Origin of the sequence: Desulfobacter curvatus DSM 3379 (assembly GCF_000373985.1) — a bacterium.
Classification (GTDB): Bacteria; Desulfobacterota; Desulfobacteria; order Desulfobacterales; family Desulfobacteraceae; genus Desulfobacter; species Desulfobacter curvatus.
In genome coordinates this window covers 1-57,671 of sequence record NZ_KB893013.1, presented here as the reverse complement: position 1 = coordinate 57,671, position 57,671 = coordinate 1, and the positions used below count along the sequence as shown (strand labels likewise).

Genomic DNA, 57,671 nt, shown 5'->3' with positions numbered 1-57,671 from the left:
CGTTAGATAAGTGAATATGAAAGATAAACGGAAACCACAGATCAACTTGTTCGCTGTCTAAAATTATGAGCGCAAGCGATAAAATAAAAGAAAAACTAAAAAAGTATCCTCAACTAAATTGTCAAATTGATGACAACAAGATTTCTGTTGAGCCGACATCTCCAAATGGTTTTACCGTTTGGCTAATTGATAATAATCCAGGATTCACAGTCGGATTTGATGGATGGCATGAGGAATTTGATAATGAGGATGAAGCCCTGAATTGTTTCGGATTCGGTTTAAGCGATAAATGCCGACTAAAAGTCGTAAAGTGTGGTAGCAAGCCATATTCATGGTCAGTTGAAAGCAGGGATGGTGATGAATGGAATGAAGATAGTAAGACAGGGTTGATTTTTGTTCCATTTTGGAGAGCGAAATCAATTAAATACCTTTCAAATCCAATAATAAAAACCAGCGAACCAGTCGCTGAAGAGGGCCGCTCATAACCTCGTGCCCCTCAGCTTTTCGTCAGCACATGAAAAATATATTGGTAGGGGGGGAGATATGAAATTTAGATTGGGTATATTCATTGTTGCAATTTTTACGATAGTCGGATGTTCAACTCTCGGGATAAAATCAAATGCTGAGTTTGATAATGCATTTAAAACCGCGGCGCTTTACGAAAAATTGATAGAAGGCGAATCACCTAATATCGCTCAGCTTACTCTTTTCTTTTCTAAAATGCCCAAGGGTGGAGACTTACACAATCATTACTCTGGAAGTATTTATGCGGAAACATATTTGGATTGGGTTGCTGATGCCGGTTATTGGATAGACAAAGAAACATTTAAGATCAGTAAGGTAAAGACGGACAGCAGTATTTCAGTTGATCAATTACGTTCTGACACCAAGCTGTATAGAAAACTTTTAACATTTTGGTCTGACAAAGATTACCAGAATCATTACCATTTACAATTACCTCCCGACGCTTGTTTTTTTAATACATTTAGCTATTTTGGCCCAATTTCCCAAAGTTACCATAAAGGACTAATGATTTTGAAAGAGCGGGCCATAAAAGAAAATGTCAGTTTTATCGAGATTATGCTTAAATCAGTAGGTTATTCATATCCGGATACGTCGTTTGATGAAAAGATTAGAAATGCTGCCAGCGATAAATCTATTTTCTTACTTTTTGATGAACTATCTTCCAAGATAGATGCAGATGATGCGTTTAAGAATACCATCCATGCATTCATCAAGACAATAGAAGCTGCTCATAAGGGGATAGATGATGATCAATTTATGATGCGCTATCAAACTTATGCATCAAGAAACAGTTCACCAAGCACCGTATTTTCAGCTCTCTATTCAGCATTTAAAGCTGTTGAGCAGTCCGATTTTCTAGTAGGCGTCAACATCGTTGGCCCTGAAAATGGTGTGGTTGCAATCGCAGATTACAAGCTGCATATGCATATGTTTGCATATTTAAATAAAAAATTTCCAAATGTTAACAGAGCATTGCATGCTGGTGAACTCACTCTTGGCATGGTGCGCCCCAAAAATTTGAAGTTCCATATTTCCCAGGCTATACAGATAGCAAATGCTCAAAGAATTGGGCATGGCGTGGATTTGCCTTATGAAGAAAACGCGATTAGCCTGTTGCGGGAAATCAAAGAAAAATCTGCCGTAGAGATTTGTTTTACCAGTAATGAATTTATATTAGGTGTTAAAGGTAATGACCACCCTTATCTTATATACTCAGCATATGGTGTCCCAGTGGTTATCTGTACTGATGATTCCGGGGTTTCAAGAAATAATTTAACCGGTGAGTATGTTTTGTTGGCTGCCAGGTATAAACCAAGCTATAAAACGGTTAAGGAGTATGTATACAATAGTATTAAATATTCCTTTCTTTCTGAAAGAAATAAGGATTTATTAACCCATTTTCTTGACGTTCGTTTTGAAAAATTTGAAGCTGAGATGTCAGGGTATTCCGATTCAATACTTAAGTAAACCGTGCTAAAGAAGTCATTTGGCAAAGGTATGGGCTGTTCATCCGCCGGATTTAGGATATTTCCATATTTCCCGGTATGGAAGGCTTGGACTCAGTGCGTTTTATTTCGGTATTTATTTCTGTGCGTTGCCTAAGGATTCTATTTTTTAGGCCCAACCAGGCAGCGTGTCACATCCACCGGGGTCATTATCTGCTTTTCCTTAATCATGATGCTTTCGGTTTGCTGCCATGCCCGTGCATCAATTATACCGATTTTTGTTCCTTTATCCGGTTTGATCAAAGGCCGGGTGGCTTCAAGCTGCTTCTGGCGGATATTGTCCCTGGTGCCTTTATCCTTCTTTTTAATCTGGGTTAAAACCTGGGGCTCATTGGCCGGATCCATTGCAAATTCCCAGGCTGACAGCAGCGCCGTTATAAAAGCCTTCACCGTGTCCGGGTGCTTTTTCATCATGGCGCCTGATGTCACAACCGAGTTGGCCACAAAGGAGACACCGTAGTCTGCGGGGTTGAAGAATTTTACCTGTTCATTTTCCGCAGCCAGTCTTTCTTCCAGGATCACCCCCTGGGAGTTTCGGTATACCGGCCACACATCCACTTCTTTTTTTAAAAACGGGGTGAAATTAAACCTGACACTTGAGATGCGGACATCTTTTGACGTGAGCCCAGCTTTGGCTAAAAGGGTGTTTATGATGGTTTCATCATTCCCCCCGAAAGTGACTCCGATGTGCCGGCCCTTTAAATTGGAAAGATCCTTAATTTCAGGTTGGTCTGACCGGTATATCCACTGCATGGGGTTAACTTGAAACAGCTGGGCTAAAACCACCACATCTGCGCCTTTTTCAAGGGCCCGGATGACCTGGTCGGCAGATGCCACGCCAAAGTCCGCATATCCCAGTTCAAGCTCCTTGATGGCATTTTTTCCGGCCCCGCCTTCATTTACGGAGACATCCAGCCCTGCTTTTTTAAAAAAGCCGCCGGTATCGGCAATGATGTCACCGGCCACAGAGGTGTTGAAGAGCCATTTCAGACGGTAATTCAGCGTATCGCCTGCAAAGGCGGGCGCGGTTGCAAAAAAAAGTATCATGCACAGGACCATGAATCCTGCCCTGGTCACAGTTTTGATGTTTGGGTTCATATCAGATCTCCTCCCTTTGGTGCAGACCATTTGTTCTTCATTTGTTCGCCCACCGTTTCCAGAATGCCCTGGTAAACCGATATGATAATGCCGATGGAAAACAAGGCCACAAGAATGCAGGCAAGATCACTCTGGTACAGAGCGATGCGTATACTGTAACCGATGCCTTGATCTGCGGCAATGAATTCGGCCACAATGGTGCCGGCCATGGCCAGCGTGGATGATCCTGCAATCACGGTGGTCAGTTTGTTTAAATTTTCAAAGGCCCGGATTTTGACTTCCAACTGCCAGCGCATCCGGCCGGTGGCAATATAAAAATGTTCAATGTCCTTGATGGGTGAGGCCATGATCCCTAAAACCGATAACAGCAAGGGAAAATAGCAGATCATGGAGGCAATGAGCAGCCGGGATAAAAATCCGTCTCCCATGAGAATAAAAATAATCGGGGCCAGGGCCACAATGGGATAGGCCTGGATGTTATAGGCCATGACCTTGATAAATGAGCCTGCCCAGGATGATTTGCGGCCGAGGATTCCCACAAAAAAGGCCATGAAAATGGAGATCATCTGGCCCAGCACAGTTACCGAAAGGGTGTTGAGTACGTCAAGGAAGTAGCCGGCCAGCATCCGGTGTGCCGTGTCAAAGATCAGCGGTAAACCTGGAATAACATAATTGGACAGGCCCGCGGCATATTTGATGGCCAACAGGCCTGTGACACCAAGACAATAGACAATTAGAAACTGGTAGATTCGTCTAAACAGCATTCATAATCTCCAGCATAGACTGATCAATGGCCTTGGGGGCGGCTGTATATCCTGTTTCATAATCCTGGCCTTGGACCACGACGGCGCTTTTGCTTTTTCCAGGCCGGCTTAACACCAGAATGTCTTTACAGAATCGTGCCACTTCCATGAGATTGTGGGAAATATACAGAAACAGCTTGTCCGGAAAGATCTCTTTTATGGCCAGGACAATGGTTTCCCGCAAGGCTTCATCCACATTGGCAAGACTTTCGTCCAGTATCAGCAGATCAAAGTCCTGGATAAGGTAGCGGATGAGGTTCATCCGGTTCTGCTGGCCCATGGATAGCTGGGAAAAGCGTGACGCCAACAGGGCGTCCACTTTAAAAATTTTAATAAGCTCTTTTTTAAGGTCTGAATTTTTTGAGGGGCACACCTTTTCCAGGTGACTGCCGGTGCTGGACCAGCCGGGCAGACGCTCTTGGTTGTAAGAATACAAAATAGTGGAAATGCCGTCATAGGTCAACGCACGCCCCCCGGGGCCATTGCTGCCGCCGGCAAGAATTCTGGCAAAGGAAGTCTTCCCCACGCCTGATGGCCCGAAAACAGCATTAAATCCCGGTGCGGTCATGGAAAAGTTAAGATTTTCCAGAACCGGATTTTCCGCCTCCGGGTAGGTGAAAGTCAGCCCCCTGCATTCAAACCGCATAGCCCTCTCCAATGGGAGTGTGTGAGTGTCACAATAATTTTTTGAATTACTATCATAATTTTTATAATAAAGTCTGGGTAAGTTACTCAGATCTTTCAACTTTCGTTGTGGGCTGAACCACGGTGAAAAACCAGATCAGCCATGGTCGTTAGTTGTGGATTGAGCCTGGAGGTCGATATGCCCGGGGTCAGTCCATGTCTGTCGCTTAAACTGGTTAATGCATACCGGGTCCGGCACAAAAAATCAATATTGATGGCGTCCTAAAAAGTTTCCGCTTACTGTGTTTATGGAAAAGCGGATTTGTCAGGGAGGCGGCGGCCGGCGATCCCGGTCGGCATTCAGGAGTAACTCTTTGAGCGCCTTGGTAGAACGAGCCCTGAGCCATTTATGCTCAAATCTCGGGTCCATAACGATCTTGGCGATGGCAGACAGGGCCTCAAGATGGAAATTCCGCTCGTCCCTTGTGCCCACCAGCACAAAGGCCGCATGAACGCTTGGGGTCTGGGGAGAAAAAATGATGCCCTTTTTGCTCCTGACAATCAGCATGCCAAACTGGTTTTCTCCTTCAATGATAATGTGGGGGATGGCAAGTCCCGGGGCCAGCACCGTGGTTATTTCGTTTTCCCTTTGGCTGAGCATTTCAAACAGGGTGGATGCGGAGATATTGACTTGTTTGCTCATCTGTTTTGCTACCAGTTCAAAAAAGGTGTTTTTGTCCATTTCCTGTTTGAGATCCGCCACCACGGCCTTTTCCACCAAAAGATCAAACCGGTCTCTGTGTCCGTTTTCAATGAGAGAAGGCTTTATTCCATTCTTTTTTAATTGTTCGGGCACGGCCTGCTCTATTAAATTTAAAGCGGCCTGGCCCTCGTGGCGCCCAAAACGCAGGGCTATTTCCCTTAAGGCCGCTGTGGTGCCCATGACCGTGACCCGGTCTCCGGTCTCCAGCCGGGTAAACCCATGGGGAACAGAGAGCGTTCCCCTGCGCCGGATTGCCATAATCACCGAATCAAAGGGCAGGCGAAGATCTCTTAGGGAAATGCCTGCAAGGTCCGGATTGCGGACCGTCACGTCGGCCACATCCCGGCCCCGCTGAAACCCCATCAGCAGGGAAGCCGCACCCGGTGCCCGGACAAAGTGGTCCAGCAACCCGATAATGGCCGTGGAAGGATCCACGACCAATACGTTGATATCCTCAAATGCGTGAAGGTTGCTGCGGTCATTGAGCCGGGCAACCAGGGTCTGGGTGGCAAAATGCTCAAAAGCGGTTTCGCAGATATCCAGGTTTTCCCTGTCGCTGAGCAGGGTCACAATGGCCGTTGCGGTCCGGCAGTTGATTTTTTCAAGGGATTTGTAATCAAACCCGTCCACAACCTGGACAGGTATCTGGGGGCTGTTTTCCAGGCCGGCTAAGGTCGAGCCGCCTCTTGGCTGGGCCAGTTTTACACGCCACCCATGGGAAAACAAGGTATGGGCCAGTGCCGTGGACTGACTGTCTGTTCCGAAAATTACCACATTCCGTGGTGCGGTGACGGCATTGGGCTTGGCCGGGGTATGATCCTCTTTCATCCGCTTGATGGCCAGTTTAAACAATGGGGGGCCGACGATCTGGTTCAGGACGATAACGGATATCATGATTGTGGAAAAAGAAGGGCCCCATTGGGGGAATTCTATTCCTACCTCCTTGGCAAGCCCAAGCCCTACGCCGGCCTGGGTGATAAAGGCCATCCAGTAGGTCCGGCTGCTTTGGGCACCGGTTCCGGCCAGCCACCCGCCCAAAAAAGATCCCGTAAATATGGCAAGCATGCGGACCCCGAACAGGATCAGGGCAATGGGCCAGGTCTCGGCCAGGATATCAAGACGGATGGAGGCTCCGGTCAGGGTGAAAAAGGCAATGTAAATTCCTGGCCCGGCACAGCTGAGAAGGTCAAGAAATTCTTTTCTGTACCGCCTGGAGTTGGCTGTCAGAAAACCGGCCACCATGCAGACCAAAAGGGGTTCAATCAGAATTTCAACCGTCATCGTATGGTGGATGAAGGCGCGAAGGCCTATAGAACCGATAAAAACAAGGTATCCGGTTAAAAGGATCAGAATGGATTTCAAAACAAAAGAGGCGGGAAGCCGGAGTATGAAAAACAAAATTCCGGCCACCGGAATGCCAAGGGACATGGATAATGCGATCTCCAGGACCAGAAAAAAGACAAACCCGGCATTCCCGGTCAAGCCGGTAAGCAGGGCGTCCGCCATGGTGGTGGCTGTGGCAAACAGTACAATGACCACCACATCCATGATGACCGTCACCCCCATGACCGTTTTTGTAAACCGCCCCTTGGCCCTGAGTTCATTGATAATGGCAATGGCCGAGGACGGGCTCCTTGCCACAAGAATGGCTCCGGCAAGGATGGCCACGGCAACCCTTCCCGAAACCGGCATGGCCGCCATGAAAGGGATATGGCCGGCAAGGGTGAACAGCGCCAGGGAAGCCAATGTAAAGGTTGAGATCACAAGCCCCGATGTAATCCATCCAATGGCCACCAGCCTTGACTTGAGTTCTTTGAGATAGAGTTCCCCGCCTGCGGCAAAAGCGATCAGCCCCAAAGAAACCTGGTCCACAAAGGTCAGGGTTGAAACGGCTTGGCTGGGTATCAGGTGCAGAACATGGGGGCCGGCAATGATGCCGGTGAATAAAAAACCGCTGATCAGGGGAAAGCCGGCCTGTTTGAATGTGTCGCCGATCTGTCTGGCAGCCAGGGCAATAATGCAAAATCCTGCAGCAAATACGAGACAATCCATATTCTTATCCGTTTGAAGATAATTTATGCCAGCTTCCGGTTAGTGATCCAAAATTTGAACACTCTGCTTCTATTATTAAGATGGCTCTTCAGAGATGGGACACACCCCATCCCGATGGGCAGATTATTTGATGAAATACCCTGATACGTGCCAAGCCCCATTTTCATCTTTTACCGTTGTGATGGTTTCTATTGCTTTTGCTTTGTTTTCAAATTTTGAGGAGAATTGAATAACATAATAGTTGCCATCCGGTGCTCCCGGCAATGAGGTATGATACTCTTGTTTGGTCACTTTTCTTGAAATCAATTTCCCAAAAGGTTTTCTTGCCGTTGATACCGATTGTTCCAATTGGGGTACCGTTATGGCGTCTTTTAAAAGAGTTGCTGCGTTGCGCCAGCTTTCGGCATATTCTTCTTTATCGATATGCGCCAACCATATATTTGCACTTGTTAATGCCATCTCTTTTCCTGATGAATCTTCACACATCGCATTTGTCCCTAATAATAAAATTGCAAGCATATATGTAACGGCTATGTATTTTGGCATTTTAGTTTCCCCCTTGGTTTTTGATTCCCATCGCAGAACTCACGTTCTGGTGTGGCCTGATGACATCGACGGTTAACAGCATGTTTTGAAAATTCGAATGATATCCAACCAATTCAGACCGGTTGGCCCAAAATCGAAAATTAATTTTATTTGAGATTAGCCTTACTATTGCCAAAAAATCAATTAAATAATCCAGGCCAGATAAATTTCCATTATCCTGATCGCTTGCATTTCATGACAAGTAAGATATAAGGGGTGCTGAAAATAGATGGGGGGGTAAATACAATGACCGAACATGTGCTTGATAATCTATTGAAAAATTACACGGAACTGATCACACGGGTGGATGAACATATCCAAAGGCTTGCCAGTATCCACAAAGACCGGCTTGCCTGCAAAAAAGGGTGTGATGAATGTTGCAGGCATCTGTCTTTGTTTCCGGTTGAGGCATTTGCCTTGTCTATGGCCTTCAGCCGTCTGGATGTCCCATGCCGGGAAAGGATTCTTGGGCAGGCCCAGCAGACCGATCGCTCTTGCCCCCTGCTGGTGGACCATGTCTGTATGGTCTATGAGGCCCGCCCCATTATCTGCAGGACCCACGGATATCCCCTGTACATGGAGAAAGACGGCAGGGCCATGGTGGATTTTTGTCCTAAAAATTTCAAGGGCGTAAAAAAACTGGATCGGTCTGATATGCTGGACCTTGACCGGATGAATACCCTTTTAACCGCTGTGAACAACCATTTTGTCAGTTGCTTTGAAGACGGGCTGCCCGACCGGATACCTGTGGACCAGGCCCTGGAATTATACCAGGCCCTTTAGCTTTTGGGCACCTCGACAAGCCTGCTGGCAGGCACCAGCCGGACTTTTCCCTTAAGTTTTGGAATCTCGCGTTTCAGCGCATCCAGGGTGGCCTGGTGGGGGTGGCCGATACCGATGGCGCTGCCATGGTCCTTGGCCTGCTTAATCAGTTTTTTGATTTGGCCTGAAATGTACTCGACATTCTGGAAGTTATCCAGAAATACATCCCTGTGGGAAAACTTCAGCTGAAACATACGGGCGGACTGCTCGCCCTTGGATTCGGCAGATGTCCTGGAATCGACAAAGAACATGTTGTTTTGTTTGAGCACCGTAAAAATCTGGTTCATTTTGTCTGAATCCGCCGTAAGCCTGGACCCCATGTGGTTGTTTGCCCCCACTGTGCCGGGAACCGCATGGATATCCTTGCGAAGCTGGGTTAAAAGCTCATCTGGTGACATGGAAGACAATAACGCCCCCGGTCCGGGGTTGACCTTGGGATACTGGGTCGGTTCCATGGGAAGATGCAGCATCACTTCCGCTCCTTTTGCCGACAGACTGCGGGCAAGTTGTGTTCCGGAAGGAGAGAAGGGCAAAATGGCAAAGGTGATATTCTTATTTATGTTGAGCAGGCCCATGGCCAGTTCTTTGTTGTATCCGATATCATCAATGATAATGGCAATCCGGGGTACAAAATTATCCTTTTGGGGCCGCACAGCCTTTTTTGGGGGCGTCGGCGTTACATCATCATACACTTCGTAGACAATATCCGAGCCCTCTTTGGGCACGGGTGTCTTGGGTATACTGCTTTTGCCGGGAGCATGGCTTTTTTCCTTTAGCCCTTTGGCTTTGGATATGAGTTTTGGTTCGTCGGTTGACGGATGCTTTGTCTTCCGGGGCAGGGGCTTTTGCCGGGGGGGGACCGGAACCGGATCTTGCGGATGTGCCTCAGGCGCCACTTTTCTGTCCATCTGGGATTTTGGTGCCACGGGCCGACCGGCTTGTATAAAAATATCAACCAGCATCGCTGCAGTCAGGCAGACCGAGACAAGGATAGCAATACCCAGTACCGTTTTTTTTACCTCATGGAAAAAACCGGGGCTTTTTTTCTTAGCAGGCTTCTTTGTTCCAGACTTTTTTTTTGTTCTTGCGCTCGTTTTTTTTGCGGTTTTGGGCGCTTTTTTTTGGGGGGGAGCCTTTGTCTTTTTGCCCGGACTTTTTTTTGTGCCTCCCGTGGATTTAGTTTGTGCCATTTATTTTACTGAACACACCATAGCTGATGAGAATATCAAGGGCGCGTTTTACCTGGACATCTTTATTGAGTTTTTCGATTTCAGCATCTTTTTGGGATTTTTTCTTATTTTTTGTCTCTTCCTCTTCGGGTTTAAGACTGTTTTTCAAATCTTTTTCTTTGAGCATCTGGTCAAAGGGGGAATCCTCTTTTTGGGCTTCTTGCACTGTTCCCGCCTCCACCCGGATGTCTGGCTGGATGCCCTTGGCCTGAATGGAATGTCCGCTGGGGGTATAATATCGGGCAATGGTGTATTTAAGCCCGAACCCGTCCTTGAGAGGCCGCACCGTTTGCACCGAACCCTTGCCAAAGGATGTTGTGCCTATAATCAGGGACCGGGAGTTGTCTTTAAGGGCTCCTGCTACAATTTCGGAAGCTGACGCAGAACCGCCGTTGATCAGCGTGACAATGGGGTAGTTACGTTCCGGGAAATTCGGATGGGCCTTGAACACCTGGTTGTTTTTTTCAATGCGTCCCTTGATGGACACAATGGTTCCCTTGTCGATAAACAGGTCGGAAATTCGAATGGCCTGGTCCAGCAGCCCGCCTGGATTATCCCGAAGGTCAATGATCAGGCCTTTAAGCCCGTCTCCCTGATTTTCCAGGCTTGACAGCTGCTCTGTCACATCGTCCAGGGTGTTCATTCTGAAATTGGTGATTCTTAAATACCCGAACCCCGGTGTGAGTATGGCCGAGCGTACGCTGGTCATGGGGATCATATCCCGCTTGAGCGTAAAGATCAGCGGTGCTGATGCCCCTTCCCGGATGATGGTGATTTTAACTTCTTCGTACCGTGGCCCTCTCATTTTGTTCACCGCTTCCCACATGGCCATGTCCTTGGTGGACGCGTCATCAATTTTGACAATGATGTCACCGGCGGTGATACCGGCCGCGTAGGCAGGTGTGCCTTCAATGGGGGAGACGACCGTAAGAATTCCGTCCTTCATGGTGATAACGATGCCGATACCGGAAAACTCCCCTTTGGTATCATCTTGAAGATCCCCAAAGGCATCCGGGGGCATGAAGCTGGAATGGGGATCAAGATTGCCCACCATACCCTTTATGGCATTGTGTACCAGCTCTTCGGGCTTGACCTCGTCCACATAATTCTTTTCAAGCTCTTCCAGGACGTCGGCAAACAGTTTTAAGGATTGATAGGTTTCTTCTTCAGCCGCATGCACTGAACCTGCTGTCAGCATCAGGATCACGGCCGCAGTAAGCCAGAGCCTCATCAATCCGGCCCAATTCATTTTTTTCATCTGTCATGCTCCTTTTTTCAGCCATTTGAGGGGATCGACGGGTTTGCCGTGGTGACGGACCTCAAAATGAAGGCACGGTCCTTTGATGGAGCCGGTATCTCCTGCCGTGCCGATGATTTCTCCAGTGTCGACCTGCTCGCCCTTTTTCTTGTACAGCTCTTCCACATGGGCGTAAAGGGTATAATAGTTGTTTCCATGATTGATGATCATCAGGTTACCGTAGCCTTTCAGCCACTGGGCAAATATGACCTCGCCGCTGAAAACGTTTTTTACGGGCGTACCCCGTTCCGCCTTTATATCAATTCCGCTTTGAAATGTGAAGGCGTTGTAATCGCCTTTGCGTTTGGTGCCGAAACTTGAAATAATTTCACCTTTTACCGGCGGCTGCAGTCGACCTTTCTGGCCGGCAAAGGAGGTTTTCATCCGTGGGAAACCGGCCGCCGGCGTGATGGCGGATAGGGTCTGGTTCAAGGCCCGGGACGATACTTCAAGGGAGTCTTTTGCGGCCATGGCCAGGCTCTTGCGGCGTCTGATCTCTTTAAGGATTTCTTCCTTTTTACGGGCTTCGTTTTTACGGATTTTAATTTCATAGGCCAATTGTTCCTGTAGATCTGATTTCAGCTTGTGCTGACTGTTCAAGTCCTGTTCAAGAGCCTCAAGTGCCTTCATGTTCCGGGCCTGCTTTTCCAGCAGGGAAAAATCCGATTCTACGACTTTTTTAAGCGCGTTCTGGGTGATGACAAAATTGAACAAAGACGACGAGGGGCCGGCCATTTCAAGACGTCCCATCATCTGCATGCGGAAAAGGGCATTCAGGCGTTTACCAGCATAGTCCCGTGCGGCTTTCATTGATTCTTTCAGGTCTGCAATGCGCGCCTGGGTTTTTTCAATTTCCTGGGAAATAACAATAGCATCTTGCCTTAAATTTCGGGCTGTCAGCCGGGCCCGGTTTAGGGCCATGTCAATTTGGTTAAGTCCGTCAAGAATCTGCATCTCCTGGTAGGAGAATTTTTTGACTTTTTGGCTCTCTTCCCGGATTTTTTTTTCAATGGCCGCCTGTTCGGATTGATTTTCCCTGGAAGTTTTTTGGGGAGGCGGTTTTCGTTTTGGATGCGAAGACACTGGTTTTAAAAGAATATAGCGGCTACGGTTTCTAATATATCCTTGTATGCCTTGGTATTCAATCCTCAACCAGCCGCCGACTCCGCTGTTCATTTCCAGAACATCAACCCGTTCGCCTTTATTGAGAATCACCACCACCGGGGACAGGTTATCGGGCGCTGCCCGGACATTGAGCTTAGCTGCATTAATTTTGCCCTTGTACAGGACCTGTGCGTAACACAAATCTACCAGGCCCAAAATAACGGCAACAGCCGTAATACAGGCAAAAGCGAAAGGTTTTATTTTAAAATCTGCTTCAGTGAAATGAAACATCCGAACCAACCTAAAAAGGTGCTGGAAAATAAAATGATTGCCATGGCCGGCCAGGAAAGAAAATGAATATCCAGATAAACATAGGAACTCAGGTTCTGGGAAATGCCGGAAGATAATGTCAGGTAGCCTGATAGAAGAATGATTATACCTAAAACGCCGCCTAAAAAGCCCTGGAGGAGCCCTTCAATATAAAAAGGCGTTTTGATGAACCCGTCAGTAGCGCCCACCAGGCGCATGATTTCCACTTCAGTCTGCCTTGCATAAAAGGCCAGGCGCACGGTGTTGGCCGTGATGAACAGGGCGATCAATAAAAACAGACCGCTCATGGTATAGCCGGTCATTTTGAAAAGATTGAACAGTTTGAAAAAACGGCCCAGCCATCCCTGCCCATATTCAACCGAGTCTACAATGTCCAAGGCCTCAAGCCGCTCGGCTGTTTTTTGAATCTGATCAAAGCTTGAATGGTCGGTCATGGTGATTTCAATGGCGTCGGGAAGCGGATTCTCCTGAAGGGTCGACAGAAATTGGGTTTTGGCACCCATTCCTTGTTTCAGCCGTTCCAGAGCCTGGGTTTTGGGTATGAATACCGTTTTCTCAATGCCGCCCATGGACATAAGCTGTTCTTTTACATGGGGCAGCATAGCAGGGGTGAAAGATTCGCTTAGGTAAATCATGGCGCGCCCACCCTGATTCCAGGCAGAAAGAACCCGGCTTGCATTTTCGAAAAAAAGCATGAAAACCGATACCAGAAGGATAGAAAGGGCGATGGTTATGATGGTGATTATGTTTAAAAACCGGTTGGACCGGATATCCGTCAAGGCTTTACTGGAAAATCGCATCATATCGCAATCGCATTTTTTTGGAGTTTTTTCAGCATAGAATGGTTGATATCCCTTTAAGCGCCCCGTCTTCTAACGCTACATTTCTTCCTCTGCTAAAATAGTTCATCTGCGCCATGTTATGGCTGGCCATGAGAATGGTGGCCCCGTTTTGATGGTATCCCAAAAGCAGATCAAGCACACGCTGGGCCGATTCACTGTCCAGACTGCCCGTGGGTTCATCTGCAAGGATAATGGATGGTTCTCCCACCACCGCCCTTGCCACGGCGACCCGTTGCTGTTCTCCGCCCGACAGAGTCGGCGGCAGGTGATTGGCCTTTTTCTCCATGCCCGTGACCCTGAGCACGTGCATCACCTTTTTTTTTATATAGGACGGTTTTTCTCCTGCAACCCTGAGAACCAGGGCGACATTTTCAAACACTGTGCGGCCGGGGATCAGCTTGAAATCCTGAAACACCATGCCGAAACGACGCCGTAAAAAGGGCAGTTTTGCGGATGAAATGCGTGCCAGATTCATGCCGTCAATGAGGATTTGTCCTTCGGACACCCGTTCGGCCAGGTATAACACCTTGAGCAATGTGGATTTGCCGGCCCCGGAAGGCCCGGAGATAAAAATGAATTCACCGGGCGCAATATCAAGGGTGATGTTGTTTAGCGCCAGCTTGCCGCCATAACGCTTGGTCACATTAAACAGCCTGATAATATTGGCTTTGCCGCTGTTCGCCCTCATATAAGATTTGCCTTGTGGTCTTTTAGGAATAATTGACTGACATTGAATTTACTGATATAAACCGCCTGTGTCAAGGAGTGCTGCAAACAGTTTTTCTTACACAAAGCCTTCACTGAACCCGTAAATCGGCTTCTTCCAAATCAGTGGAGGCTTAAAATTTTGACGGCCTGGTTGTTTTGCTGCAAACGGAAGTTTGTCCTTGCTTTCCAGGAATAGAAAAGGGAAAAAACATAGGAATAGATAAATGATTCTTTTTGACTCCCATTGCCATATTGACGATAAATGCTACGATAATGACCGGGCCCAGGTCATGGAAAGGGCGCGCCGGGAAGGGGTGCTGGCCGTGATGGTGGTCGGAATTGACAGGGCCACCTCCCAAAAGGCCATAGATATCGCATCCCGGTTCGATCATGTTTACACGTCTGTGGGGATTCACCCCCATGATGCGGTTCAGTGTTCTGCCCAGGTGCTTAATGAGCTTCGGCAACTGGTCCTGACCCATGACTGCATCAAGGCCTGGGGGGAAACCGGATTGGACTTCAACCGTATGTTTTCCCCCCGGGAAGACCAGGAAGCCTGTTTTTCGGCCCAACTTGCCCTGGCCGGGAAGCTGGACCTGCCGCTGATCTTCCATGAACGCGATTCCAAAGGGCGGTTTTATGAGATCTTGAAATCCGACGGCCCCAAATCCAGAAAAGGGGTGGTTCACTGTTTTTCCGGTACAAAAGAGGAAATGTTTAAATACCTTGACCTTGGGTATTACATCGGCATTACAGGAATTCTTACCATTCTCCAGCGGGGTGAGTACCTGCGCAGTATCGTCCCTTTGGTACCTAAAGATCGGTTGCTCATAGAGACCGATGCCCCTTATCTGACACCTAAACCCCAGAAAAACAAACACCGGCGCAATGAACCTGCTTTTGTCCGCTCCGTGATGGAATGTCTTGCCCAGGTACGCAAAGAAGACCCGGACCAGCTGGCCGCTGCAGTATTTAAAAATACCCTGGATCTCTACAATATTCCTGCCGATCCGGCCTGGCCGGATAGATAAAGTCTGCTCAAGCGTTTAGTGTTTGGGCGGCTCGTCAGAGGGGCGCATGCCCACAAAGTTGCCCAAATGCAAGGCGCAGAAAAATTTGTAACCGGAGCATACTAAAGTATGTGAGGATTGCAAATTTTTATGCAACGCCGCAGATGGGTGACTTCTCGCCCAAACAAGTTATGCTTTTTCCATTAGTTTTGTGACTGCCTTCTCCAGCCCATCCAGGGACAGTTCATACATGGGAAAAATTTGTGAAATAGCCATGATGGTGTGGGTATAGTGCCACATGAGTTGTGGAACCGGGTTAAGCCAGACAGCATTCTTAAAGGTTTGTGCCAGGAAGTTGAGCTGTTCAATGCTGGGGCGTCCGCTGCGATCCAGAATATGGATAGCCCCGTTATGTGCCATGAGTTCATAGGGCGCCATGCTGGCATCCCCAACAATAATGAGTCTGGTTTCCGGGTCCAGCCGGGCAAAATCCATTATTTTTTGGGGTTTCTTGTATCGAGACGGGTCTTCCCAGACATAATCATAAATGGTGTTGTGGAAAAAGTAGGTTTTCACTTCCTTGAACTGGGCCCGGGCGTAATTGAACAGGGTCTGGACCACCTGGATATGGGGATCCATGGACCATCCGCCGTTATCAATGGCAAGGATGACCTTGAGCCTGTCCCGCATGGCCCTGTTAAAAATCAATTCTATTTCCCCGCCGTTGCGAAGGGTCGCCCGGATGGTTTCGTCCACATTGATCACATCCTTTGGGCCGGTCGGAATCATGTTACGCAGCCGTTTCAAGGCCTCGCCGATTTTGGCCTGGGTCAGGGGGCCCCGGGTGGAATAATCTTTGTATCTGCGTTCATTGGCCACTTTTACCGCAGATTTGTTCCGGGAAACTCCTCCCACACGCATGCCGCCGGGATGATACCCGGAATGGCCCACAGGAGAGATGCCGCCGGTGCCGATCCACTTACTTCCGCCGTCATGGCGCCCGTCCTGGTCCTGGAGCCGTTTTTTGAAATAGTCTATGAGCTCATCGGGGGTAAGTTTTTTTAAGGCGTTTTCATCCACGTTCAGGGCGTCGGCCATTGTTTTGGGATTTTTCAGCCATTCATCCAGCATGGCCTGTGCCATCTGGTCAATTTCAAATCCCTCGTCCTCGGGCAGGGGCACCCCGTCAAAGTAATAGGCAAACACCTGATCATAAAGATCAAAGTAACGCTCACTTTTTACCAGCACAGCCCGGGCGCAGGTATAAAAATCGTCCAGACTGGTGATCAGACCCTGGTAAAGTGCTTTTTGCAGGGTTAAAAAAGATGTGGGGGAAACCGGCACGCCCACATCCTTTAATGTATAGAAGAATTTGAGAAACATGGATAGGTCCTTAGAACCGTTTGGGCCGGCCGGTCATGTGTTTGGCCCGTTCATAGTCCGGGCTTTTTTTAAACATGACGCCTAAAAACGGCAGGCCGCCCTTGAGAAGGTCCTGGGCCCTGAAGTCGGGGTCTGCCTGGAGGGCCCGTATCCAGTTGATCAGTTCCCGGGTGGCGGGCTTTTTTTCTATTCCGTCAATGTTTCTGGCCGCATAGAATGCGTTGATGGCATTTTCCGCCAGTTTTAAATCAATCTCCGGGAAGTGGACTTGGATAATTTTGCGCATCATTTTGGGTTCGGGAAAGGCAATGTGGTGGAAATTGCACCGTCCGAGAAAGGGATCGGACAAGTCTTTTTTTGCATTGGATGTTATGATGATTACAGGTCTGTGGACGGCGGATATGGTTTTATCGGTTTCTATAATATCAAATTGCATCTGGTCCAGGACATCAAGCATGTCATCCTGGAAATCCGTATCTGCCTTGTCAATTTCATCAATGAGCAGTACGGTGCGCTTTTCTGCGCAGAATGCCTGGCCGATTTTTCCCATCTTTATGTATTCGTCAATATTGCTGACATCCCTGGTGGAGTCACCGAACCGGGAATCATTGAGGCGGGTAAGGGTGTCGTACTGGTAGAGCGCCTCCACTAGTTTCATGCTGGATTTGACGTTGAGGATAATCAGCTGCATGCCCAGGGTGTCGGCAATGGCATGGGCCAGCATGGTTTTGCCCGTACCGGGCTCCCCTTTTAAGAGCAGGGGCATTTCAAGGGTCATGGATATGTTGACAATGGATGCAAGTTCGGGGTCAAGTACATATTTTTGGGCCCCCTGGAACCGTGCGTCTTGATGTTTTGTCATTGGGTCTCCGTTATGTCGAATTTGTTGAAAAGGCGTAAGCGTAATCCGTTTTGGGTAACAGGCTTAGTTTTTATAGTCAATGGTTAATCCCTGGGTCCATCAAAATTTTGTGAATTGGGGGAAGACGCGAAATGCCGCAGTATGATCCTAATATCATGAAATACAACTGGTTTCTTACAAAATTGTGATGCCATGATGTGGCGGCATGAATCCTTAATGATTGACTTCGTACAGGTTAAATGCTAATCACCTGATTTGATGAATTTTGCAGTAACGCCATGAACAAAACGAGGAGCTTGAATCATGATTGGTGGTCTAGGAATGCCGGAATTGATAATAATTCTGGTGATTATCCTTATTATATTCGGCGCGGGTAAGTTGCCTGAAATCGGTGCCGGTTTAGGAAAGGGCATTAAAAATTTCAAGAAGGCAACAAAAGAGCCCATTGATGACGACAAAGAAAAGGAACCCGAAAAAATAGATAAAGATTAATGGCGTTTATTCGCCGCTTCTTTCCATAATTCAACAGCCAAGCACAACCATGTGCCTGGCTGATTATTCATGCTTTTTCAGAAAGTTGGCATATCATATACCCGCCTGTTGGTTTTTAGACCCTTATCCGGTGGGAGTTACAAAAAAGTAATATACCGCCCTTTGGAATAGACATTACTGTAATAAGTTCTATTCTTTTCGTTGATTTGTAGGGCTCGGCCGTATATACACATTATAACTTGTTGAAAATAAAAGGCTGGCACATCCATTGCAGTCTATCACAAGTGCAAGTGGCTGGAAGCAGTAATGGGAAGTATTTTAGGGTATTGGGTCAGGTGTATGAGATGTGTTGTCGGAAAGAAAAAGGACATCAATTAATAAAGTCAAAATAGAGATACGAAACAGACATGGACAGTCCTGAAGCCAAACTATTAATTGAACAGAAGCAAGAGCTGATAGATCAGTACCTCCAGGGACAAGCAACGAATTTCTTGGAAAAGATGACTACTCGTCTTGATGAATACTTTTATCGCGTGTTTGAAAAGAGTATTGCCGCTAGGAAAATGGTTATCTCGGGCAGTCCTTTTGCCATCATTGCCCTGGGGGGATACGGAAGGAAAGAACAGTGTATTCATTCGGATATTGATCTGCTCATTCTTTTTGATAAAGTTATTCCGCCGGATGTGGAGTCCTTTGTCCAGGAGCTTTTGTATCCTCTATGGGACGCCAGGTTTGAAGTCGGGTATGCAGTTCGGAGCATTAATGAATGTATTAAAATGTCTTTTGAGCGTTTTGATATCCTGACCACGGTGCTTGATGCCAGGTTTATATGCGGCGCTTCCCTGATCTATTCCGAATTCATGGAAAAATTTCGGCAGCAGCTCGCCGCAAAGCACTTAAAGCCCACGCTGAATTATTTGTACGAAAACGGAGAAAAGCGTCTGGAGGATTTTGGCGACTCCTCCTATCTGGTTTCCCCTGATTTGAAATCAGGATTTGGGGGCCTTCGGGATTATCACACCCTGCTGTGGTATGCTAAAATTAAATCCAATATCAAGACCCGCCGGGATCTGGAATATTACGGGTTTCTTTCCCATTTTGAATACGACAACCTGGAAGATGCGTTAACCTATATTTGGGATGTGCGCAACCGTCTGCATCATATCAGTCACCGCAAAAACGATACCCTGCATTTTGAACACCAGGCAGAAGTGGCCGGCTTGATGGATTATGTGGATTCCTCGGGCTCGCCTCAGGTGGAGGTCTTCCTCGGTGAACTGCATGAAAAAATGGATTTTTTAAAGCAGATTTACCAGATCACATTTGAAGATATCGTATCCACCTGCCGGGTTAAAAAAGAAGCGGTTGGCCCACGGCCCACCAAGACCGAAGGTCTGGTTATAAAAAAACGCCGGCTTTGTTTTGCCAATACGGTTACAATTATCCAGCACCCTGATTTACTGCTTCGCATTTTTCTTGAAAGTGGTCAGACTCGTATACCCCTGTCCATTGAAGCCAGACGGATCGCATCGGAATTCCGTCACCTTGTGGATGATGAGATTCGCACGGATCCGGCATGTGTCAAGATTTTCAAGCGGATTCTGGGCATGTCGGTCTGGAAGTTCAACGTGCTTAATGTCATGCTTTCCACCGGTATCCTGGCACAGTTCATTCCGGAATTTACGTCTCTGGTGCACAAAATTCAGTATAATCAGTACCACCTGTTCCCCGTGGACAAACACTCCATCCGCTGTGTAGAGATCCTCAACAGCTTTAAGGATCCCGGGGATACCATGATGGGAACCCTTTATAACTCCGTGTTCAAGGAAATAAGGAATAAAAATGTTTTGCTTGTGGCGGGCCTTCTCCATGACATCGGTAAAGCAGACCCTGCCAAGGAGCACTCCCGCAGAGGTGCCAGAATAGCCGGACCTATTGTGGAACGCCTCGGATTCAGCCCTGTGGAAAAAGAAGATGTTCTTTTCCTCATCAAAAACCATTTGTTTCTGGCAAAAACCGCCACCCGTCGAGATATTTTTGATGAGGAAACAGCCGTTTACACAGCGCATAAAATCGGAAAAATCCGGTTATTGCGAATGCTTTTTCTGATCACTGTGGCAGATTCCAAAGCCACCGGACCCAAGGCCTGGAACGACTGGACGGAAAATTTGATTAAGGACCTGTTTTTCAAGACCATGGGTGTCATCAAAACAGGGGAACTGGCGTCCAAGAAAACCCAGCGCCTTATTGAAAAAAAGAAAAAAGATGTCCTGGCCCTGTTGCGGGAAAGCTGGCGGGAAGAAGAGGTTACCCGGCAGTTGTCCGCCATGTCCCGGCGCTATCTGCTTTATGTGCCGCCCCAGAACATCGTGGACCATATAAATCTCTTCAGAAACCTGGGAGACCGGGAATATATCTGGCAGATCACAAAGGAAAATGAGTCGGATATGAGAACCGTTTCCATTTGCGGCAAGGATAAGCCCGGATTCTACTCCAAGCTTGCCGGGGTTTTTTTCCAGAATAATATTGATATTGTCGGCTCCCAAGCCTATTTTCTGGGGGATAGCCATTTTTTGGACATTTTTAATGTCCGTCCCCCCCAGGACAGACTTTTTGAAAAGGAGAAATGGGAAAAAGCCGGGCAGGATTTAAGCATGGCCCTTGAAGATGATCACTACCTGGATAATGTCCTTGAGAAGATTCCAACGGAAGTGATCATATCCAGCGGCAGCAGGCCCGAAGACAACCAGGTCCGCATAGACAATGAAACATCCAGTTTTTTTACGATTATTGAAGTCTTAACCTATGATTTTCCAGGGCTCCTGTTTGCCATTACCAATACCTTATACCGGGCCGGCATCAACGTTAATGTTGCCATGGTCGCCACCAAGGTGGACCAGGTGATTGACGTTTTTTATGTCCGGAATATTGAAGGAGACCAGAAAATAGAATCAGAAGAAAAATTGAATCAGATAAAAAATGCTATTATTAACCGTCTTCCACAGATACAGTCAAAGGAGGTCATGAATGAAAAAAATTGAGGCAATTATTAAACCCTTTAAGCTGGATGATGTCAAAGAGGCTTTGAGTGAAATCGGCATCTACGGCATGACCGTTACAGAAGTTAATGGATATGGCCGGCAGAAAGGGCACAAAGAGATCTACCGCGGCGCGGAATATGTTGTAGATTTTGTTCCGAAAATAAAGCTTGAAATTGTTGTGACCGATGACCGACTTGACGAAACCGTGGAAACTATCCGGTCTGCGACAAATAGTGGTAAAATCGGTGACGGTAAGATTTTTGTGTTACCGGTTGAAGGGGCTATCCGGGTCAGAACCGGTGAAAGCGGAGATGATGCAATTTAGCGCTTAAGGTGTTTTTACGCCCATTATTTCAAACCCAAAAACTTAGGGTAAACCCATAATAACTTTATTAGATAGAAAGGTAAAAAAATGACACCAAAAGAAGTATTGGCAATGGCAAAAGAAAATGACGTTAAAGTCGTTGATATCCGCTACATGGACTTCATCGGTACTTGGCAACATTTTAGTGTGCCTGTATCAGAGCTGACTGAAGCTTCCTTTGAAGATGGGTTCGGATTTGACGGTTCTTCCATGAGAGCATGGCAGAACATTGATAACTCCGACATGAATGTAATCCCTGAGGCAGGTACGGCAAAAATTGATCCGTTTTTTAAAGTGCCCACCCTGGTTGTTCTCGGTAACATCCATGACCCCATCACCGGCGAAGGGTACTCCAGAGATCCCCGCGGTATTGCCAAAAGAACTGAAGCCTATATCAAAAGCACCGGCATCGGCGACACAATTTTTGTAGGCCCAGAGCCCGAGTTCTTCATCTTTTCCAACATCCGTTACTCTTCAGATCCCCAGGCTTCCTTTTTTGAAATTGATTCCCCGGAAGCACACTGGAACACCGGTGACGGTTCCGAACCCAACCTGGGATACAAAATTAAACCGAAACACGGTTATTTCCCACTGCCTCCCGCAGACACCTATCAGGACATGAGAACGGAGATGATGCTGACCCTGCAGGATCTGGGTATTGATATGGAATGCCAGCATCATGAGGTTGCTTCCGCCGGACAGTCTGAGATTGACCTTCGGTTTGACTCCCTGCTGAACATGGGTGACAAGCTTGCCTGGTTTAAATATGTATTGAGAAATGTGGCTGCAAAATACGGACATTGCGTTACCTTTATGCCCAAACCCCTCTATGGTGACAATGGTACCGGTATGCACACCCACATGAGCTTCTGGAAAGACGGCGATCCTACATTTGCCGGCAACAAATATGCCGGTATGTCCGACAATGCCCTGTGGGCCATCGGCGGCATCATGAAACACTGCAAGGCTCTGTGCGCCCTGACCAACCCCACCACCAACTCCTACAAACGTCTGGTGCCCGGTTTTGAAGCGCCGATTAAGCTGGCTTACTCCAGCCGGAACCGTTCTGCGGCCATCCGTCTGCCCATGTACTCCGGATCTCCCAAGGCCAAACGCCTTGAGTTCCGTACACCTGATCCCAGCGCCAACGGTTATATGGCTTTCTCCGCCATTGCCATGGCCATGCTTGATGGTATCCAGAACAAAATTGATCCGGGCGATCCCATGGATAAAAACATCTATGATCTGCCGGCCGAAGAACTGGCTGCTATTCCGTCCGCACCGGGTTGCCTTGAAGAAGCCCTTGAAGCCCTTAAAGCAGACAATGAGTTCCTGCTCAAGGGTGATGTTTTCACCAAGGACGTTATTGACTACTGGATTGACTACAAAATGGAAAACGAAGTTAAACCGGTTATCAGCCGTCCGCATCCCCATGAGTTCTATCTGTACTTTGACATTTAAAAAACCAGCCTTTTGTTGGGATTGACCTGACAAACGGGCCCGGGAAGCCTTGGCTGTTTCCCGGGCCCGTTTTTTTTGTTATATGTGTATGCCTGTGATGCGTTCTGATGTCGGCACTTTTTTTTAATGCAATCAAAAACAAAATACGCTATATAAACGGCAGCAAAATGGGCCCTGGAACAGGAAAAATATCCTGCCTCAAACTATTACAGCAAGGGAGCAGATGCCGCAAATATGAAAAATTCCCAATCTTCCCCTAAATTCATCCTGAGCGTTGTTGTGTTGTTGATCATCTGTTTTTCTGTTAATTTTTGCTATGCCCAGCAGGCTGATGTGCCGGATGTTTCCGGTGAGACAAATGATCTTTATCGCCTTACCCAACGGCTTGTCAAGGACGGGTTTGATCCGGAAAAAATCAAAGCCCTGTTTGACAATAAAGCGGTTTTCTTTGATCCCGGGGATGTTTCTCTGTTTTTTATCCATTCGGAATCCAGCCTTAACTATGACCAGTTTTCTTCTCCGAAATCCATAGTCAATGCCCAAAAGTATATGGTCACGTATAAGGAAAGCCTGGATAAAGCCCAGGAAGAATTTTCCGTGGACAAAACCATAATTACAGCCATCCTTATGGTGGAAACCCGCTTGGGCACATACCTTGGCAATCGCACGGTGATAAACACCCTGTCTACCATGGCGGCACTTACGGACCAAGCGCTTGCCGAAAGGGTTTGGCATGCTATATCAGATAATAAAAAACCTGGGCGTGCCATTTTTGACAAAAAGGTGGATCAGAAGAGCAGATGGGGATATGAGGAGCTTAAGGCGTTGATCCGCTATGCTGATCGTGAAGGAATTGATCCTGTTGCCATTAAAGGGTCTTACGCCGGTGCCATGGGTATCCCTCAGTTCATGCCCTCCAATGCGCTGACACTGGCAAAGGACGGCAATAAGGACGGGCGGGTGGATTTGTTTGACCATGATGACGCCATTTTTTCCGTAGCCAATTATCTAAAACACTACGGCTGGAAGTCGGGCCTCAGCCGTCAGCGCCAGCACGAAGTCCTGTTCCAATATAACCATTCAAACTATTATGTGGATGCACTGCTCAAGATTTCAGACAAGTTGAAATAACGGTAAATGTTTGACTCGCAACACAACGTAAAGCCAATATCAGTTGGTTTAAAAAACATCGGAAAAATTAAATGACACCCAACGAACTTATTTTATATGTACTTCTCATTGTCGGCCTATCTTTTGTCTTGACCATGCTTGCATTGATCGACCTGCTGAAAAAAGATTTTTCGACACCAAAAGAAAAATTTGTCTGGCATCTTGTGGCCATCGTTCCGGTCATCGGCTGGCTTTTTTATTTTGCCCTGGGCGCTAAGAAGGGCACCCGTAAAAACTTTGATTCAAAGTAATTTCAATGGACAAAAGGTGTTAAGCTCATGGGAACGCTATAGCCCAAGATACTTTGATTTGTATTGACTTTTAAACCGGACTACTATAAAAGACACCCTTAATGATATGTGGTCCCATCGTCTAGCGGTCAGGACGCTGGCCTCTCACGCCGGAAACCCGGGTTCGATTCCCGGTGGGATCACCACTAAATAAAAACAGGTGGTTACAGTTAAATGTAAGTGCCTTTTTTTATGCCTGGAAATAATCTTCCCCACACCAACCCCCATTTTGGATTATTTTCCACATGCTCCCCTCACCTTGTATTGCATTCTGGATAAGACACGAACGCTCACCACCAAAATGGGGTGAGTTCCCTGGCATTCAACCACCACAAGAATGAGGTGGCCTTTTTCGCTGTCAACACGCCCATTGTCGGCTTTATAGGTATATGATCAGGGATAAGTTTGGTTTGAGGATCATACATGATCCTCAAAGAATATCTTTGCCATCAGCAATATTAATTAATTCCGTGAATGCATAAATGGCAGGTGTTCTGCCACTAGGCTCTCGCAGTACTGTAAAAAAGCCATTATCCCTGAGAGTGGCGAGAATCCGTTTTGCCGTAGGGGCCGGTATCTCATCCAAACCAGCAAAGTCCGTTGATTTAAAAATTGGTCTTGAAAAAATAAAATCCAAAGCGTGAATGCGTAAGGTCTACCGTTTGATTTTTTTTGAATTCATAAAGGGATAGGATCTTAGTCGCTTTTGCCTGATTTTCAATGGCCTGAATTTTGATTGCTTTAAGAAAAAAAAGCGCACCAGCCGGTCCAATCATTATCCCTTGAAATGGCTAACACTTTTCCATAATATTCATCTCGGTTTTTTTCAAAGTATGCGCTTTATATGAAAGTCTCCAGCAACTAACTGGATTCTTTCTATCTTTGTTGTGGGCCGAAGCCTGGGTGTAGATAGACCAAGGACGGCCCGTGGCCGTTATATAGAACATCGGGGATTGAATTAAACCGACCTTGTGCAGGAACAAGGGAGCGCACATCCGCCCCAACCTTCCGTTTCCATCTAAAAAGGGATGAAGCGCTTCAAGTTAGGCGTGAACAACGGCCAACTGGACAAGCAAATCCGGTTTCTTCATGAATGTACTTTTCCCATTTTCCCATTGCTTCATCCAGTTTATCCGCAGATATCGGGATAAATTTAGCATCTTCCATGAGACAGCCGGGCGGTCCGATCCAGTTAGGAACCCGCCTATATTCACCTGGGGATTTGCTTTGCCCCCTGACGCCTTGAAGCAGGGTCTGGTGAGCACCTTTAATAACACGTTGACACAAAGGCAAGTCTTTTAATAATTCAACAGCATGCCACATTGCTTTCCGATAATTCAAAATTTCATTATCGCCTAGGTATCTTAACACCGAGATTCTTTTTTTGATGCATTTCACAATTCCCAAAAGCCGGTTCTGAATTATGTTTAAATATGAAATCAGAAACGGATGCTGTAACCTACGGATAAATCATTAGGTACATTACTTCAAAACCAATTTTTCGGGGGGTAAATTATGAAGGATGACAAATTCAAAACGTATCGATACTTTCTTAAAGACAGTATCCGTAAAACAATTGCTTTCAATTTTACTGATCAAAACCAAGGCGCTCCAGTCCCGCCCATTGAAAAACCATACCCTGAGGGAGCAACCTTAACGGATCTTCCCGGCCCTGATGAATGGCATATGATTCCCCGGACAGATCTCACACATGCCATAGGCAACAGAAAGAGCCACCGGGTCTATTTGAATCAAAGCCTTACTTTGGAAGAACTGGCATACCTGCTGTGGTGTACCCAGGGCGTCAGGGGAAAAAGATTTCACGGCCATGCATACAGAAATGTTCCTTCTGCCGGGTGTCGTCATGCGCTTGAAACCTATCTTGCCCCTGTGGGAAAAGTAAAAAAACGGTGACCAGATAAAAACAATCCTCCTGACAATGGGGACCCAGAAAGGAATATCTTTATTTCTGATTTTTTGTTCATTACGATAATTGTCATTGAAAACGAGTTTGATGACATTGCGTTGCCGCTATGAAATCTCTTTAAAAAAAGGTATGTTTAAACCTATTGATCTTTGAATACACCGACGTCTGTGTCCGGGTTTTCCACCTCTTACTTAGAACCCGGAGGATAACGACGACAAACGACCGTAAACAGGTTTAAAATGCAATGCTTCAGGAGGCGTACTTTTGACACGACTACTGACAATTCCGGTGGATGATCTGTATAGTTTTATCAATGATTTCCCCGCCCTTTTATGGCGAATAGAGATCCGAAAAGCCCGTATTGAGTTCCTCAATAAAAATATAAATGTCGCACCGGGGATTGACGGTGCACTTTTTTTAAAAAATATTGCCTACCGTAATGCCAACATTCTACCCGAAGACCGGCACGTCCTTGAGACCTTTATGGATATGGTCAAAGAGGGAAAGGTGGCGGCTTCCGTGTTCCGGGTAAAAAACAGCAACGGACGGATTTCATGGCTTAAGCTCACCGGTGCCGTTAACCGGCAGGACCCGGGGTATTACTACGGCTATCTTTTGAATGTGGATGATACCGTGGCCGTGATCAAAGGGATTCTGGGCATTGATCTGGAACTTAAATTAATGATTGAAGATATTAACAATCCGGTGTTTTTGTTTGGATACGACAGGCAGGAACTCCTCTGCGCCAATCCGAGTGCCAAACTGATGTTCGGCATCCAGGAGATAGATTTCGGCAAGCTCTCCTTGGATTCTTTTTATGCCGGAAACACCCGGCAAACCGTGTCGGATATCTTAAAAAATCTGCCGCTGTCCAGAACGTGGACCGGTAACATCATTTTGGGGTCGGCTGACGGAAAAAAACGGGTTCAGTCCAGGGCTATTGTCCGGTATCTGGTCCATAAAGAACACCAGATTATCCGGGTATCCCTTCAGAATCCCAAGACCAGCAGTGCCGGGGGCAAAACAGTATCAGGTTCAAAAGAGCGACATATCAAGTCGCTGGAAAACAAAATCCATGGGCTTGTGGACATTTACCGGATTATGGAAATCTGTCTTGACAGCCCCCTGGCCGCAGGACACTTTGAAGGGATTCTGTTTTCAGATGTGCATGTACGCAAAAACAGCGTAACGGTTTATGGTGCAGGTGCACCGTTCGAGGGGATGCAGATGTCGGAGAGTTATTCCTATAAAGGCACCATTGCCGAAGATATCAACCGGTATTCCCTGGACTATCTTGTTGTGGATAACACCCAGGATAGTATCAAACCCATTGACTGGGCGCTGTTTGTTCCCAGAGGCGTTCGTTCCTATTTTGCCATGCCTTTTTACAGCCGGTCTGTCCTGCGAACGGTGCTGATTCTGTGCGCCACAGAACAGGGCCGCTTTGCAGATATCCCGCCCGATCTGTTTGAAGATCTGTTTAAGATCCTCAATGGGGCTGTTCGCAACTGGCGCAGAAGTCTCCGCTCATAAAATTTTTTTCTTTTTTTATATTCGTCGGCTCACGCCTGATTTTTTATGTAACTTTATAATTGGTACTACCAATTATAAAGTTATTTTCACAATACTTAATTTCCCCACGAAATTTTGTTGACATGGTAGTATGATTTTTAATATTTTACTATCCAATACAGATATATTGATGCTATCTCGGTTTAAGGGGAGCGATATGCTGAACGATCTGTTTAAACAGCTTGAAGCGACTGTCCAGTCACTTGATCTCAAACCGGGGGACAGGTTCCCTGCTGAGCGTCAACTTGCCGAAGAACTCAATGTCAGCCGGAACACCTTTAGACGTCTGCTCCATACCCTGGAAGGCCGGGGCATGGTTGAGATTAAACAAGGCAGCGGCACCTTTCTAAAACCCCGTTTCTTTAATACCCTGGATCTCCATTGGGGCACTGAAAAAAAATCTGCGGAAAAAGTGATGGCAGATCAGATGGAATCCATATTTTTATTTTTCCCCATTATTGTTGAACTGGCATGCCGGCGAATGTCTCCAGCCCAGCTCGATTTGCTCCAAAAAAGCAATGTCGCCCTAAGTCGCAGTATTTTTACCAAGGACCATAGAAAAGTATGGCTGGAAAGTCTGTCCTTTTTCAGGATCATTGCCAAGGGAACGGGTAACAGCGTTATGTCCGGTATTGTGGAAGAGATCTTCGATGTTGATATGATTCCGTTTGACCATTTTTTCAAGGCGACGCAGAAAAGCAGGGAGGAACTGTTCGGGGACCACGTCAATATACTGAACGCACTGATCGAAAAAGACTGCGCCAAAGCCAGGCAGGTGACCCGAAATTATGCCGTTCATTTAAACCGGATCATCGGAAATAATGCCCTGCCCGACCTTCAGGTTCAGTTTTATAAGGAGGATGCATGAGCGTTCAAAATTATCGGCGCAGGCTTTTTTTCAAGCAGATGGCAGGAACAGCTACGGACCTGTTCCAAAGCTGGGTTGGACCGTTTCAAAATGAGCCTGTTGCACAAACAGGCATCACATCAGAGATTTCCGGAGACCTGGCACCGGAGCTGTTAGCCATGGAGGCGCAGCGGCTGGGGCTTGATCCTGAGAAAGATAAAGAAAAAATAAAAGATTCCATATTGGCGGCCTTGGGGCGGCCGGGTGTGGGGGGATAACGCAATATGACATCGTAAATACAAGAGAAAACAACAGGAAAAAAAGGCGGATTGAAGGACTGGCAATCAAACGATCCGCCCGAACCTGACGCAACCCACAATATTAATACAGGAGGTTTTATGGAAAGGTTTGGCGAAGGATACCTTGAGGAACGCAAACTTGTCAAGCGATGGGCCGGCCCGGTTCCTGCTGTTGTCAGCCTTGTTTTCACTTTGGCGATTTTTTACGCGACATGGTGGATTTTTCAGGATCCCCGGGGGATTATGCGCATGTACACGCCGTATGTCGGCTATATGTACTGCCGGTGGTGGCTGGTCATGATGATCTGGATGGTCTATATTTTTGATTACTGGCCCTTTAACAGAAAGTGGCTTGAGAACACCCATCCACTGGTCAAGGGGTCTGTGCTGACCCTGATATCCGTGGTGATTTTGCTCGCGCTTATCAAAGGTTTTTTTGAATCATTTCTGGGCAACTTCGGGCTGGCCTATTTTAACCCGGAACAGCTTGAGAAACTGCCCGGTGTGACCAGCTTTTTTGCGGCTGAGTATGCCTGTCTGGCCATCCTCATGTTTGCTGCCATTGCATCCTGGCTCTCACCGTCCTGGGTGGTTGCCATGGAAGGTGCGCCTTGGCAAAAATTGTCCCAGCCGGCCAGAGGCTTTTCCATTCTAGTGCTGACTTTTTTTATGTCCACAGTGGTTTATTTTGTGACCATGCACTCCCACATGGGCATTTTGTACCATCCCTGGCAGTATTTCACCTCCATTGCACCGCCTTACTGGGGTGACTTTGCCGATACCGTCTCAGGCAACTTCCATATCTCCTGGATCATGTGCTGCACAGTGGTGGTCTGGCTTGTGGAAACCATCTGGGAACGCTATCCCTTTTGTATGATTAAAAACGACTGGACCAGACGAATTGCCAGCTTTTTCGGGATTATCCTGATTGCCGTTGCCATGCATTTTTTCCTTTATTTTGCCCAGGAACTCACCTGGGGTGAAGCGATCAGGGGAACCCGCCGGGATTTTGCCCCGGACTGGAGATGGCTGCATGTGGGTGAAATGGCCATTTTTTTTCTGGTTCCTTCCCTGTTTCTCAACTTTTATTGCGGCAATTGGCCGAAGAAATTCAGCCTGCCGGTGAATGTAGCCGTTCGAACGGTGATCTGCCTTGTGGGTGCTGTGCTTTTGTACATTGTTTATTACAAAACCTCTCATTCTTTCCTGGGCACCCAGAAAGGGTTTTCTCATCCCCAGCAATTTCCCATGATTCCAACCATATGGCTGATCAATATCTGGCTTGCCCATCACTGGTTTATGGATAACTGGCCTGCATGGAAAATGGTGCCCAAAACCCAGGATGAGATTGCGCAGGATCATGCAGACATGAAGGAAAGAATTGCAGACGTTCGGGTGACGCCCAAATATGTGACAGGTGTGGGCGTCGGTTTAGCTGTTGGGGTGGCTGTCTATGCCGTGGTGGTTATGATGCTGCCCGCAATGTATCAGGCCATTGATATCATCCCTAAATGAATTAACAGGAGAAGGCAACATGTCTGACAATATACAACGCAGGGACTTTTTAAAGGGTGCGGTCACCGGCACCGGCATTGGCGCGCTGGCTGCCATGGGACTGTTTTCCTATTCCGGAATGAGGAAAAAGCTTTTTCCCCAAAAAGAGAGAAAAATGACCGATATCGGCACCTGCAGAAACGTTAAGGTGACCAATATTTCAGAAACCAGTTGGTTTGATAACCATGTCCTCATGGGTGATATCAAAGGTGCCGGTGGCTTGCTGGTAAACCAGTACACCTATAACTGGCCGCCTTTCGGCAACGGTACCGGCCTTGGTAAGGGCTCCTATGAAGCCGGGATCCAACAGATTAAAGATCTTATACCTTATGACCTGGATAAGGCCTGGGAAATCATTGCAAAAAATTCAGTTAACCCGGAAAATGCCGGCGGATACGCCTGTCTGCTGGAAGTTGAAGAGCTTTCCGGCAATACGCGTAAATTTTTGCTGGACTCCGGCTGGTCCTATAAATGGATGGATGAATGCTTCAAGCGGGAAGGGATTGACAAGATGCTGGAAAATCGGGAGATCGAAGCCCTGTTTATCTCCCATGAGCATTTTGACCATTACTGGGGCCTGCCCGTGACCCTGAAATATGATCCCACCATTACCATCTATATTCCCGAAGGCTTTTACCCCGAAGGAAAGAAATATATCAAGGATTCAGGGCACACCGGCAAGCTGGTGGTGGTCAAGAACGGCCTGTATCAACACATACCCGGGATGGCCACCTATGTATTTCCGGTACCCATCATCTGCCGGGTTTTCGGTGAACAGTCCATTTACTTTAATGTAAAAGACAAGGGACTTGTTTCCGTAACCGGGTGCTGCCACCAGGGCATCATTCGGTTTGCGGAAACGGCGCACAACGAACTGAAGTATGAAAAGGACCAGTTCCACGGTATTTACGGCGGTCTTCATATCTCTCCGTTTGAGGACTGGGACCCCAAGTATGACGACCTTGTGATCTCTTTAAGAAATTACGGGTTTGAACGGATCGGGTGCAATCACTGCACCGGTGTTCTGTGTGCCAAGAAATTCATTTCTGCCGGCTATCCTGTCGTTGAAGGGTCTGCAAGGTTCCGTTCCAAGGACAAAGCCTATCTTGGCAATGGAGATGTTATCACCTTCGGATAGGTTGTATAAACCCTGTGTCCAGGGCCTACCACTTCCCTGGACACACAATCAGTAAGGATTCCGGGAAATGCCTGAAACAGATTCTGCCTGCGGACTTGATACCCTTTTACCGCCTTCCGTGGTGAATGCGCCGGAATTGGTTGGCTATGAACTGGCAAGGGCTGTGCTGATACGGTCAACGTATATCCCGGGGATTCGCCACCGCCTAGGGTGGCGAGGCATTCACGAAGCCGTCACCCCGGGGTTGCCTCCGGGCAGTCTAACGGCAAAGGTCAATGACATGCCGGGCGTCTTCTCCTTTTTTCCCGTTGACCCAGGTCCTTGCCATGCAGCCCGGTTTTTATTGAGCTATTATCCGGAACCGGAAGAGCCTTTAGTGGAAAAGTATTCCATTGAAGCTGGGATCTTTGCCCTGGCCCCGGATTATATGGAAAAAATCAGAAGCTTTGTTGACCACATTGATTTTGCAGGGCTCTTTCACATTGGCTGGATTGAATGTCTTCAATCAGACCATGGTATTTTCATCTCGTTTCAAGCCCTGCACCGCCTGGGTTGGATCGCTGAAAACGGGATTGAAATAGAAACTGAAAACGGCCCGGTCCAGGCGGTGGCCCCCGGAGGTATAGACCAGGATTTGCCCGCCTTTGACGTGGGGATGGCATTTTTCAAGCCGTTGGCCGCTTCCTTTTCTTACACCCTTGGTGCCGCTCCCACCTGTTTTTATTCCCAAAAGCGGGAAAAAAAAGATGCGGCCTGCTTTCTTGAAACTGATGAGCAGCGATTAACACTTGGCTATTTCAGTAACGGCGAAAAAGCGGGTGTGTCGGACTGGGAGGATGCGTTCACCCACATCTCCTGGTCCGGACAAACGCCCTTTCCCCACCCCTATGAAACTGAGCTGTGGTGGACCCCGGATCTGACCAGAACCGGCAACAGCCTGGACAAAAAAGCTATGGACATCATGACCAAACCCCGCTTTATTCTGCTGACAGGATTTCTCGGCACGGGAAAGACTAGTTTTCTGGACTATTTTATCCAGGTCCAGACCGCAGCCAACAATTTTGTGGCGGTGATACAAAATGAGATTGGGGAAAAGGGGCTGGATGCCGCACTTCTGGACCAGACCTATGCCGTTACACAGATGGATGAAGGCTGTGTCTGCTGTTCCCTGGCAGGCAATCTTCGGGCCGCGCTCTCAGATATCCTGGACCGGTTTGCACCCGATTTTATTGTTCTGGAAACCACAGGTCTTGCCAACCCGGCCAATATCCTTTCAGAACTCCAGGATCTTGACGATCTGTTTGAGTTCGGTTCCGTCACCACCCTTGTGGACGGCTCAGAAGGCCGACGCATCCTGGAACGTTTTGAGGTAGCAAGGGATCAGGTGCGGCTGGCAGACGTGATCCTTGTCAATAAATGCGATTTGCCGGAAACCGACCTTGACGGCATTGAAGAGCAGATCCGGCAGCTGAACCCGGTGGCAATGGTCCACCAGACCATTCATGCCGCTGTTCACCCCGGCGTGCTGTATGGTGTTAATTTCCGCAATCCCCTGAGACGCCCCCTCTTCTATATGCCGGGCACCCATGCCACCCATGAAGACGACCAGATAGAGACCCGGCTTATCGCCCTTGATCACCCCATTGATGAGGCGGCTCTCAATGCCGTAATCAAGGGGGGCGGCGAACAGATTCTCCGGGTTAAAGGCATTGTCCGGTTCAATGACCGGTCCGGGCCGATGGTTTTTCAGTATGCTCCGGGCTCCTGGCAGATCACGCCTTTTACCGGAGAAGATACAGATGATTATTTCCTGGTTTTTATCGGCCTGAACCTTGAACAACACCTAACCATAAAAGGGGTGTTTGCATGAACGTGATTGCCCAGGGCGGCATGATGATGTGGCCCTTGATCCTGTTGTCCATCCCTGCCTTGGCAATTCTCCTGGAAAGATGGATTTTTTTTATCAGTCATCCCTTTCCGGTGAAGGACGCAAATGCATTAACGCCGCCTGATACCCCCGGCGTGTTTGCTCCTTTTTTTGACGCACTTTTCAGCGAGGGTTCCGTTTCAACAAAAGAGAAGAAAACAACGATGGCAGCCAAGGCGCTTTTGTTCTCCTTTAACAGGAGTCTTGATTTTTTGTCCACCATTGCCACGGTTGCACCGTTGTTAGGGCTTTTAGGGACCGTGGTCGGCATGGTCCAGGCCTTTTCAAAACTGGCGGGATCCCAGGCCGGCATGGATATCGGCCTGCTTGCCGACGGGATCTGGCATGCGCTGCTGACCACCGCTGCAGGTCTTGTCATTGCAATTCCCGTACTCTTGGCCCATCAGTGGTTCTGTGCCAAGGTCCGTCAAATTGCATTTGAAATGGAGTGCTATGCCAACAGGATTCTGGAATCATGATTCACCTGACTGATTTGGTATCCAAACCGGCAAAACCCGATATCACACCCCTGCTTGATGTTGTATTTATTCTACTGATTTTTTTTGTGGTGTCGTCGGTGTTCACCGTCCAGGGGATAAAAATGGATCTTCCCGAAGCCGTCACTGCCACACCGATTTCAGGCCCTTCGCATCGAATCCGTATCATGAAAGACAATACCCTTCGTTTTGATGATCAGTTGATCGATATGCGGGAATTGTCGTTCAAGCTGAAAAACATCATAACAACAGCCAATGGCCCTTCTTCTGCCCGGATTATTCTTGAATGCTCCCCCCTTGCACAGGTCGCTGTTTTCATTAAGACCGCAGATATGGTCAAGACAGCCGGATTTGAAGATCTGATTATCGCTACAACCAGGCCATAAACAGCCGGGGAGGATGAATGTCGGATGCCCATCTTAAAGTTTGCTGTCTGCTGCTTTCCTGCTTTATTCACTGGATTCTTCTCGGGCTCTCTTTTTCCCCGGCCCTAAGCCCATACGGCAACATTGAGCTGACACCGTTTAACATCAGCCGGGGAGCCCCCTGTGTCAAACCATCCTTTGCCCTGCAGCAGCTTGTTGAACAGACAGTTGATTCAAACGATCCCGACGCAGACGGTCAAAGCGGCGAAAATCACAGAAAACAAATTTTATCCCTTTATTTGAAACAGGTCAAAGAAGAGATTAATCGGTGTAAATTTTTATCCGAAGATATGGATAAAGAGCAGATGAATCAGCTTATCGGCAATGCGCAATATGCTTTTTCCATAGATGCTGCCGGAAAATTTTACGGGATTCATATAACAAGAAGTTCCGGAAATGCTTTGATCGACAAAGCCTCCAAATCTGCAATCGTCCTTGCCGGCCAAAGGGTGAAGCGCCCCGAAGAAACAGGTACCGCCCCCATTTCCCTGGAACTTGCAATAAAGTTTCAATACGGGTTGTAACCCATTGATGATTTTTTTGCCGGTTATTAATTTCCCATGATCTGCTGCTCATCAAATGTTGATCAATTTGGCCTGCCCTGTTACGCTTGGAACAATTTTAAAGCACTCTTGCAGAAAACCCTGAGGAGGTTTGATGCATTAAATGCAGTGACAGTACCGATGCCAAGAAAATGCTGGATTTTTTGGAACGGGCATCAGTGAAGGAAAGAGACGTATTATATGAAAAGGGCAGCAAAGGACAATGTCGAACGAATTTTTCAACAATCATATATCAGTCACAAGGCGGGTCGATTTTTCGAGGCGGAAAAAGGTTACAGAAAACTCCTGTCGATAAAGCCGAAATGGGGACAGCCCATGAGTGCGCTCGGGATTCTGTACCTGGATCAGAACCGGCCGGACAAAGCCAAACCTTTATTTGAAAAAGCAGCAGGCCTCAACCCGCCGGATTTGTCTGCATGTTATCAATTGGGCCGGTTGAAACAGATGGAAAACGATCATCAGGGCGCCATCCCCGTATACCGGCAGATGCTTGAACAGCAGCCCGAGGCCGGTCTGGTATGGAATAATTTGGGCGTGGCTTACCGGGAAACCGGGAACGCGGATGAGGCAATGGACAGTTTCCGTGCGGCTGTCCGGTTTGCACCTGACATGGCCGAAGCATGGAATAATCTGGGTGTGGCTCTGGATGAGCAAGGTCAGGTGGAGCAGGCGTTAAACGCATATCAAAAGGCAATTAAAATCCAGCCGGATTATGTTTCCCCCCACTTGAATATCGGAATCATACTTCAAAAATTCGAACGGTTCAAAGAAGCTGAAACCCATTACCGGAAGGTGCTTGAAAGCCAACCCAAAAATGAAATCGCGCAATTCATGCTCCAGAGCATCAGCGGAGGGGATTCCCCGCCTGATGCCGCACCGGTAAATCATGTCCGCAGCATTTTTGACCAGTGTGCGGAAGATTTTGAGGCCATTCTGGTTGGAGAGCTGGAATATAAAACCCCGGAACGATTGTTTCATCTGGTGCGTCCCTATCTGACCGAAAAAATGGAGATCCTTGATCTTGGTTGCGGCACAGGGCTGGGGGCTGTGTTGTACCGGCCGTTTGCAAAAAAACTGACCGGGGTCGACGTATCGGAAAAGATGCTTGAAAAAGCGGCTGAAAAGAAAATTTACAGCCGCCTGGAGGTGTTTGATATCATGCAGCCATGGGCATTCCCGGTAAAATTTGACCTGATCTACAGTTCTGATGTCTTTGTCTATTTCGGGGATTTGGATCAAATTATCAAATCGGCGGTAACCTGCCTTGCACCAGGGGGGAAAATTGCATTCTCAGTGGAAAAACTTAAAGACGATGCAACCGATTATCAGCTTTACCCCAGCGGCCGGTATGCACATTCCCGAAATTACGTTCAGACTTGTCTGAACCGTCATGGACTGGAACCACTGGCGTTGGAGAGCGCGGATATCAGGAAGCAGTCCGGTGATCCGGTTGAAGGATTCCTGGTTGTGGCACAAAAGCAATAATATGTTACAATATGTTTTGTTTTTAGGAGAGGGCGTTAAAATGTTTACCGGAGGTAAATTTTCATGAATCGAGACCTGATCCATCCCTCATTTTTATTGTTACTGGTGTTTTTTATTTCAGCCGTTTTTCTTGTAATGATAAAATCTTTTCTCATGGCCGTTTTGCTGGCCGGTATTTTTTCAGCCATGGCCTATCCGTTGTACCTGCGGCTTAACAAATGGTTGAAAGGCAGGCAGGCTCTTGCCTCGGGGATCACCATCATGATTATTGTGTTTATCGTTCTTCTTCCCTTAAGCGGTCTTTTGGGCATTGTAACCGGTCAGGCCATCAAGGTGGGCCAGACAGCAACACCCTGGGTCCAGAAACAGTTGTCGTCACCTTTGGCCATTTCCCAGTGGCTGGAAAATCTGCCGTTTTATGAACATATATACCCCTATAGGGAAACCATCTACACCAAGGCCGGGGAGCTGGTCGGGGCCGCAAGCCAGTTTTTTGTCAACGGGCTTCAGGCCGCCACCATGGGCACAATTAATTTTATGTTTATGGTGGCCATTCTTTTGTACAGCATGTTCTTTTTCCTCATAGACGGAGATCGACTGTTGGAGAAAATCCTGTTTTACATGCCCCTGGAGGATAAGGATGAAAGACGGCTTCTGGACCGATTTACCTCTGTGGCACGCGCCACGATTAAGGGAACGGCCATCATCGGTGTTGTCCAGGGCGGGGCATCGGGCATCGCGTTTGCCCTGGTGGGTATCCACAGCTCTGTTTTCTGGGGTGCCGTTATGACGGTTTTGTCCATTATACCGGGCATTGGGACCGCCTTGATATGGATTCCGGCGGCGCTTTGGCTGGCCGCCCAGGGAATGTGGTTCAAAGCCGGTGCGCTTGTTGTCTTCTGCGGTGCGGTGGTGGGAAGTGTTGATAACCTTCTGCGGCCCCGGCTTGTGGGTAAAGATACGGAGATGCACGATCTTTTAATCCTGTTCTCCACCCTTGGCGGCATTGCCATGTTCGGTATTATCGGCATCATTATCGGGCCGATTATTGCCGCATTGTTTGTCACCATCTGGGATATTTACGGCGTTGTTTTTAAGGATGTACTGCCCAAGGTCGGACCGTAAGAGCACCTGTCTGATAAAACGTCAGTGATGGCTGCTTTAAGGAGTGCATTGAAGATTCAAAAGATTTTTTTGAACGGTCAATAGCAAAATATCGAATAAAGGGAAGTTATGAGACACGAATGTTATTTCTGTCATATAAGGACAATCGAAAAACTGATTGATAAATTTAAACCGGATGAAAACGTTGCGCAAAATTTCATTTTCTCAGTCCATAAACTTATTGACTCTAATCGGGAACTTTCAAATCCCCAATTGGCAACAGAAATTCACCGCATGGCCAAGGTGCATCTTAGCAATACAAACCTGTATGCCGAAGAAAAATTAAAGGCCAATGAGATTCTTCTAAAGGAATACCCATATTGGGAAACCATAGTTAATAAAAGCGAAAACCCTTTTTTCACAGCCGCAAAACTGTCGGTGATCGGCAATATAATTGATTATGGCGCCCAAAGTGTTGGTGACGACATATCGAATCAGATTGAATCTTTTTTCCGTAAAGATTTAATAATTGATATGACGCTGGAATTAAAAAACGAAATCAAGAAAGCTAAAAATATTTTGTATTTAGGTGATAATAGTGGCGAAATCGTTTTTGATAAATTGTTTATTGAAACAATGAAGCCTCAAAACATTACCTTTGCTGTACGAGGCATGCCTGTAATCAACGATGCAACACTTGAAGATGCTGCCCAGGTAGGCATTGATAACGTGTGCAGGGTGCTTTCCAATGGGTTTGATGCGCCGTCAACACTCATTGACTTTTGTTCAGACGAATTTGTATACGAATATAATAATGCGGATCTTATCATATCCAAAGGGCAGGGAAATTTTGAAGGTCTTATGGAGAGTCGCCGGCCGAATATATTTTTTCTCTTGATCGCAAAATGCGACCCCATAGCAAATTTACTGGGTGTCAATAAAAATGATATGGTAGTGTCAAAATCAGATCTATAACATAAAGGAGGTACAGATAAATGCCGTGGATAAATAAAGAATCGTGTACGGGATGCGGAATATGCGTTGATGAATGCCCTGCCGGGGCAATTCATATGGAAAACGATATTGCGTTTATAGAAGATGACGATTGTATTCGATGTGGAATTTGTCACGATGTATGCCCGGAAGATGCAGCGCGTCATGACGGAGAGCGAATTCCTGAAGACGTGCGATCCAATTTAGCCTACGTTAAGAAGTTGTTGGGGCATGAATACTATGCCAATGATAAGGCAATGCAAAGGCAGCTTATCGAACGGTTACAACGCTTTTTTACCAAAAATAAAAAAGTGGCGGAAAAAACCATTGAACAGCTTGAAATTCTGAAGAACACGGAATATCCATAGCAAACTATCGCCTGGGTTATGTTACGATAAGGATCTGGAGGTCACATACATTGGTGTTGGTGGGCCCGGGTTTGAACAGATAGCCTGCCCGGTCAAAGTAGGTGTATGAATCATGTCGGCTCAGGTATTCATTGATATCCAGCCCTGCCTTTTTTCCTGCTTCCAGAACGGTCTGGGATGCGAACGCGCCGGCTGCATCCGTGGGGCCGTCATTGCCGTCCGTGGCCCCTGAAAGAAAAAATATGTTTTCAATTCCGGTTGGGCCGGCTTCCAGCGCTTGAAGAAAGGAGAGGGCCATTTCCTGGTTCCGTCCGCCCTTACCGTTTCCCGTTATGGTTACCGTGGTTTCTCCACCGGCAAGCACACAGGCCGGAGGTTGGGGGGGCAGGTTGCCAAGGGCGATATCCTGGGCCATACCGGAAAAGACCTTGGCGATTTCCCGGGCTTCGCCGGTGATCCGGGAGCTTAACACCAGGGTGTTGTAACCAAGGCTTTGCGCCTGTTGCCGGGCTGCATTCAGGGCGGACAAATTATTGCCCAGAAGAATGTTGTGAACCTTTGAAAAAATTATATCATCACTGATGTGGTCTTTGTCTGTCTTTTGCATCGCACCGGATTCGAACATTTTTGCTGCCCTTGGCGGCAGTCCGGTTGATAATCCATATTTTTTTATAATGCCAAGGGCCTGGGTAAAGGTGGTGAAATTCGGTGCTGTGGGGCCGGAGGCAATGGCGCTGAGGTCATCGCCCACCACATCGGAAAGAATTAAGTTTACGGATGTGGCCGGGTACATGTGCCGGGCCAGTTTTCCGCCCTTAATGCCGGACAGCTGTTTTCTCACCCTGTTAATGTCGTTAATGTCGGCCCCGCAGGCCAGCAGGCTTTCAGTGGTTTTCTGTTTGTCTGCAAGGGTAATGGCTGTATCCGCGTATTCCCCGGGACAGGCCAGAAGGGCGGAACCGCCTCCGGAAATCAGATTGATGAACAGGGTGGTTTCATCTCCTTTTGCTGCAATGTCAATGATCTGCCGTGCTGCCGATGCGCTGTTTTCGTCCGGGACCGGGTGGCCTGCTTCGATAATTTTAATTTTGTTTAAGGTGTCTGTGTGCCCTTTTTTTACTGAAATGAGGCCCCCGGACAGTTTCGGACCAAGGATTTCTTCCATTGCCCTGGCCATGGGTGCTGTGGCCTTGCCTGCGCCAAGCACATATATTTTTTTAAATTTTTCCAGACACAGGCACTTTTCCTGGTCGTCAAGACGGATTTTAAGGGTGTTGTTGTCCAGGGTTACCCTTGACTTTACCATGGCGTAGGGATCCACCCGTTTTATGGCTGCATGGTATATGGCTTTCAGATCAGAAAATGGTTGTGAATTATTCATGGTTTTTTCTTTCCGGGGGCTCAGGCCGGAGCCTTGATTTTTTTTAAAAGATCCACAAGCAGGTGCTTCGCTTTTTGAATATAGGATACCGGCAAAAGGTCTTTCATGGCGCTGTCGTCTGCAAAATGCATAAGCATGGCCTGGGCAAAGTACCTGTTGCTTGTAAAAAAATGAGTAAAATGGGGGACCTTGGGCCTGGGTTTGGAAATGAAATAGGTATCAAAAAATATCCGGTAAAATTCCCGTTGGGGCCGGTAATGGACGGCAAACGCCTGGAACCGTCTACTAATTTGTGGAATGGCGTCCTTGGGGGTTACCTTTTTAGCGGCATATCCTTCAAGGGTAAAAAAACTTTTTTTCATGAGTGCGGCCCGTATGTCAACCATGATTTCCCGGTCCGTGTCATGGGTTACGTCACAGATCATGTCACAAAGATCTAAAACCGCGTCCAAAGATTCAAAGTCGGTTTTAAAAATCAATGCAATATACGCATTTTTTACCTCTTTTTTTTCATCGGTAAATCTGGATTCATCCGGATCAAGGTTTTCCATGGCCCGCCGGATTTCAAATAACGCCCTTTCCACCCATGCCAGGCCGGTAATGCTGTCGCCTTCTTCCATGGATACCAGATTAATTCTTTTTACAAGCCCCTTGAACATCTGCTGGAAGAGATCATTCACCGGAGGCTGGAATGCCGGGCTCTGGGTAAATTCCCGGCAGAATCGTGTAATGTGGGGTCCATTGAACAGAATATTCATCCTGTGCCTCAGGGCGGAAACCGCTACCTGGTGCGGCATGTTCCCCGGTTCAAGCGCTTTGGGCCATACGTCGAAAAACAGCCACAGCATATTCTGCCTGAGTTTGGAAAATGTATCGCCGATGATGGATCTGGAAGGAATATCCAGAATTTGACTCAATCTATAAGCCATCTCCAGGAATCGGTCCATTTTTTTTAATGTACCATATATGGCGGTATCCAGTTTTTCCATGGACTTGAAGTACTCTTTTTGGTTTTCCTGGCTGGTTACGATTCGGGCTCGGGTCTGCAGCAGTTTGGTAAACATCTCATTGTACCCGGCGATCTCCTGCCGGGATTTGTCGGTAATAGCACCCAGGGTTGTCTTTTCCATACTCGGCAGTCTGGCACCGGCCAGCCGGCAGACCAGGTCCGCCTCATTAATATCTTCGATATATTCAAACCATGCCTTATCTTGGGCAAGGCTGAAAATAAGCCCTTTCAGGGTGTTGGATACAAGGGGCTTATAATCCTTGCCTGCTGTGCTTTGTTTGATAATGGACTGCATATCAGGGTTAAGCAGGCTGTCGTCCTGGTTTCCCAGATTGGATTTTACCAGGTAAAAATAGGTAATGATGACATTGGTGGTGAGAAATTCAATGGTTGTTTTATTGTCCGCGTCCTGGATGTCCTCCTGGTCAATGCTGCCCCCTACATCAAATGAAACCTTCGGCAGATCTTCGATCAGCATCTTAAACAGCTTATAAAGCTCCTCGATATGCTGGTCCGCCAGTACAAATTGTGCTTTTCCAATTTCTTCAAGGAAAAAACGGGAAATCCGTTTGATGGGGACAAGGGGATAACCGTCTTCGTCTTCGGGGTATTTTTTTACAGGTGTTAAGCCTTCATCCCCCTGGCGCATGATTTTCGGCATGTCATGGGTATACAGTCTGTCCCGGAACCTTTGGACTTTATTTTCGTCTAGTATTGTCAACGATGTCTATTCCCAATACAGTGTCCTCATCTTTGGTGACAAGAGTTTGAAAAATTTTAACATTATTTTTGACCTCAAGAATTTCCATGGAAGCATCCGGGCCGTTTATCATGGTCCCCTGGATGACCTGACCTGAGACAACCGCCTGGGCGACCCCTGGGTTGCGTTGCTGCCACCGGGTGAAATTGCTTTGTTCGCTTCTCAGTTTTTCAAGGGTTATTTCCAGCCGGCTTAATTCAGTCTCGAATTCTTCTCTCTGTTTCTTTTTTTTCTCAATACGGTCAAGCAGATGGTTCAGCTCTTTGTCCAAACGCACCAGCAGCCGGCTGTTCACCTGTACCTGGGATTTAAACCCGCGTGCGGTGGGATCCTCCTGGTTTTTTGACAACAAAAAGTTTTCGTGTCTTGCCCTGTCGATTTCGTGAACCAGTCTCAATGTATTTTTTGTTTCCCGGGAAAGCTCTTCAGACAGCGACGCCAGTTTTTCGTGGATATATTCCTGTCCGTCCATCGCGTGTTCAATGCGGTCGTGGATATTTTTCAGTTCCCGGGCAGTGAAGGTGTCAACACCAAAGGTAATGGTGTTGGGCACGGATTTCTCGGTACCCAGGTGCTGGGTGAAAAGCCCTTTGTTGCAAGTGATGTCCGAAGAGATGATTTCTCCCTTTTTGATGATTACCGCACCGGAGGCAATGATTCGGCTATCCAGAATCTCTTTGTCCACGGTGAGGTTGCCCAGGCAGTAAATCGTGGAGTTCTGTACAAATCTTATGCTGACATTGCCCCGGGCATATACACTGCCGCCGATCATCCCGTTGAGAACCGTAACATCTCCTGTGGCCCGGATTTCTCCGCCGTCCACCGTGTCGACGCGGACCACATGCCCCACGGCTTTGAATCCCGCCTTGAGTGAACCTTTAATGACGATATCTCCGTCATAGTCAATGTGCCCGGTTTCGAAATTGACATCATTGGGCACAGTAAAGGCATGGCTTACCTGAATTTTGTTAGATCGGTCAAGTGTCGGTGTCCCGTTTATTTCGGCATAAAGTCTAAGGCCGTCGGAAGACCGGGTAACCCCTGTGCCGTATTTCAGCGCCCTGTCGGCCACCCCAGGAACATCAAGAACCTGGTCAAAGATATTCCTGCCCTCAGCGGCTTCAATCATGGGGAATTTTTTTGCCAGCAGACTTCCTTTTTTCACCCAGGGGATAGGGCCCCTGTCTTTGAAATCAATATTGCCGTCTTCATCAATACCCCCGGCCTTGAGATGGTCTGTTTCAAAAAAATATTCGATCCTGGCATCCTTGCCCGGTACCGGGGCCGCTCCCCGCGCAACCCGGAACGGCTTGGTCCTGAATCCCGAGGAATCTATGAATTTTTCCACCTCAGAGGATTTAACCAGACCGTAAGTGATGCCGTTATCCTCCAGTTGTTCAATGATTTCTGCTGCAGTCACCGTATCTTTAAACGTATCGGTTTTTCTTATAAAAGCCGTCATGCCGGAGGCATCAACATTCAGCACCAGGCCGCAGTCAAGCTCGCTGTCCAGGGAGAAATCAGTCTGTTGGGGCCCAGGGTCTGCCACAGATTTGGATGGCCGGGCAGTGCCCAGGGGCGCCTGTTTTCTTTGAAGCTGCTGTATAATCTCCTGGTATTGTTCCTGGTTAAGTGTCTGGTCTTGTATCCATATTTTACAGATAAGCTCCGGTTGTTTTTTTCCCGCAAGTTTGTTTGTCTGCCGGGTCATTTCCCCAAGGAACTGTTCTTTACTGACAATACCCAGGTCAACGGCACAATTTCCGAATACCTGATTTTTCTGAATGGTTTTTAACGCAGTATAGCTGGCCAGAAGCGCCTTCATCTGTTTGTCGGTAAGAATTTTTTCTTTTTCAAAATAGTTCTTTAACGCAAGATCAAGGTTCGCTGCGTTACGACATGCTTCCATTGCTTGTGCGCACTGCGCGTCTGTAATGAATTTTTTTTGTAAGGCAAGTTTTTCTAGCATATGGATCGTCGTATTAAATGAGAAATCATATTGCTGCAGCATACCAACCCTACTGCAACTTAAAACGGCGCCTTTTATCAAGATTCATCCAGGTTGGAAATGAATTTTCTTATTGTTGCGCATCAAGGGTAAAACTTCAAGAAAAAACAAAATACCCCAGTCATTTTGGGTAATTCAGGAATGCTTTCCGGTAAAATCATGGGGCACTTGATGAGAAACTTCACTGATGTTTTTTAAGGCAGGGTATTTGACAATAAATATTTGACAAAACCCGCAGTTTGGATTTATTACGAGGGTTGACTGCGTCTTACGGGCCGGATGGGAGAAACCGGCATCATTATCTCATCTCAGGGTCAAGCGGAACCTGAATGATAGAATAAATGCATTTGAAAAAAAACAATGTTCATGTTTGTAGGAGTATAGGCAGATCTGCTAATGATGCATTTAAAACGATAACACCAAGGAGGCTTCTATATTGGAAAGCTACGCCAGTGAATTAAATAAGCAAAAGAGCAGGCTTCCGGCCCGGCTGGATTTTCTCCAGAGCTTTACCGGTCTTGTTCTGGGGCTGTTCGTGTGTGTGCACATCGTTTTGAACGCCGTCATCATCTTTGGGCCGCGGGCTTTTAACTGGGTATCCCAAAATATTGAAGTTGCATTCTTGTCCAACATCGGACATGGTTACCTAATGGTCGTATTTTTCGTCGTGGTTGTTATCTTTTCCGTTTTTATCGTCCATGCGTTGCTGGGTATCAGGAAATTACCCATTTCCTGGAAACAGCACCGTATTATAAAGGATCAGATGGCCATGATGAAACATCAGGATACCAATTTATGGTATATCCAAGCCCTGACCGGTTTTATGATGTTTTTTGCAGGATCTGTTCATCTTTACTCCATGCTTACACATCCGGGTTCCATTGATGCCTACCTGTGCGCCGACAGGGTGGTGGCTGAAAATATGTGGTTTGTCTACCTGATTCTGCTGGTGTGCGCGGTGCTTCACGGCAACATCGGTCTTTATCGGCTGTGTATGAAATGGGGGTGGTTCCAGGGGGCTGATTATCAACAGGCCAGAAAGAATCGGACAAGATTGAAAAATTTGCGAAACAAGCTGATCATTTTTTTTCTGTCCGCAGGGCTTCTCTCGCTTCTGGCTTTTGTGATTATTGGTCTGGGCCATAAGGATCAGGGACCCGATCAGTTTACCACCAGGGCTCAGATCTATGAGGCTGAGCCTCCGGTAGAGCGTACGTTCCATGAAGCGTCGCCTGATATTGAAGCCGTTCATGAACAAGCCGCTCCCCCCATTGAAGAACCCATGACCCATGACGGCGCGCCTGTCGTCCGGGAATTTGAATCTGCCCACGAAGACGCGGTGGATGATCCGGGTGACGTCCAGGAAGGAATTCAGGTAGAAAACCAGGAAGAAGCCGCAAGTGATGATGAAGTCGTCCATGAGGCTGAGCCTGAAGCAGAGGAAACGTTTCATGAAAATTTGCCTGATACTGAAGCCGTTCATGAACAAGCCGCTTCCCCTATTGAAGAATCCATGACCCATGACAGCGCGCCTGCCGCTCAGGAATTTGAATCTGTCCACGAAGATGCGGTGGATGATCCGGGCGACGTCCAGGAAGCAATCCAGGCAGCAATTCAGGCCGCAATCCAAGAAGGAATCCAGAAAGAAATCCAGGAAGGCGTTGCAGGCGATGATGACGCCGCCCATGAGGCGACTTCCAATGAAACCGGGCCTTCGGAGTCCGAAGAACACGCCGTCGAAGGAGATGTCCATCACATTATTGAAGGCGGTCATGCTCCGCAAGAAACTTTCTAGGAAAGAGGAAGCCCAATGAATATCATATATACGGACTCACTTATTATCGGCGGCGGCCTGGCAGGGCTTCGCGTCGCCATTGCAGCCAGGCAAAGGGGTTATGATTCCATTATTCTCTCCCTGACGCCTGCCAAACGCTCTCAATCTGCAGCGGCCCAAGGCGGTATGCAGGCAAGCCTTGGCGCTTGCGTCAAAGGCGAAGGGGACGATGAAGATATTCACTTTGCAGACACGGTTCAAGGTGCTGACTGGGGGTGTGACCAGGATGTGGTCAGAATGTTTGTTAACACCGCGCCCAAAGCCGTTCGCCAGCTTTCTGCCTGGGGTGTGCCCTGGTCCAGGGTCCGGGAGGGAGACAAGGAAATCATTGTTGACGGCAAGAGGGAAACCATCACTGAAAAGCATGAGGCCCATGGCCTGATCACAGCCCGGAATCTTGGTGGTACCCAAAAGTGGCGCACCTGTTTTACCGCCGATGGTATCGGCCACACCATGCTGTATACCATGGGCAACAAGGCCATCCAGATGGAGATCCCTGTTCATGAAAGAAAAGAGGCCATTGCCCTGATTCACGAAGATGGCGTGTGTTACGGTGCCGTGGTCCGGGATCTGATCACCGGTGAACTGATTGCCTATATTGCCAAGGCCACTACCATTGCCACAGGCGGTTACGGCAGGCTTTATGCCGTTTCCACCAATGCCTTGATTTCCGAAGGCATTGGCTGCGCAATTGCTTTGGAAACCGGCATTGCCACCCTGGGGAATATGGAAGCGGTCCAGTTTCATCCCACTGGTATTGTGCCGGTGGGTCTTCCGGCCTCCGAAGCGTGCCGGGGGGAGGGCGGTGTGCTTCTGGATAGAAACATGCACCGGTTCATGCGCGACTACGAGCCCGATAAAAAAGAGCTGGCCTCCCGGGACGTTGTGTCCCGGCGCATGATTGAGCACATGAAAAAGGGTAAAGGAGTCCCGTCCCCCTACGGAGAGCATCTCTGGCTGAACATCACCCTTTTGGGCCGCGCGCATATCGAAAAAAACCTGCGCGAGTTTAAAGAGATCTGCGAAACCTTTCTGGGCATTAATCCTGTTTCGGAATACATTCCGGTAAGACCCACCCAGCACTATTCCATGGGCGGGATCAGAACCAAGGCCACGGGTGAAAGTCCAACCCTTAAGGGATTGTTTTCAGCCGGTGAAGCCGCATGCTGGGACCTGCACGGGTTTAATCGCCTGGGTGGCAACTCTGTTGCCGAAACCGTTGTGGCCGGCATGATCGTCGGCGAATTTGTGGCGGACTATTGTGCCGGCAACAGCCTGAAAATTTCCACCACCACCATTGAACACTTTGTGAACCGTGAGGAAAAAAAGATTGGCGACCTGCTCACCCGGGAGTATGGAGAAAATCCCTTCCGGCTGAAATCAGAGATGCAGAAGATTATGACGGACAAGGTGGGGGTTTTTCGCAACGCATCGGATTTGGAACAGGCTGTGGACGCGCTCAAAGCACTTAACCAGCGGGCAAAAAGTATCGCCTTGCGGAATAAAACCTCTTCTGCCAATCCCGAGCTTGTGGAGGCGATCCGGGTACCTAAGATGATCAAACTAGCCCAGTGCGTGGCCTATGGTGCTTTGCTGAGAACCGAAAGCCGCGGGGCCCATGCCCGGGAAGATTTCCCGGAAAGAAACGATCGCGACTGGCTCAAGCGCACCCTGACCGTCTGGGTGGACGCCGAAGCAGATCTGCCGAAAGTCTCCTATGAACAGCTGGATGTCATGAAGATGGAGATGCCGCCGGGTGCCAGGGGGTATGGTGAGGACAAGACCATTTACCATCCGGATACAAAAAAACGTGAGACCGAAATCCAAGAGATCAAAAAGAGCAACAAAAAGGCAGACCGCTTTGAGATGCAGGAGTTGCTTAATCCCACTTCCATCCCGGAAAAATTTAAAGGCAAAAACGAGCGTATCGGCAGGGGGTATATATAAATAATGGACCAAGACGGCAGAATTTTAAAATTTGAGATATTTCGGTACAACCCCCAAAAAAAGGGCGGCACGCCGCGCATGGAAACCTATGAGATCTCTGAAGCCCCGGGGATGACCATTTTCATTGCATTAAATGAGATCCGGGAGCAACAGGACCCGTCTTTGCAAGTTGATTTTGTCTGCCGGGCCGGGATGTGCGGTTCCTGCGGAATGGTGATTAACGGTAAACCGGATCTGGCCTGCCGGACCTTGACGTCAAAGTTTGAAGATGGGCATATTACCCTGTTGCCCCTGCCGGGATTTGAGCTCATCGGTGATCTGTCCGTGAACACGGGTAAATTCATGCAGGCCATGAGCGAGCGGGTGGAATCCTGGATTCATGATATTGAAACTGATGATATGGATATTAACAAGCTGGAAGAACCTATGGACCCCGATATCATGGATGAGGTATATGAGTTGGAACGTTGCATAGAGTGCGGGTGCTGTGTGTCTGCCTGCGCGACAAAACGGATGCGTCCGAATTTTTTGTCCGCCGTGGGTTTCATGCGCCTGGCCCGGTTTTATCTGGATCCCAGGGACAATCGGACGGATGAAGAATTTTACGAGATCATCGGTGATGATGATGGGGTGTTTGGCTGCATGACCCTTCTGGGGTGCGAAGATCACTGCCCCAAGAATCTGCCTCTCCAGACCCAGATTGCATTTTTGAGGCGCAGGATGGCCTTAATTAAATAAGAAAATCGAAAAATATAAAAGAAAATTGGACAATTGGTTCGGACTTTTATATTAACTATTTCAAATAATGGCGGCAGGCAGCAGGGCGTTAATTATGCTGCTTGTCAGATCTTCTAAAAGAGGGACAAACTACAAAGAGGGAAAAACGAATGGAATTTAACTATGAACCCATGTTTCCGTTGAAAAAGGATGCAACGCAATATCGCCTGTTGACCAAGGAGCATGTCCGGGTCCGGGAATTTGAGGGCAAGGATGTGGTCATGGTGGAGCCCGTTGCATTGACTCTGCTGGCCAACGCCGCCTTTAAGGATGTGGCTCATCTGTACCGGGCCGAACATCTGGCACAGGTAAAGGCTGTGATTGATGACCCTGAAAGTTCTGACAACGACCGTTATGTAGCCCTGGAGCTTTTGAAGAACGCTGTCATCTCGGCTGAAAAGGTCTATCCCATGTGCCAGGACACCGGCACAGCCATCATTATGGGCAAAAAAGGTCAGCAGGTCTGGACCTGGTCCGAGGATGAGCGCGAATTATCCAAAGGCGCTTTTGAAGCCTATACAAAAAACAATTTACGCTATTCCCAGAATGCACCGCTCACCATGTACGACGAAGTGAATACCAAAAACAATATGCCTGCCCAGGTGGAAATCGCTGCAGTCCAGGGCGATGAATATAACTTCCTGTTCATGGCAAAAGGCGGCGGTTCCGCCAATAAAACAGCCCTGTTTCAGATGACCAAAGCCGTGCTCAATACCGAAGAGGGCCTGATTGATTTCATGCTCAAGGAAATGAAGCACCTGGGCACCGCAGCCTGTCCTCCCTATCACATTGCATTTGTCATTGGCGGCACCTCTGCGGAACTCAATCTCAAAGCCGTAAAACTGGCATCGGCCAAATATCTGGATAACCTTCCCACCACGGGCAGTGAAACCGGCCATGCGTTCAGGGATCTTGACCTTGAACAGAAAGTTCTGGATCGGTCCAGGGATTTAGGTCTTGGGGCACAATTCGGCGGTAAATACTTTGCCCTGGATATCCGGGTTGTAAGACTTCCCCGTCACGGCGCATCCTGCCCCATCGGCATTGGGGTTTCCTGCTCTGCCGACCGTCAGATCAAGGGCAAAATCAACCGGGACGGCATTTTCCTGGAACAGCTGGTTGAAAACCCGGCAGAATACCTGCCCGCCAGCGAACCTGAAATGGCTCCGGCTGTTGAGATTGACCTGAACCGTCCCATGGATGAAATTCGCGCTGAACTGACCAAATATCCGGTATCCACCCGCCTGTCTTTGACCGGTAAAATCATTGTGGCCAGAGACATTGCCCATTCCAAGTTTATGGAACGGTATGAAAAGGGCGATGGGCTGCCCGATTACATTAAAAATCACATCATCTATTATGCCGGGCCTGCAAAAACACCCGAAGGCGAAGCCTCCGGATCATTTGGGCCCACCACCGCCGGCCGTATGGATCCCTATGTGCCTATTTTCCAGAAAGAGGGCGGCTCCATGGTCATGCTGGCCAAGGGCAACCGCTCCCAGGTCGTTACCGATTCCTGCAAGACCTACGGCGGTTTTTATCTGGGCTCTCCTGGTGGTCCTGCCGCACGTCTGGGCAAGGATTTTATCAAAAAGGTCGAACTGGTTGAATATGAAGAGCTGGGCATGGAAGCCGTGTGGATGATCACGGTGGAAAAATTCCCTGCGTTTATCATTGTTGATGATAAGGGCAATGATTTTTTTGAGGGCCTGGTATAAATATTAATCGGATATTCGATTTCTTTTTTTTAAGTCAAGCAGGACAGGCAGGACCACCGGAATGATGTACGGTGTCTGTCTGTCCTGTTTCCATCTGAACAGGGAAGTAATATGGAAGTCATTTTGCTGATGGCCTCGACCGTGGACGGTAAGACTGCAAAGGATTCCAGCCAGCTTGTGGACTGGACCGGCAAAGCCGATAAAAAATATTTTGTGGAACAGACCAAAAAGGCAGGGGTGATGATCATGGGATCAAATAGCTATGATACCCTTGGCTCCCCCCTCCCGGGTCGCTTGAATATTGTCATGACCCGGGATAAATCAAGGCAAAGTGATCACGATAATCTGATATTTACGGATCTGTCTCCGGCTGAAATTCTTGAAGACCTTGAGCTCAAAGGCTACACCAGCGTGGCTTTAATTGGCGGAGCTACCATCAACACCTTGTTTGCCCGGGACAACCTGATCACCCAGGTGCATTTGACCATGGTGCCCCGACTGTTTGGTTCAGGATTGTCCCTATTTGCGCCGCCCCTTGACCTTGACACGGATCTGACGCTTGAGTCCTGTCAGGATATCGGAGGCGGACATCTTTTACTAATTTATCATGTGGTGAACCATGAAGAATAGTGACGTCTCCGGGATAAAATCAGGCGTTAAAAAAGACAAGAAAAAAAATTTTTTTGTCCGCTATCTTGAGTGGATCGCAAATGGGACCCAAAGGGCCAACCAACAGGGACGTGGCCCATGCAAATACTGAGCACCGAAAAAATGACCGGCCCGTGGGGCCGCAGATTTTGACACTTTTTGTAAAAAGGATTGCGCTATCATGAATAATACAAAAGTAAGGATTCAGGCTGCCGTCACCGGCTGCGGGCTTGTTTGTCTATGTCTTGTACTGGTGTGGATTTTCCGCGTTGAGCCCCCTTCCGTTGACACCCATCCCAAAGAACAGACCTTTAATTTGGATCAATTCATTGACGCAGAAACCTGCGGGGGGTGCCACGATGAGATTATGGCCCAGTGGCAGGATTCCACGCACCACCTTTCCCATCAAGATCCGGTTTACACCCGGGTGGCAAAATTTTACCTCCAGGGTCTGACTGAAGCCGGCCATATTGCGGAGGCCGAGTCATGCGTGAAGTGCCATACCCCTGTGGGATATGTCAGCGGTTTTCCCAGAAAAGTGTCCGATGAGTTTTCACACGTTCAGGATATTCCTGCCCAGGGTATCCAATGCGACTATTGCCATGTGGCCGTAGATATCACCAAGATGTACAACAACGGACTGGTCTTATCCCCCGGCCAGGGCGAGGATGATCCCGGTATCAAGCATGGTCCCTTTGACGATACTGAGCCTGAATTTCACGAGGCCGCGTTTTCAAAACTGCATACCGATTCAAAAATTTGCGGTACCTGCCATAATGTTAAACATGTGGCCTTTGGAACCGACCTTGAGACCACATACACGGAATGGGAAAATGGCCCGTACAACAGCCCTGACCCTGAAAAGCATGTTTCCTGCCAGGGGTGCCATATGTACCAGCGGCCGGGCGTGCCTGCCACAGGTTCCACACCGCGCCCCAAAAATCCGGGCAGTGCCACACCGGACGCAAAACAGCGTCCCCATATTTTTACTCACTATTTTGTAGGCGCCAATTCCGGCTTGCCCGAGATGTTTTCCGATCAGGAGAAATCCGACATGGCTGTTGAGCGCCTGCGGCATGCGGCTGAAATCTCCCTGGAGATGGAAAAAGAGCACATTGCCCGGGTGGTTGTCACAAATACAGGCGCCGGGCACAGCCTGCCCACAGGATTGACGGATATGCGCCAGGTATGGATTGAACTGACCTTGGCGGACAGCGATGGAAACATCGTATTCCAGACCGGTGTTCCCGATGAAAACAACGAGTTGCCGAAAAATACGGTGATATTTAATACCATTTTTGGGGACGGCAAAGGAAATCCTGTCGCCAACATTGCCAAAGCCAAGGAAATTTTGTCCGACACCCGGATTCCTGTGGGCGAAAGTGTGGCCCATTTATTTAAATTAAATGGCAGCCCCAAACGTGGGTACACGCTGACCGCACGCCTGCTGTACCGGTCCATGCCGCAGAGAATTCTCAATCAGTTGCCCGGAGAGCCCATAGGGCCTTTGCCGGTGGTGGAGATGGCTGCGGTAAACAAAATATTTTAATGGCTTAAAATGACGGCAGCCGTTGCTGCCGTTAATGGATAATAAAATAACAATGCATTTGTTCGATATTGTTGTCATCTCCATCGGACTGGCCATGGATGCCTCGGCGGTGTCCATGGCCGCTGCGGCCTGCGGGTATGCACAAAACCGGCGGGCCGTATTCCGCCTGGCGTTTCACTTTGGTCTGTTCCAGTTCATGATGCCGGTGATCGGGTGGTTTCTGGGGACCGGATTTGTTTCGTATGTCCGGGCCGTGGACCACTGGATCGCCTTTGGTCTTCTGGCCTTTGTGGGCGGGCGCATGATCCGGGAGGGATTGGCCGACACCGACGAGGACCTTCACAGGGATCCCTCCAAGGGACTGACCATGGTCATGCTCAGTGTGGCCACGAGCATTGATGCCCTGGCCATCGGCCTGGGGTTGGCCGTGATGGATGTCAATATCTGGTACCCATCCGTTCTTATCGGCGTTATTACCTGTGCCATGTCCGTGGCCGCCATATACATCGGCAAACGGGTGGGCGCCGCCTTCGGCAGTAAAATGGAGGTTGTAGGCGGCGTTATATTAATTGGACTCGGCTTAAAAATACTGATTCCTGCACTATTCTTTGATGTCTGATTTTAAAATAATGAAAACAATTCACACGCACTATATCGGCAATGCCGTAAAGATGAAAAAATTGGCTGACCGCAGTGTCAATCTTGTGGTGACATCACCGCCTTATCCCATGATAGACATGTGGGACGATATTTTCAGCCGTCAGGACCCCAAAATTGCAAAAGCCCTTAGAAAACCGGATGGGCCACTTGCCTTTGAACTGATGCATCAGGTGCTGGACCGGGTTTGGGAAGAGGTGTTCAGGGTGCTTTCCCCCGGCGGGTTTGCCTGTGTCAATATCGGCGATGCCACACGCACCATCAGGGAACGTTTTGCTCTTTATCCCAACCACGCCAGAATATTGACTGCGGCCCAGGCATTAGGTTTTGCAGCGCTTCCCTGCATATTATGGCGCAAGCAGACCAATGCACCCAACAAATTCATGGGGTCGGGCATGTTGCCGGCCGGGGCCTATGTCACGTTAGAGCACGAATATATTCTTATTTTGAGAAAAGGGGGGAAACGCGAATTTACATCTGCTGCAGCCAAGGAAAACCGGCGGCAAAGCGCATTATTCTGGGAGGAGCGGAATCAGTGGTTCTCAGACGTCTGGATGGACCTTAAAGGCACCCGCCAAGCCATGGGAAAGCAAAAGAACCGTAACCGCAGCGGGGCCTTCCCCTTTGAACTCGCCTATCGCCTGATCAACATGTATTCCGTGAAACAGGACCTTGTCCTGGACCCGTTTCTGGGTACGGGCACCACAACGCTTGCGGCCATGGCTGCCGGGCGCAATAGTGCCGGGTATGAAATAGACCCAAGTCTTCTTGAGAATTTTTACGATAAATGCAATGATTCCCTTGGCATGTTTTCAGCTGCCTCCCGGCACCGCATAGATCTTCATAACCAATTTGTCAAAGAACGTCTGGATGCTGGAAAACCCATCAAGCATGAAAATACCCATTATGGGTTTCCCGTGATAACACGCCAGGAAAAAGAACTTGTATTCAATATACCGGTATCTGTTGAAAAACAGGATGATGAAAGCATGGTTGTCAATTACGACATCCCGCCCCGGGAAACCGCGAATACCGTCACTTCAGCCCAAAAAACCCCGGTTGAGCTCGGAACCGGCCGGGCAAAATCCAAGCCTGAAGGGCTTTTATTCCCGGACTTTGATCTCGGTTCCTAAAGGTATTGGGGGCTCGGAAGTGGCTTCATACATCCGGCACCACGCTCCCGGATGCGAGGCGGATTTAAGGAACGGACCTTAAATAATTTGCCCATTTTGCTATATCCGGGAGCACGGGCGTCCCGCCTGCCGTAAAGAGCGGACGAAACACCCGCTCCCAGGCAACAAAAAGCATCAAAAATTAAGGGATTCCCTGATAGACATTTCTTCTGGGTGATGATACGGAAACGATCAGGGGCAATCTGTATTTAATCTTATTTCTGTTTTGTAACAACGGGGAGAGAGGTTGTTTGAATAATTCTGATTTTCAAGCAGAGAGCCCATTTGGGCTTTGGAAAATGAAAACAGAAATATAAATCATAAAAATGAATAGACAGAATCCGCCTATCACCATATTGGCCCATTCTGCCTAATATAACTGTTGGGCTCCTAAAACAAACAAAGTATACTCAGAGGATAATATGCAATTTGAAAATCAAGCAGCATTTGAAGAGTTAGTGCGAAACGGTGGACTCAATTTATTCCTTGGAGCTGGTTTTTCGATCCTTGCCAGTGATTACGAAGATGATAAATTAAAGGTTGGGTCTGAATTAAAAGAATATTTAATAGAACACTTCGAATTGCACAAATATTCAAATTACTCCCTGCCTAAAATTGCAAACTATCTAAAAAGAACCAGAAAAAGCGATCTTTATCATATTTTGAAGAAAAAATTTAATGTAAAATTTTATAACGATAAATATAATATTTTAACCACGTTACCAATAAAAAATATATTCACAACCAATATTGATAACTTATGTGAAAAAATATATGAAAGTTCAGAAGATAACTATTTAAGTGATGTGGAAATATTGGGGTCCATTGAAAGTCCTGGGGTTAATTTATACAAACTGCATGGTTCAATCACTTATACATATGACAAAGAGTTGCTGTTTAGCTCTAACGAATTATCTGGGGCCTTCCTTAGAGATTCTGCATTCTGGCATACAGTCTCACTAAAAGTAGCTGCCCATCCTACATTATTTTGGGGGACAAATCTCGAAGATCCCAATATAATAGATTTGCTCAATCCTGAAACGATTAACAATAGACCACATTCTGCTCGATGGGTCATGATAAGACCTGATGAAAAGAATGATTTAATAGCAGATGAATACTCAAATAATGGTTATAGAATAATAAGATCTGATACACGAGAATTACTGCAACACCTTGGTACTTTGTCCCTGACCCAAACAAAGAAAACCAGATCCTCTAAGGTTAACTTTGCTGAAATATTTCCGAAAAATCATATTCAGACTATACTTGAATCAAGCCCTCCATCTCGGCCAATATCTTCATTTTTTCAGGGCGAAGAGCCTATATGGAGTGATATTCTAAGTGGAAAATTAACCAATATCAGTGCTTTTTCTGAAGCATTTGATAAACTATCCAACAAACATAAAGTTTTACTTATAGGTCCTCCAGGATCTGGTAAAACAACCTTATTAATGCAATTAGCAGCTTCATCAGATTTAATAGGCCCTAAATTATTTTTCGACAGCATAGATACTGAACAGGCAAAATTCCTTGCGTCCAAAATACAAAACAAAGACCTAATATATCTATTTGTAGACAATTTAGGGGATAATATAGATGCTTTTAAAGTTCTTAGCGCAAAACCCAATATCATTTTTTGTTTAGCAGACAGAGACTTGAGGTACGAATCAATAAAGCATATTGCTAAAATCAAAAAGAGTGAAATAATTGATATTAGTGACCTAAGTAGGTCAGACATGCAAAAGATTTGCGACAGCATGGAAAGATCCTTGCCTGTAAATTATCAAGAAAGGATCTCGTTATTTGAACTATGTTATAGTCTATGGTCTGGAGGAAACTTAAATGACCGTATTAAATCATTGATTAAACAAATATCAGATAGCAGTTTTGACCTATTAGAGTTTTATATCCTGATGACATATGTGAGATATACTGGAGTATTTGCATCAATGGATATGTTGATTTGCTATTACTCTGATTATAAAGAGATCGACTATGTTGCCATTTACGACTTTCAGAAACAAATTTATACTCTTATAGATGAAAATTCTCCTTATCATGATTATAATCAAGATTATTTTTCTCTTAGGAGCAGAGCCTTTTGTGAAGCCTCTTTGCGTCATATACCGTCCAAACAGTTAGGAAATGTGTTAACGCAATTCCATAAAAATATTCATAGAGGAATTATTAGAAGATACGACATTTTCCGCAGAAAAGCATTCGATGCAGATATAACGACTAAAGCCTTCATTAAAAAAGAGGACGGTGTTGCTTTTTATAAGCAACTTCTTTCAACAGACAACTCTCCATTTATTAGGCATCAATTCGCACTATATTTGTGGAGAAAAGGTGATATTGATTATGCTTGGTCAGAAATTGATACTGCATATACTATGTCCCAAGGGAAAATATGGAGTATTTCCAATACACATGCATTTATACTATTTGACACTAATATAGGAAAAGAGCCTGATGATCGAGGTATATTATTAGGAACGCTTCATAACTCATTTAATGTTTTAGACAAATGCCTTAAATATGATAAAAGAAAAAGTTATCATATTATTACTTACGCGAAACAAGCACTTCAATACTACGATAGATTCTTTGATGCAACCGGTGAAAAATTTATCGATAAGGCGTATCAACTTATAACTACTGAATTATCAAAAGATCAATATATACCAAAATCTATATTCCATGAGTTCATGCAACTCAAGAAGGATATTGCACGAATTAAAAATAATTAAGTAAAAATGCCCAACAAAACGCTGGAGAGGGACCAGGCTTACTGCGCGGCCTTTTGGAAGTCCCTGGTTCAGGAAAATTAATCTTTTTATCGGAAGTTTTGGGGTTTAAAAGCCTGGCCCCTCAGCTCCCCGTTGTCGCGCCGAGCAAAGCTCGGCGTATCTTGCAGGGTGAAAGTCCCTGTCGGGTGGAATCCAGTAATGGGTTCCAGCAAGGGTTAGCCACCCACCCGTATCGAGCCTTGGACCCATGGCGGAGATACACCGGCTATTGTAAGTTAGGACGCTGGGGAAACCTGGCTGGAAACGAGCTGCGCCCGGGACTCCCGTACACAAGCGCAGATGGACTCACCCAACAGTAAAGAACAATAACAAGGGTATCGAACAAGATGGGTTAAGCGT

The 57,671-nt window shown here is 47.4% G+C and carries 49 protein-coding genes, 1 tRNA gene and 1 pseudogene; 34 read left to right on the top strand and 17 right to left on the bottom strand.

Annotated elements, in window-relative coordinates; translation table 11 throughout:
* Positions 1-65 precede the first annotated feature (65 nt).
* Positions 66-485, top strand: coding sequence for a hypothetical protein (locus B147_RS0109330; protein ID WP_020586948.1), 420 nt, complete (start codon positions 66-68; stop codon positions 483-485).
* A 58-nt stretch (positions 486-543) separates the two neighbouring features.
* The gene (locus tag B147_RS0109325) at positions 544-1,992 is read left to right on the top strand and encodes an amidohydrolase family protein (RefSeq protein WP_020586947.1); all 1,449 of its coding nucleotides are present in this window, start codon (positions 544-546) and stop codon (positions 1,990-1,992) included.
* 140 nt (positions 1,993-2,132) lie between these two features.
* Here the strand turns inward: B147_RS0109325 and B147_RS0109320 are convergent, their stop codons facing one another.
* The 5 genes from B147_RS0109320 to B147_RS0109300 all read right to left on the bottom strand — a co-directional run bounded on the left by B147_RS0109320 (position 2,133) and on the right by B147_RS0109300 (position 7,916).
* Entirely contained in the window at positions 2,133-3,128 is a 996-nt protein-coding gene (locus B147_RS0109320; RefSeq protein ID WP_020586946.1) for an ABC transporter substrate-binding protein, read from the bottom strand.
* The gene (locus tag B147_RS0109315) at positions 3,125-3,892 is read right to left on the bottom strand and encodes an ABC transporter permease (RefSeq protein WP_020586945.1); all 768 of its coding nucleotides are present in this window, start codon (positions 3,890-3,892) and stop codon (positions 3,125-3,127) included. Before B147_RS0109315 ends, B147_RS0109320 begins: the two co-directional genes overlap by 4 nt.
* A complete protein-coding gene (locus B147_RS0109310) occupies positions 3,882-4,577 on the bottom strand; it encodes an ATP-binding cassette domain-containing protein (protein ID WP_020586944.1) in 696 nt (231 codons plus the stop codon). Before B147_RS0109310 ends, B147_RS0109315 begins: the two co-directional genes overlap by 11 nt.
* A gap of 303 nt (positions 4,578-4,880) precedes the next feature.
* On the bottom strand, positions 4,881-7,370 hold the full coding sequence (locus B147_RS0109305) for a PTS sugar transporter subunit IIA (protein WP_020586943.1): 2,490 nt from the start codon (positions 7,368-7,370) through the stop codon (positions 4,881-4,883).
* A gap of 123 nt (positions 7,371-7,493) precedes the next feature.
* Positions 7,494-7,916 carry a DUF4019 domain-containing protein gene (locus B147_RS0109300; RefSeq protein WP_020586942.1) on the bottom strand — a complete coding sequence of 141 codons (423 nt, stop codon included), beginning with the start codon at positions 7,914-7,916 and terminating at the stop codon, positions 7,494-7,496.
* A 285-nt stretch (positions 7,917-8,201) separates the two neighbouring features.
* On the opposite strand from B147_RS0109300, the gene B147_RS0109295 reads away from it, so the two are divergent.
* Complete coding sequence (locus B147_RS0109295; RefSeq protein ID WP_020586941.1) at positions 8,202-8,738, top strand: YkgJ family cysteine cluster protein; 537 nt, start codon at positions 8,202-8,204, stop codon at positions 8,736-8,738.
* On the opposite strand, the gene B147_RS0109290 is transcribed toward B147_RS0109295, so the two are convergent.
* Genes B147_RS0109290 through B147_RS0109270 form a run of 5 tightly spaced genes read right to left on the bottom strand, consistent with a single transcriptional unit; the run spans position 8,735 to position 14,267 of the window.
* Positions 8,735-9,967: a divergent polysaccharide deacetylase family protein gene (locus tag B147_RS0109290; protein ID WP_020586940.1), complete on the bottom strand. Its 1,233-nt coding sequence runs from the start codon at positions 9,965-9,967 to the stop codon at positions 8,735-8,737. The two genes, B147_RS0109295 and B147_RS0109290, sit on opposite strands and share 4 nt — an antisense overlap.
* A complete protein-coding gene (locus tag B147_RS0109285) occupies positions 9,954-11,264 on the bottom strand; it encodes a S41 family peptidase (protein ID WP_020586939.1) in 1,311 nt (436 codons plus the stop codon). Before B147_RS0109285 ends, B147_RS0109290 begins: the two co-directional genes overlap by 14 nt.
* A gap of 3 nt (positions 11,265-11,267) precedes the next feature.
* A complete protein-coding gene (locus B147_RS0109280; protein WP_020586938.1) occupies positions 11,268-12,698 on the bottom strand; it encodes a peptidoglycan DD-metalloendopeptidase family protein in 1,431 nt (476 codons plus the stop codon).
* Positions 12,665-13,540 carry a permease-like cell division protein FtsX gene (gene ftsX, locus B147_RS0109275; protein WP_020586937.1) on the bottom strand — a complete coding sequence of 292 codons (876 nt, stop codon included), beginning with the start codon at positions 13,538-13,540 and terminating at the stop codon, positions 12,665-12,667. Before ftsX ends, B147_RS0109280 begins: the two co-directional genes overlap by 34 nt.
* Before the next feature lie 28 nt (positions 13,541-13,568).
* On the bottom strand, positions 13,569-14,267 hold the full coding sequence (locus B147_RS0109270) for a cell division ATP-binding protein FtsE (protein WP_020586936.1): 699 nt from the start codon (positions 14,265-14,267) through the stop codon (positions 13,569-13,571).
* Positions 14,268-14,511: 244 nt separating this feature from the next.
* On the opposite strand from B147_RS0109270, the gene B147_RS0109265 reads away from it, so the two are divergent.
* Positions 14,512-15,318: a TatD family hydrolase gene (locus tag B147_RS0109265; protein ID WP_020586935.1), complete on the top strand. Its 807-nt coding sequence runs from the start codon at positions 14,512-14,514 to the stop codon at positions 15,316-15,318.
* Positions 15,319-15,486: 168 nt separating this feature from the next.
* Here B147_RS0109265 and B147_RS0109260 read toward each other — a convergent pair whose 3' ends face one another.
* Both B147_RS0109260 and B147_RS0109255 read right to left on the bottom strand, forming a co-directional pair.
* Positions 15,487-16,680, bottom strand: a complete 1,194-nt coding sequence (locus B147_RS0109260; protein WP_020586934.1) for a vWA domain-containing protein — start codon at positions 16,678-16,680, stop codon at positions 15,487-15,489.
* Between the two features lie 10 nt (positions 16,681-16,690).
* Positions 16,691-17,542 (bottom strand): AAA family ATPase, encoded by an 852-nt coding sequence (locus tag B147_RS0109255; protein ID WP_020586933.1) that lies wholly within the window; start codon positions 17,540-17,542, stop codon positions 16,691-16,693.
* A gap of 303 nt (positions 17,543-17,845) precedes the next feature.
* On the opposite strand from B147_RS0109255, the gene tatA reads away from it, so the two are divergent.
* The 7 genes from tatA to B147_RS0109220 all read left to right on the top strand — a co-directional run bounded on the left by tatA (position 17,846) and on the right by B147_RS0109220 (position 24,506).
* Entirely contained in the window at positions 17,846-18,034 is a 189-nt protein-coding gene (gene tatA, locus B147_RS0109250; RefSeq protein WP_020586932.1) for a twin-arginine translocase TatA/TatE family subunit, read from the top strand.
* 407 nt (positions 18,035-18,441) lie between these two features.
* The gene (gene glnD / locus B147_RS0109245) at positions 18,442-21,075 is read left to right on the top strand and encodes a [protein-PII] uridylyltransferase (protein WP_020586931.1); all 2,634 of its coding nucleotides are present in this window, start codon (positions 18,442-18,444) and stop codon (positions 21,073-21,075) included.
* Positions 21,062-21,400, top strand: a complete 339-nt coding sequence (locus tag B147_RS0109240) for a P-II family nitrogen regulator (RefSeq protein ID WP_020586930.1) — start codon at positions 21,062-21,064, stop codon at positions 21,398-21,400. Before glnD ends, B147_RS0109240 begins: the two co-directional genes overlap by 14 nt.
* An 87-nt stretch (positions 21,401-21,487) precedes the next feature.
* Positions 21,488-22,900 (top strand): type I glutamate--ammonia ligase, encoded by a 1,413-nt coding sequence (gene glnA, locus B147_RS0109235; protein WP_020586929.1) that lies wholly within the window; start codon positions 21,488-21,490, stop codon positions 22,898-22,900.
* Between the two features lie 234 nt (positions 22,901-23,134).
* Positions 23,135-24,031 (top strand): lytic murein transglycosylase, encoded by an 897-nt coding sequence (locus B147_RS0109230; protein ID WP_020586928.1) that lies wholly within the window; start codon positions 23,135-23,137, stop codon positions 24,029-24,031.
* A gap of 71 nt (positions 24,032-24,102) precedes the next feature.
* Positions 24,103-24,321, top strand: coding sequence for a PLDc N-terminal domain-containing protein (locus B147_RS0109225; protein WP_020586927.1), 219 nt, complete (start codon positions 24,103-24,105; stop codon positions 24,319-24,321).
* A gap of 110 nt (positions 24,322-24,431) precedes the next feature.
* A tRNA-Glu gene (locus B147_RS0109220) sits at positions 24,432-24,506 on the top strand.
* Between the two features lie 645 nt (positions 24,507-25,151).
* Here the strand turns inward: B147_RS0109220 and B147_RS32880 are convergent.
* Positions 25,152-25,373, bottom strand: a pseudogene (locus tag B147_RS32880) (hypothetical protein); the annotation flags it as partial.
* Positions 25,374-25,398: 25 nt separating this feature from the next.
* Entirely contained in the window at positions 25,399-25,758 is a 360-nt protein-coding gene (locus tag B147_RS32875) for a Fic family protein (RefSeq protein WP_245568982.1), read from the bottom strand.
* A 117-nt stretch (positions 25,759-25,875) separates the two neighbouring features.
* Here B147_RS32875 and B147_RS27965 point away from each other — a divergent pair, with 117 nt between their 5' ends.
* From B147_RS27965 to B147_RS0109140, 14 genes are all read left to right on the top strand, one after another.
* Positions 25,876-26,274: a nitroreductase family protein gene (locus B147_RS27965; RefSeq protein ID WP_020586925.1), complete on the top strand. Its 399-nt coding sequence runs from the start codon at positions 25,876-25,878 to the stop codon at positions 26,272-26,274.
* Positions 26,275-26,551: 277 nt separating this feature from the next.
* Positions 26,552-27,820 (top strand): PAS domain-containing protein, encoded by a 1,269-nt coding sequence (locus tag B147_RS0109200; RefSeq protein WP_020586924.1) that lies wholly within the window; start codon positions 26,552-26,554, stop codon positions 27,818-27,820.
* A 196-nt stretch (positions 27,821-28,016) separates the two neighbouring features.
* Entirely contained in the window at positions 28,017-28,727 is a 711-nt protein-coding gene (locus B147_RS0109195; RefSeq protein ID WP_020586923.1) for a FadR/GntR family transcriptional regulator, read from the top strand.
* Positions 28,724-28,984 (top strand): hypothetical protein, encoded by a 261-nt coding sequence (locus B147_RS0109190; protein ID WP_020586922.1) that lies wholly within the window; start codon positions 28,724-28,726, stop codon positions 28,982-28,984. The genes B147_RS0109195 and B147_RS0109190 overlap by 4 nt, the downstream gene beginning before the upstream one ends.
* Positions 28,985-29,104: 120 nt before the next feature.
* Positions 29,105-30,520 carry a hypothetical protein gene (locus B147_RS0109185; protein ID WP_020586921.1) on the top strand — a complete coding sequence of 472 codons (1,416 nt, stop codon included), beginning with the start codon at positions 29,105-29,107 and terminating at the stop codon, positions 30,518-30,520.
* Between the two features lie 19 nt (positions 30,521-30,539).
* Positions 30,540-31,697, top strand: a complete 1,158-nt coding sequence (locus tag B147_RS0109180) for an MBL fold metallo-hydrolase (RefSeq protein WP_020586920.1) — start codon at positions 30,540-30,542, stop codon at positions 31,695-31,697.
* A gap of 67 nt (positions 31,698-31,764) precedes the next feature.
* On the top strand, positions 31,765-33,567 hold the full coding sequence (locus B147_RS0109175; protein WP_020586919.1) for a CobW family GTP-binding protein: 1,803 nt from the start codon (positions 31,765-31,767) through the stop codon (positions 33,565-33,567).
* Positions 33,564-34,103 carry a MotA/TolQ/ExbB proton channel family protein gene (locus B147_RS0109170; protein ID WP_020586918.1) on the top strand — a complete coding sequence of 180 codons (540 nt, stop codon included), beginning with the start codon at positions 33,564-33,566 and terminating at the stop codon, positions 34,101-34,103. Before B147_RS0109175 ends, B147_RS0109170 begins: the two co-directional genes overlap by 4 nt.
* Positions 34,100-34,507: an ExbD/TolR family protein gene (locus B147_RS0109165; RefSeq protein ID WP_020586917.1), complete on the top strand. Its 408-nt coding sequence runs from the start codon at positions 34,100-34,102 to the stop codon at positions 34,505-34,507. The genes B147_RS0109170 and B147_RS0109165 overlap by 4 nt, the downstream gene beginning before the upstream one ends.
* Positions 34,508-34,524: 17 nt before the next feature.
* Entirely contained in the window at positions 34,525-35,070 is a 546-nt protein-coding gene (locus B147_RS0109160; protein ID WP_020586916.1) for a TonB C-terminal domain-containing protein, read from the top strand.
* Between the two features lie 219 nt (positions 35,071-35,289).
* On the top strand, positions 35,290-36,594 hold the full coding sequence (locus tag B147_RS27960) for a tetratricopeptide repeat protein (protein ID WP_020586915.1): 1,305 nt from the start codon (positions 35,290-35,292) through the stop codon (positions 36,592-36,594).
* 63 nt (positions 36,595-36,657) lie between these two features.
* A complete protein-coding gene (locus B147_RS0109150; RefSeq protein WP_020586914.1) occupies positions 36,658-37,719 on the top strand; it encodes an AI-2E family transporter in 1,062 nt (353 codons plus the stop codon).
* Positions 37,720-37,827: 108 nt separating this feature from the next.
* On the top strand, positions 37,828-38,673 hold the full coding sequence (locus tag B147_RS0109145; protein WP_020586913.1) for a damage-control phosphatase ARMT1 family protein: 846 nt from the start codon (positions 37,828-37,830) through the stop codon (positions 38,671-38,673).
* 20 nt (positions 38,674-38,693) lie between these two features.
* Positions 38,694-39,059 carry a DUF362 domain-containing protein gene (locus B147_RS0109140; RefSeq protein ID WP_020586912.1) on the top strand — a complete coding sequence of 122 codons (366 nt, stop codon included), beginning with the start codon at positions 38,694-38,696 and terminating at the stop codon, positions 39,057-39,059.
* A gap of 16 nt (positions 39,060-39,075) precedes the next feature.
* Here the strand turns inward: B147_RS0109140 and B147_RS0109135 are convergent, their stop codons facing one another.
* The 3 genes from B147_RS0109135 to B147_RS0109125 are packed head-to-tail and all read right to left on the bottom strand — an operon-like array spanning position 39,076 to position 44,178.
* Complete coding sequence (locus B147_RS0109135; RefSeq protein WP_020586911.1) at positions 39,076-40,440, bottom strand: glycerate kinase type-2 family protein; 1,365 nt, start codon at positions 40,438-40,440, stop codon at positions 39,076-39,078.
* Between the two features lie 20 nt (positions 40,441-40,460).
* The gene (locus tag B147_RS0109130; RefSeq protein ID WP_033397130.1) at positions 40,461-42,170 is read right to left on the bottom strand and encodes a hypothetical protein; all 1,710 of its coding nucleotides are present in this window, start codon (positions 42,168-42,170) and stop codon (positions 40,461-40,463) included.
* Positions 42,148-44,178 (bottom strand): FapA family protein, encoded by a 2,031-nt coding sequence (locus B147_RS0109125; RefSeq protein WP_157237834.1) that lies wholly within the window; start codon positions 44,176-44,178, stop codon positions 42,148-42,150. The genes B147_RS0109130 and B147_RS0109125 overlap by 23 nt, the downstream gene beginning before the upstream one ends.
* Positions 44,179-44,653: 475 nt before the next feature.
* On the opposite strand from B147_RS0109125, the gene B147_RS27955 reads away from it, so the two are divergent.
* The 9 genes from B147_RS27955 to B147_RS0109075 all read left to right on the top strand — a co-directional run bounded on the left by B147_RS27955 (position 44,654) and on the right by B147_RS0109075 (position 57,272).
* Entirely contained in the window at positions 44,654-46,012 is a 1,359-nt protein-coding gene (locus B147_RS27955) for a fumarate reductase cytochrome b subunit (RefSeq protein WP_020586908.1), read from the top strand.
* A 15-nt stretch (positions 46,013-46,027) separates the two neighbouring features.
* Positions 46,028-47,998, top strand: coding sequence for a fumarate reductase flavoprotein subunit (locus B147_RS0109115; RefSeq protein WP_020586907.1), 1,971 nt, complete (start codon positions 46,028-46,030; stop codon positions 47,996-47,998).
* A 3-nt stretch (positions 47,999-48,001) separates the two neighbouring features.
* The gene (locus B147_RS0109110) at positions 48,002-48,736 is read left to right on the top strand and encodes a fumarate reductase iron-sulfur subunit (protein ID WP_020586906.1); all 735 of its coding nucleotides are present in this window, start codon (positions 48,002-48,004) and stop codon (positions 48,734-48,736) included.
* A 149-nt stretch (positions 48,737-48,885) separates the two neighbouring features.
* Positions 48,886-50,493, top strand: coding sequence for a fumarate hydratase (locus B147_RS0109105; RefSeq protein ID WP_020586905.1), 1,608 nt, complete (start codon positions 48,886-48,888; stop codon positions 50,491-50,493).
* A gap of 111 nt (positions 50,494-50,604) precedes the next feature.
* Positions 50,605-51,123: a dihydrofolate reductase family protein gene (locus tag B147_RS0109100; RefSeq protein WP_020586904.1), complete on the top strand. Its 519-nt coding sequence runs from the start codon at positions 50,605-50,607 to the stop codon at positions 51,121-51,123.
* Positions 51,124-51,322: 199 nt separating this feature from the next.
* Positions 51,323-52,690, top strand: a complete 1,368-nt coding sequence (locus B147_RS0109090; protein WP_020586902.1) for a multiheme c-type cytochrome — start codon at positions 51,323-51,325, stop codon at positions 52,688-52,690.
* Positions 52,691-52,742: 52 nt separating this feature from the next.
* Positions 52,743-53,309, top strand: coding sequence for a manganese efflux pump MntP (locus B147_RS0109085; protein ID WP_020586901.1), 567 nt, complete (start codon positions 52,743-52,745; stop codon positions 53,307-53,309).
* A 10-nt stretch (positions 53,310-53,319) separates the two neighbouring features.
* Positions 53,320-54,480 carry a DNA-methyltransferase gene (locus B147_RS0109080; RefSeq protein ID WP_033397131.1) on the top strand — a complete coding sequence of 387 codons (1,161 nt, stop codon included), beginning with the start codon at positions 53,320-53,322 and terminating at the stop codon, positions 54,478-54,480.
* A 461-nt stretch (positions 54,481-54,941) separates the two neighbouring features.
* Complete coding sequence (locus B147_RS0109075) at positions 54,942-57,272, top strand: SIR2 family protein (RefSeq protein ID WP_020586899.1); 2,331 nt, start codon at positions 54,942-54,944, stop codon at positions 57,270-57,272.
* The last annotated feature ends 399 nt before the right edge of the window (positions 57,273-57,671 follow it).

What these genes read in the sequence shown, in the direction of transcription:
- B147_RS0109075 (WP_020586899.1), top strand. Translation starts at nt 54,942, where the DNA reads ATGCAATTTGAAAATCAAGCAGCATTTGAAGAGTTAGTGCGAAACGGT.
- B147_RS0109305 (WP_020586943.1), bottom strand. Translation starts at nt 7,370, where the DNA reads ATGGATTGTCTCGTATTTGCTGCAGGATTTTGCATTATTGCCCTGGCT.
- B147_RS0109240 (WP_020586930.1), top strand. Translation starts at nt 21,062, where the DNA reads ATGAAAAAAATTGAGGCAATTATTAAACCCTTTAAGCTGGATGATGTC.
- B147_RS0109260 (WP_020586934.1), bottom strand. Translation starts at nt 16,680, where the DNA reads ATGTTTCTCAAATTCTTCTATACATTAAAGGATGTGGGCGTGCCGGTT.
- glnD (WP_020586931.1), top strand. Translation starts at nt 18,442, where the DNA reads ATGGACAGTCCTGAAGCCAAACTATTAATTGAACAGAAGCAAGAGCTG.
- B147_RS0109125 (WP_157237834.1), bottom strand. Translation starts at nt 44,178, where the DNA reads ATGCTAGAAAAACTTGCCTTACAAAAAAAATTCATTACAGACGCGCAG.
- B147_RS0109085 (WP_020586901.1), top strand. Translation starts at nt 52,743, where the DNA reads ATGCATTTGTTCGATATTGTTGTCATCTCCATCGGACTGGCCATGGAT.
- B147_RS0109330 (WP_020586948.1), top strand. Translation starts at nt 66, where the DNA reads ATGAGCGCAAGCGATAAAATAAAAGAAAAACTAAAAAAGTATCCTCAA.
- ftsX (WP_020586937.1), bottom strand. Translation starts at nt 13,540, where the DNA reads ATGATGCGATTTTCCAGTAAAGCCTTGACGGATATCCGGTCCAACCGG.
- B147_RS0109280 (WP_020586938.1), bottom strand. Translation starts at nt 12,698, where the DNA reads ATGTTTCATTTCACTGAAGCAGATTTTAAAATAAAACCTTTCGCTTTT.
- glnA (WP_020586929.1), top strand. Translation starts at nt 21,488, where the DNA reads ATGACACCAAAAGAAGTATTGGCAATGGCAAAAGAAAATGACGTTAAA.
- B147_RS0109300 (WP_020586942.1), bottom strand. Translation starts at nt 7,916, where the DNA reads ATGCCAAAATACATAGCCGTTACATATATGCTTGCAATTTTATTATTA.
- B147_RS0109285 (WP_020586939.1), bottom strand. Translation starts at nt 11,264, where the DNA reads ATGAAAAAAATGAATTGGGCCGGATTGATGAGGCTCTGGCTTACTGCG.
- B147_RS0109110 (WP_020586906.1), top strand. Translation starts at nt 48,002, where the DNA reads ATGGACCAAGACGGCAGAATTTTAAAATTTGAGATATTTCGGTACAAC.
- B147_RS0109150 (WP_020586914.1), top strand. Translation starts at nt 36,658, where the DNA reads ATGAATCGAGACCTGATCCATCCCTCATTTTTATTGTTACTGGTGTTT.
- B147_RS0109180 (WP_020586920.1), top strand. Translation starts at nt 30,540, where the DNA reads ATGTCTGACAATATACAACGCAGGGACTTTTTAAAGGGTGCGGTCACC.
- B147_RS0109195 (WP_020586923.1), top strand. Translation starts at nt 28,017, where the DNA reads ATGCTGAACGATCTGTTTAAACAGCTTGAAGCGACTGTCCAGTCACTT.
- B147_RS0109265 (WP_020586935.1), top strand. Translation starts at nt 14,512, where the DNA reads ATGATTCTTTTTGACTCCCATTGCCATATTGACGATAAATGCTACGAT.
- B147_RS0109165 (WP_020586917.1), top strand. Translation starts at nt 34,100, where the DNA reads ATGATTCACCTGACTGATTTGGTATCCAAACCGGCAAAACCCGATATC.
- B147_RS0109290 (WP_020586940.1), bottom strand. Translation starts at nt 9,967, where the DNA reads ATGGCACAAACTAAATCCACGGGAGGCACAAAAAAAAGTCCGGGCAAA.
- B147_RS0109320 (WP_020586946.1), bottom strand. Translation starts at nt 3,128, where the DNA reads ATGAACCCAAACATCAAAACTGTGACCAGGGCAGGATTCATGGTCCTG.
- B147_RS0109230 (WP_020586928.1), top strand. Translation starts at nt 23,135, where the DNA reads ATGAAAAATTCCCAATCTTCCCCTAAATTCATCCTGAGCGTTGTTGTG.
- B147_RS27960 (WP_020586915.1), top strand. Translation starts at nt 35,290, where the DNA reads ATGAAAAGGGCAGCAAAGGACAATGTCGAACGAATTTTTCAACAATCA.
- B147_RS0109140 (WP_020586912.1), top strand. Translation starts at nt 38,694, where the DNA reads ATGCCGTGGATAAATAAAGAATCGTGTACGGGATGCGGAATATGCGTT.
- B147_RS0109080 (WP_033397131.1), top strand. Translation starts at nt 53,320, where the DNA reads ATGAAAACAATTCACACGCACTATATCGGCAATGCCGTAAAGATGAAA.
- B147_RS0109145 (WP_020586913.1), top strand. Translation starts at nt 37,828, where the DNA reads ATGAGACACGAATGTTATTTCTGTCATATAAGGACAATCGAAAAACTG.
- B147_RS0109115 (WP_020586907.1), top strand. Translation starts at nt 46,028, where the DNA reads ATGAATATCATATATACGGACTCACTTATTATCGGCGGCGGCCTGGCA.
- B147_RS0109135 (WP_020586911.1), bottom strand. Translation starts at nt 40,440, where the DNA reads ATGAATAATTCACAACCATTTTCTGATCTGAAAGCCATATACCATGCA.
- B147_RS0109170 (WP_020586918.1), top strand. Translation starts at nt 33,564, where the DNA reads ATGAACGTGATTGCCCAGGGCGGCATGATGATGTGGCCCTTGATCCTG.
- B147_RS0109190 (WP_020586922.1), top strand. Translation starts at nt 28,724, where the DNA reads ATGAGCGTTCAAAATTATCGGCGCAGGCTTTTTTTCAAGCAGATGGCA.
- B147_RS0109225 (WP_020586927.1), top strand. Translation starts at nt 24,103, where the DNA reads ATGACACCCAACGAACTTATTTTATATGTACTTCTCATTGTCGGCCTA.
- B147_RS0109310 (WP_020586944.1), bottom strand. Translation starts at nt 4,577, where the DNA reads ATGCGGTTTGAATGCAGGGGGCTGACTTTCACCTACCCGGAGGCGGAA.
- B147_RS0109160 (WP_020586916.1), top strand. Translation starts at nt 34,525, where the DNA reads ATGTCGGATGCCCATCTTAAAGTTTGCTGTCTGCTGCTTTCCTGCTTT.
- B147_RS0109175 (WP_020586919.1), top strand. Translation starts at nt 31,765, where the DNA reads ATGCCTGAAACAGATTCTGCCTGCGGACTTGATACCCTTTTACCGCCT.
- B147_RS0109185 (WP_020586921.1), top strand. Translation starts at nt 29,105, where the DNA reads ATGGAAAGGTTTGGCGAAGGATACCTTGAGGAACGCAAACTTGTCAAG.
- tatA (WP_020586932.1), top strand. Translation starts at nt 17,846, where the DNA reads ATGATTGGTGGTCTAGGAATGCCGGAATTGATAATAATTCTGGTGATT.
- B147_RS27965 (WP_020586925.1), top strand. Translation starts at nt 25,876, where the DNA reads ATGAAGGATGACAAATTCAAAACGTATCGATACTTTCTTAAAGACAGT.
- B147_RS0109315 (WP_020586945.1), bottom strand. Translation starts at nt 3,892, where the DNA reads ATGCTGTTTAGACGAATCTACCAGTTTCTAATTGTCTATTGTCTTGGT.
- B147_RS0109105 (WP_020586905.1), top strand. Translation starts at nt 48,886, where the DNA reads ATGGAATTTAACTATGAACCCATGTTTCCGTTGAAAAAGGATGCAACG.
- B147_RS0109255 (WP_020586933.1), bottom strand. Translation starts at nt 17,542, where the DNA reads ATGACAAAACATCAAGACGCACGGTTCCAGGGGGCCCAAAAATATGTA.
- B147_RS0109325 (WP_020586947.1), top strand. Translation starts at nt 544, where the DNA reads ATGAAATTTAGATTGGGTATATTCATTGTTGCAATTTTTACGATAGTC.
- B147_RS0109270 (WP_020586936.1), bottom strand. Translation starts at nt 14,267, where the DNA reads ATGAGGGCGAACAGCGGCAAAGCCAATATTATCAGGCTGTTTAATGTG.
- B147_RS0109100 (WP_020586904.1), top strand. Translation starts at nt 50,605, where the DNA reads ATGGAAGTCATTTTGCTGATGGCCTCGACCGTGGACGGTAAGACTGCA.
- B147_RS0109295 (WP_020586941.1), top strand. Translation starts at nt 8,202, where the DNA reads ATGACCGAACATGTGCTTGATAATCTATTGAAAAATTACACGGAACTG.
- B147_RS0109090 (WP_020586902.1), top strand. Translation starts at nt 51,323, where the DNA reads ATGAATAATACAAAAGTAAGGATTCAGGCTGCCGTCACCGGCTGCGGG.